We start from the raw sequence: 52,895 nt of genomic DNA, 5'->3' as shown, positions 1-52,895 counted from the left end.
GAAAAGCTCCACTAACTGCTCACGCTGAACTTCACTCAGCGAACTACGTGCTCTCAAAGAAAATGCTCCCCACTAGTTGTTGGCAACTGATTTCTCAGTCCAACTAATGGGGAGCAGTTCACCCTAGGGTTGGTTTTATCTTCCTTTAGTTATAGGAGGGCGAAACCGAATGCATAGCCCAAGAGGACCGAGAGCACGATGCTGACCGTACCTGGGATCAGGAATGGGTGGTTGAATACGGCCTTGCCAATACGAGTCGAGCCGGTATCGTCCATTTCTACTGCCGCCAGCAACGTTGGGTAGGTTGGCAGGATAAACAGAGCAGACACCGCCGGGAAGGCAGCGATTGCGGTAATGGGGTTTACTCCCAGAGCAAGGGCTGCCGGCATAAGAGCCTTGGTCGTAGCTGCCTGCGAATACAGCAACGCTGCAGCGAAGAATAGCACCACTGCGAGCAGCCACGGCGAAGACTCAATAATGCTGCCGGCCATAGACTGAATATCGTCCATGTAGTGGTTGATGAGGCTGGTGCCCAGCCAAGCCACGCCCAGCACACAAATGCATGCGGACATACCGGACTTAAAGACCGGAGTATTCAAAACATCTCCCGCTGGGACCTTCGTCACCATGACGATGATGGTGGCTGCGGTGAGCATGACCGTCATAATGGCTTCATTGCGTGGCAGGGTCGGCTCAGCGATAAGACCTACCTGCTCCGAGGTCAGGGTGGCCCACGCCATCACGATGACGATGGCTACCAAGAACACGAGAACAGAAGCCTTGGCACCCTTCTGCGGCGAAAAGTTCGCTGCACCGAGTGGTTCCTTGACCAGGCCTTGTGCCTTGCGCTCCAGGTAAACCGGATCATCTTCAAGCTCTTTGCCAAACTTATTGGCTATCCAGGCAGCTGGGAAGATAGACAGGAATGTTGCCGGGATTACGACCGCCAGTACCTGCAAGTAGCCTACCCCAGTCGGCTCCAGCAGGCTAGCAAGTAACACCACAGCTGCCGAAATAGGCGAAGCACAGATTGCCATCTGAGAGGCAACTACCGCGATGGACAGCGGACGTGAAGGGCGAACCTTACCCTCTTTGGCCACCTCGACAATAACAGGCAGTGTGGAAAACGCTGTGTGACCAGTGCCGGCAAGAACCGTCATTAGCCACGTAACAATTGGCGCGTAGAAGGTGATCCGCTTTGGGTTTTTGCGCAGAAACTTCTCCGCAATGTGCACCAGATAGTCCATACCGCCAGCTCGCTGCATTGCTGCGATAGCAGCGATGACGGTCATGATGATGCCAATGACATCGAAGGGGATGTCTTCCCTAGTAATGGGAACGCCGGTGAGACCCAGCGCCAACACACCGAGTCCGCCGGCCATACCGATGCCAATTGACCCAATTCTCGCGCCCAAAACGATGGCGGCGAGAACGATGACTATATGAACAATAACCATGGACGTACTCCATACGCTCTCTATGCAAACTATGGGCACGCATCTCCATAAAGAGTGCATGCCGTCCTCAACATCTTCTATTTTGCACCCGCTGTGGTGATTTATTCATTTAAAATGCCTGTTTGTGTTGCTTCCCACATAAATTAAGGATTTCGCTATAAAGTGACCGGTATTTTACGGTGCATTGTTCCTGTATAAGGTCATAAAAGATTAATTCGAATGGTGCTCCCCCATCATGCAAAATCCCCGCAGCCTCCGCCTGCTTTTCATCCCAGTAACGTAAAAGTGGCGGCGACTGCGGGTTGCCTTTTGCGCGGGCGCTATGCCCTGCTGCTCCTTAAGAGTTGTGGGCTTAGTCCTCGTCGATAAAGAGCTGGCCTCGGAACTCTGGGTGCATGAGGTTTTCTACGGACAGAACCTTATTCAAGGTTGCTTCATCCAGCAGCCCCTTCTCCAGGACGAGTTCCTTAACGCCCTTGCCGGTCTCCAAGGACTCCTTAGCAATCAGATCACCATTGTGGTGGCCGATGAATGGGTTCAGGTAGGTGACGATACCAATGGAGTTCTCCACGTAGGCGCGGCACACATCCGCGTTGGCGGTAATGCCAGTGACGCACTTCTCGCGCAGAGCATCGACGGCGTTGCCCATGATGCGAATGGACTGGAACAGTGCTTCGCCGATGACTGGCTCCATGACGTTGAGCTGCAGCTGGCCAGCCTCAGCGGCCATGGTGACGACGTGGTCATTGCCGAAGATCTTGAAGCAGGTCTGGTTTACAACCTCCGGGATAACCGGGTTTACCTTACCCGGCATGATGGAGGAACCAGCCTGGCGGGCTGGCAGATTAATCTCAGCCAGGCCAGCTCGCGGGCCGGAAGACAGCAGGCGCAGGTCATTACAGATCTTGGCAAGCTTCATTGCTGCGCGCTTGATGGTGGCGTGCAGCAGCACGTAAGCGCCACAGTCAGAGGTTGCTTCGATGAGATCGCGGGCGGTCTTCATCTCCAGGCCGGTAACCTCAGACAAGGCTGCGGTGACTTGGTGACGGTAGCCAGCCGGGGTGTTCACGCCGGTGCCGATTGCGGTTGCGCCCAAGTTGATCTCGAGTAGGCGGCGCTGGGCATCGCGCAGCAATGCCTGCTCCTCGTTCAGGTTATTGGCAAAGCCCTTGAACTCATCACCCAAGGTCATCGGAACCGCATCCTGAAGCTGAGTACGACCCATCTTCAGGATGTCCTGGAACTCATTGCCCTTGACCTGGAATGCGGCACGCAGACCATCCATGCGCTCAATGAGGTGATCGACTGCTGCGTGCAGACCCAAGCGGAAGCCGGTCGGGTAAGCATCGTTGGTGGACTGGGACATGTTCACATCATCATTCGGGTTGATGATGTCATAGGAGCCCTTCTCCTCACCGAGGTACTCCAGTGCGAGGTTGGCCACAACCTCGTTGGTGTTCATGTTCAGCGAGGTACCAGCACCACCCTGGAAAACGTCCAGCGGGAACTGATCCATGCAGCGACCCTCTTCCAGGATCTGGTCACAGGCCCAGATGATGGCTTCAGCCTTCTTCTTGGGCAGTACGTGCAGGCGGCGGTTTGCCATGGCGGCCGCCTTCTTGACCTGGACCATTCCGCGAATGAAGTGCGGGATGGTGTTGATGGTCACGTAAGAAATCTGGAAATTCTCCATGGCGCGTACGGTGTGCACACCGTAGTAAGCGTCAGCGGGTACCTCCAAAGAGCCAAGAAGGTCGGTCTCGGTGCGAGTCTTCTTGCTGGAGTTCTTAGGTGCCTTTTGTTCGGCCACCTTCTGCTGTGCGGCGTGAGTGGAAGTGTCAGCTTCCTTCTTCTTCACGTCCTTTGCTGCAGACTTGGTGTCCTTTTCTTCTTTCTTAGAGGACTTTGCCATGATGGCTCGGCTCCTTTGCCTGTCGAGACTTATATTCGAATGAGTAACCTCAAGCGCTAATGTTAGCCACGACTGAATCTATTTGGGCCGACCCAGAGAAATTGCTCCCCCTAAAAGCGGGCGATGCGCAAATCGGAAGCCAAAATTGCTTCCGCTCCAAGTTGGGAAAGTCGGTCCATGACTTGGTTAGCTTGCTTCTTCGGAACCATCGCTCGCACTGCCACCCAGTCCTCACGGGCCAAAGGCGACACCGTAGGACCGGTCAATCCTGGAGTAATACCAGCGGCTGCGTCGAGGTTGGATTGAGCGATGTTGTAGTCGATCATCAGATAGGTGCGGGCGTGCAGAATTCCCTGAATGCGGTCGAGCACTACCTGCTCTTCCTCAGTGACCTCTACCCCCGTGCGCTTAATGACTACCGCCTCGGATTCAATGATCGGCTCCCCGAATGGTGCTAACCCTTGCTGGCGCAAAGTAGTACCAGTTGACACGACATCAGCCATAACATCGGCAACCCCTAGCCGGATGGAGATCTCTACGGCGCCGTCCAATCGAATAACATCGGCCTCAATCCCATGTGTGGCGAGGTTTGCGCGGACAAGATTGGGGTACGACGTCGCGATCCGCCGCCCGGCCAGTTGAGAGATATCCCACTCCTCCCCCTGCGGGGCTGCGTACCGGAACGTGGAGCCACCGAAGCCTAAAGGCAGCACTTCATCAAAGCTCGCTTTAGAGTCAAGTGCCAAGTCTCGGCCCGTAATGCCTAGGTCTAAGACCCCGCGGGCGACATAGATGGCGATATCTTTCGGCCGCAGGAAAAAGAACTCGACCCCGTTATCGGAATCCACTACGTTGAGCGTCTTGGAATGTCCGCGACCCTTGTAACCGGCCTCTGTAAGGATCTCCACGGCAGCTTCTGACAACGAGCCCTTATTGGGTACAGCTATCTTGATCATGCGGATCCTTCCATCCTGTGGGGGTTACCTAGAAGTACTTATAAAGGCCTTCAGGGGTAAGCCCGCGTTTGAGCATCATGACCTGGGTCCAATAAAGCAGCTGGGACATTTCTTCTGCCAGCTCATCGTCGGACTGATATTCGGCGGCGATCCATACTTCCCCGGCTTCTTCGATGATCTTTTTACCGATGAAATGCTCGCCTTTATCTAGCGCGGCAACGGTGCCAGAACCAGCTGGACGCTGGTCGGCCTTCTCGGCTAATTCGGCAAAAAGAGTCTCAAAGTTCTTCACGCCTACCTATTGTTCCACAGGTAGTTAAAGAATGTAGGGGGAACTCTAAATTTCTACTGCCCCGCCGAAATCTTAGCGAACCACTCATATACGTCGGTGGCCTTAGCCCCAGCGAGATGCCGCGAATCGCGGAGGCGAGAAATTTCGGTGACCTCTGGCGGTATCTCAACCTGGTTATCTTCTGGCAGTCCGATCACCGCACAGCCGGCATCGACTGCGGCGCGCATGCCGGTTGCGGAATCTTCGAAAACTAAGCAATCCGCGGGATCTGCTCCGATGCGTCGGGCGGCCTCGCGGTACATATCCGGCGCTGGTTTGCCGGCGGGAACCTCATCCCCGCAGATAGTATCGACGAAATAGTCCCGCCCCAACGCAGTGATGGCAGCGTCAGCGACATTGCGCTCGGTATTCGTCGTGACCATCATGGGCACCCCATCGGCTTTCAGTTCCTCAAGCAGTGTAGGGATTCCCGGGAAGATCTCCAGCTGACGAGCAAAAAGGCCTTTGACGTAGTCGAACATTCGGGCGCGGTAACGCTCGCTGTCACCGGGTTGCAGCGTCACCTCCGCATTATCCGCACAGATTGCCAGGGTGGTATCAAAGGTCGCGCCCACAGTAGCTAGGCGTTGGGTGGGAGTGAGCCGTTTGCCCAGCAGTTCTGAAAGATAAAATGTTGCCTCCGCCCAGAGGGGCTCCGAATTGGTGAGGGTGCCATCCATATCCCAGAAGATGGCGGCGGGCTTAGTCAGGCTGGAAGCGGCGGTGGAGTGCGGCACGAGAATAAAGCTAGCTTTCTCTGTCGGGAAGGAAATATTTTCGCCGTTCACGCTGTGGGCACACGGCGGCAAGTGCCAGCTGCGCAGTTGACACCAGCTGGCACTTGCTAAGGCGGAAGGGGCAGAACTAAAAGTCCAGTTCCGGAATCTGCGACAGGGCTTCGTCGTCTGCTCCGGTGGCCGCGCTGGCGTTATAGATAAGCTCAGAGAGCTCTTCCTTTTCCTCTGGCTCGAGAACGGCATCGTGCTGAGCGCGGTTAAAATCTGCCAACTTACGAACGGTCTTGGACAAGACGGTGACCAAATGTGGTCCGTCTGGATCGTCCGGAAGTGCATCCAGCCCATCGAGCATCTGCTCAAGGTGGCCGCGCAGCTCTGGGAGGACGTTGGCGTCAAACGGTGCCTCCCAAAACTCCTTTTCCTCTTCCTTGAGGTAATCGCCGGTGGCGAAGGACTTCAGGTCACTAATGAACTCATCTACGGTGGGCTGGAAATCGGCGCGAATGCTCATGCTGTAGATACTGCCCTATCTTGCCTAAGCCCGCACGCCGAGGAGCGAATTTAGTGCGGTGCGAACCAAATCGGCCGCGCCGTCCTCGTCCGTGCCACGGTCGGCCTCTGCCCACTCATCCACGGCAGCGAGCGCTGCCGGGGTATCCAGGTCGTTCGCAATTGCGGCACGCAGCTTGGCGACGACCTCTTCGGCCCCTGCCATGCTTCCCGGTTGCTCAAGGGCCTCCCGCCATGCGGCGAGGCGGCGCTTAGCGCCGTCGAGCACCTCGTCGGACCAGTCGCGCTCGTTGCGGTAATGGCCTGCGAAGACGCCCAAGCGGATAGCGGAGGGATCCTCACCCGCTCCGACGAGCTTATGAACGAAGACGAGGTTGCCCAAGGACTTAGACATCTTGACCCCGTCGAGGCCAATCATGCCGGTATGCACGTAGAACTGTGCCATGCGATCAACGTTGAGGGCGGCCTCGGCGTGGGCAGCGGAAAATTCATGGTGTGGGAACTTCAGGTCGCTGCCGCCACCCTGGATATCAAAGGTTGATCCCAAGCGGTTGGTGGCGATGGCGGAACATTCAATATGCCAGCCTGGGCGGCCAGGCCCAAAGGGCGAATCCCATGCCGGCTCGCCCTCGCGGTGGGCACGCCAGATGAGTGCGTCGAGCGGATTCTTCTTCCCTGGGCGGTCGGGGTCGCCGCCGCGCTCGGCAAAGAAGGTGCGCATCTCTTCGGCAGAGTAATTGGACTCATAACCAAAGTGCTCGGTGGCTTCGATGGAGGCGTAGATATCTGGGTGCTCGGGGTCGTCTACGACGTAGGCCGCTCCGGCGTCGAGAAGCTTCTGCACCATCTCCACGATTTCATCGACGGCTTCCATGGCGCCGATATAGTCCTGCGGAGGGAAAACGGAGAGCAGCTCCATATCGGAACGGAAGAGATCAATTTGAGAAGTGCCGAGCTCACGCCAATCTACACCGTCGCGTTCGGCACGTTCGAATAGCGGATCATCGACGTCGGTGATGTTTTGGACGTAGTGAACCTTCTTCCCGGCATCCAGGAACGCACGGTAGATAAGGTCAAAGGTCAGGTAGGTGGCGGCATGGCCCAAGTGGGTGGAGTCATAGGGCGTGATGCCACACACGTACATGGTGGCGGTATCCCCTGCGACCTCTACGGGAGCGATGGTTTGGTTCGCAGAATCGTACAAGCGCAGCTGTGCCGCATCACCCGGCACAGGACGGAAGGAAGGTGTTGGCCAAGAATGCATAGCCACCATACTAACGCGGCGTGCCTTAGAGCGGCTGCAGGACTCCCAATGCCAAGAGGATCATGACGAGCACGCCGACCGGGATGCGGTAAGCGGCAAACCAAGAGAAGGAGTGGTTGCCCACAAACTTCAGCAGCCACGCAATGGAGGCGTAGCCCAGTAGAAAGGCGATGCCGGTGCCAACGAGAAGCTGCAGACCGGAGGCGGACTGGCCGGATTCGGGAGAAAAGGCGTCGGGAAGCGAGAAAAGCCCCGAAGCCAGCACGGCTGGAATGGCGAGCAAGAAGCTAAAGCGAGTAGCCACCTCGCGGTCCAGTCCCAGGAATAGACCACCGGAAATGGTGCCGCCGGAGCGGGAGACACCCGGGATGAGCGCCAAGCATTGGCACAGGCCCATAATAATGGCGTCTTTCATGGTCAACTGGTCAAAACTGCGTTCCTTCTTACCCAGTTTTTCTGCGGCGATGAAGACGAAGGAAAAAAGGATGAGCATTGCGGCGGTAATCCACAGGTTGCGCAGGGCGCCGCGAATCGCATCCTCGAATGCGTAGCCGATGATGCCGATGGGAATGGAACCCACGATGACCATCCACCCCATGCGCCAGTCCTGGCCACGAGAGGCCTTATCGGCCCAGCCGCGGAACCAGCCGGAGAGAATCTGCCAAATCATTGGGGCGAAATAGACCAGCACAGCCAACTCCGTTCCCAGCTGGATAACTGCGGTGAAGGACGCGCCGGCGTCGTTGCCCCAAAAAAGCTCGGAAACAATGCGCAGGTGACCGGAGGAACTTACCGGAAGAAACTCGGTAAGCCCCTGCACGATGGACAAAACAATGACCTGCGCCCAAGAAACAGCGTCAGTTGCGGTATTAGAAATCACCCGCTTCACACTACAGCCGCGCTGGGCTTCGAGTTTTTACAACGCGCGCTGTTAGGATTAGTAGCCGTGAAATCTCAACCTGGCTCCGCACTTATCCTTTCCAGTTTGCTGGCGCTGAGCGCCACCGCGTTGGCCGCCTGCCAGCCCGACGTGGGCGTGGGCGCCGATCCAGAGACCGCGGTCAAGGGCAATGCCACCCCAGCGGCCTCCCCGGTTAAGGCGGATCCGGAAGGCACCGTGGTCGACCTTAAGGCAGACATCACTGACCTTGCCGCCTTTGATGACTCGCTGGCAGTGCGCACCAAGGACGAGCTTCTCATCGGAAGCCAGAAGGATTTTGAAGGGGAGAAGGCTACCTCGCTAAACATTTCTGCAGAGTGTGGTGACCTTAGCTCTTCGGAGTCGGGCTTCGTCCTCGCCTGCCCGGATAAGGTTCTCCTCATCGATCCTGCATCCCCGGATTCTCCCCAGGAGGTCCACATGGAGGAGGACTCCCCCGTTACCGCCGCCACCCAGCTATCCAGCGGCGAGATCTTTGCCACCTCGGCCGATTCCACCACGGTAGGCATCTATAAGGACGGAAAGCGCGACGGTGATATCGAGGTGGAAGCCGGCTCGGACCAGCTATTGGCCGTGCCCAATTCCTCAGGCGATGACGGAGTGGTACGCATCCACCGAGAGGATTCCACCATCCAAAACGTGGACTGGACGAATGATCGCGCGGGCGGCCGACTGCGCGTTGGCCAGGGAGTCGGCAGCATCGCGGTGGGCGATAACGGCGTGGTCCTCGCCTCCGATACCGAGGGCGGCCGCTTGGCCATCTACACCTCTGATGACGTCGTCCGCCTGCATCAATACGGCAACGTAGAGGGCGCCCCATGGGGCGTAGCCTGGGACAATAAGCGCAATCTAGCGTGGGTGAGCGCCACCGATACCAATAAGGCTTATGCCTATAAAATTGGCAAAGGCGTACCAGAGCTGCGCGCAGATCTCTCGACCGTGCCGGATGCGCAGAATATTGCCCTGCTTGGCGACGGCACCTTTGTCGCCGCCTCCGCCACCGGCCACGGGCTGCAGTTCGTGGACACCCCGCACCTGAAAAAGGAGTCTTAACACCATGACCAGCACTATTGACCAATTGCGCGCGCAGGCTTACCAGCTTGCCTTGCGGGGCATGTTCACACTGAGCCCGGAGCGCATCCACGAGATTATCAACACTGCGCTCAGCGGACTCCAAGCCGCCGGGCCAGCCAACCGGGCCCTGGCAAAGATCCTGCCGGTCAACGATCCAGTGCTGCGCCAAGAGGTCTTCGGAGTAGAATTCCCCCGCCCGTTGGGACTTGCCGCCGGGTTTGATAAAAACGCCGCGGCCGCTGATACGTGGGCTCCCATTGGCTTTGGCTTTGCAGAGTTGGGCACCGTCACCGCCCAAGCACAGCCCGGCAATCCTGCTCCGCGGCTCTTCCGCCTGAAGGCCGATAAGGCCATCTTGAACCGGATGGGCTTTAACAATAAAGGTGCGGCAGCCGCCGCGGAAAACCTGCGCAAGCGTCGCTACAGCGATGTCATTGGCATCAATATTGGCAAAACCAAAGTCACCCCTGCCGAGCATGCAGTGGAAGACTACCGCCGCTCCGCGTCGGTGTTGGGCGATTTGGCAGAGTTCTTGGTGGTCAACGTTTCCTCGCCGAACACCCCGGGCCTGCGCGACCTGCAAGCAGTGGAATCACTGCGCCCTATTCTCTCCGCCGTGCAAGAATGCACCGCGGTTCCGGTGCTGGTGAAAATTGCCCCAGATCTTTCCGATGCCGACGTTGACGCCGTGGCAGACCTAGCCCTCGAACTAGGCCTCGACGGAATCGTAGCGACAAATACCACCATTTCCCGCGAGGGGCTCAAGACCTCAGCCGCCGAGGTAAAGGAGATGGGTGCCGGTGGCGTATCTGGACCTCCGGTAGCTGAGCGCTCCCTAGAGGTACTGCGCCGCCTTAATGAGCGAGTCGGCGGCCAGCTCACCCTCATCTCCGTGGGCGGCATCTCCACGCCAGAACAGGCATGGGAGCGCATCACTTCCGGTGCTTCCCTGCTGCAAGGCTACACAGGTCTCATCTACGGCGGTCCGGACTGGATCCGCGATATCCACCGCGGCATTGCCGCTCAAATCCGTGCCCACGGTTTGAGCAATATTTCCCAGGCCGTAGGGTCCGGCCTCCCCTGGAAGCCCTTGGATTAGTCCAGACCAAGGTTGCACAACACAAGGTCCGCCTACTTCTCCTGCTGCACGCAGAGGAAGTAGGCGGACCCTTTGTCTTTGCGGTGCTGACTAGGTCTGCGCCATAGCGCTGCGCTTGAGAACCAGTGCGCACAACACCGCGAAGCCGGCGTAGAACACGACCCAAAACTGTGGTTGAGTGAATAGGATATCGCCGGGCACAAAGCGGCTTGCTGCAATGATCACAATGGCGATCACCAATGCTGCAACTTGCGCGCGGCTTCCCGCCTGACTTTTGCTCATGGTGCTAAAGGCCCCGACGATGACCGCGGCGACAATAATCGCCACTTTGGAATACGTCCATTCGAAATCGGCGCCCCACCCATCCGTGAAAACGGAGATTAACGCAAAGAGCACCAGCACGAATGCGACCACCATGAAGGCGCCGCCCACCCGCAGCGCCGTCGGCGGACTAGGCTGCGATGAAGTAGAGCTACTCGCCATTACTTTGCCTCGTACCAGCCCCACAAAATGGCGCGGCCAAGAGCGTGGAAATGCAGGTTGAACCCAAGCACGGTCGGCGAAGCATCTGGGTCGATGTCGAGCTTTTCTACGTCGACTGCATGGACGGCATAGAGGTAGCGGTGCGGGGCGTGTCCGGCAGGCGGGTTAGCGCCGAAGTAGGTGCGCTCGCCCGAGTCGTTGCGCAAGCTGATGACGCCATCGATACCCAAGTCCTCGGCGGCACCGGCATTGGTAGGCAGCTCGCTTACCTCGACGGGGATATTGAACGCTGCCCAGTGCCAGAAACCAGAAGCCGTTGGCGCATCTGGGTCGAAACAGGTCACGGCCAGGGACTTAGTGCCTTCCGGCAGTCCGGACCACGCAAGCTGAGGCGATACGCTCTCTGGGGCGCGGACCTTTTCCTGCAGCTCGTCTCCTTCCACCACATCGGTGGACGAGAGAACGAAGGAAGGGACATCGCGCAGCGGTGCGTAAGGATCTGGACCAGGAAAGCGGGAATCATCTGCGTAAGAAGTCATAGACCCATTTGTACCCCACCTCACAAGCCGCTGTCGATGTGGTGTACCCGCCGCGCCCTGCATATTACTTGCCGCACACGCGGAAAGCCCCCAACCAGACTTACAACCATGTATTTCCACACGCCGCCAACGGTAGCTTTTTCACGCCACACGCAGGCGATTTGTAAAGCAAGCCTCGAGCAGGATACAGTATCGGAGTGCCCAGCCGAGAGGCTGATAAACACCCTGCCCGGGTGGCGGAATGGCAGACGCGCTAGCTTGAGGTGCTAGTGTCCTATTAACGGACGTGGGGGTTCAAGTCCCCCCTCGGGCACCACGGACCGGCGGTTACCACTGAGGTAGCCGCCGGATTTTTCTATTCAGTACCCCCACAAGGACTACGATCTCCCCCATGACCACAGTTTTGAGTTGGGCGCGCAGCTTCGGCCATTTCCTCATGTCGCTCGCCCGATCCGCTTGGCGGTCAATTCTCCAGTGGTCGATGCCGCGTTGGATCACCGTCCTCGCCGCCATCGTCGCCGGCGCCACCCTCCTTTATTTCTTCGATCTGCCGGACGTGTCCCAGCTTCGCGACGCCTCCACCCGCTATGGCGCGTGGTTTCCCCTCCTTTTCACCCTAGGTTATGTCATATTTACGCAGCTTCCCTTTCCACGGACCTTCTGGACGGTAGCCGCAGGAATACTTTTTGGCCCATGGAAGGGCCTCGCCCTCTCCTTGTGCGCCTTGACGGTGTCAGCGGCCCTGTCGCTCCTCATCGTCCGCACGCTCCTTGGAGACTGGATCCGCCCGCACCTAACCCACCCCGCAGTGTTTAAAATCAATGCCCACTTAGAGCGGCGCGGCTGGCTGGCCATCGCTTCGCTGCGAATGGTGGCCGGCGTCCCCTTCAGTCTCTTGAATTATGTTGCCGCACTAACACCCGTGAAGCTTAGCCATTTCACCGTGGCCACTCTCCTCGGTTCCATCCCGACTACTGCCCTCGGCGTCTTCTTCGGCGATGCCCTCACAGGCCACTCCTCGCCCGGCATCATTATCGCCATGGTGGCTTTTGCCACCATCGGTATGGGCGGGCTGTATATGGATTCACGTCTACCCACTCGCCCATAAGTCAAGTACGAGCGGTAGACTATTTCGCAATTGGTTCCTTAAGGAGGATTTTCTGTGCTTGCTGTCCACGCTCGCTACCGGGGCCGCTCCGTGCGTCGCGCAGAGTTGGTCCAACGCTCTGCAACGGCGCTATCCACCCTCAATGGTGTGGGCGAGTTCCACGTGCTCGGCGTGGAAGATATTTGCGCCGTAGTAGATTCAGCAACTGCCGTGTGCGACGTGGTCATGGCTTTGCTTGCCGACGGCGACTGGGCCATCGGCATCGGCATTAGTCCCGGAAACCAAGAAGATGAGGAAGGCGCGCGCCAGGTAGCAACCGCCGCATTGCGGAAGTCCGCCCGCATGGGGCAGGTCTACGCCAAACTCAATAAACGCGGCCGCGCTTCGGAGGCGAGCGATATCGCGGCCACCTTTGCCCTACTTGGGTACGTTCTCCACAAGCGCACCATCGAAGGCCGCGAAGCAACCTCGCTTGTCCGCGCAGGGCTCAACCAGAATGAGGCCGCCGAAGAGCTGGGAATTTCCAAGCAAGCCATGTCACAACGCCTCCAGGCAGCCGGCTGGAGCGCGGAGATGGCGGGATGGCAGTTGGCCGTCAACCTAATTGAACGCGCCAACCTCGCCCGCCCCTAGAGCAAGTCGGACTTGCTCAACTCAGGTGTAGTAACGAAGTCCACGAGGCGCTCCACGGCGCCGATCAAGCTGGAGTCTAGGTCGCGGAAGGAATGTACGGCGTTATAGACATGACGCCACCCATCCTTCGGGTCGCTCCACCCTACGCGGCGGCAAATACCGGTCTTCCAATCCTCGCCGTAGGGAACATCTGGCCATTCACTCAGGCCAACGCGCTGCGGCTTTACCGCCGCCCAGATATCGATGAAGGGGTGTCCAGTTACCAGGACATGCTCTCCCACGGTTTCCGTTAAGCGGGTTTCCTTGGAGCCTTGAACCAAGTGATCGGCCAGTACGCCGACCCTGCGGCCCGGCCCTGGCTGAAACTCTGCGAGGCGCGCCTCCAAGTTGTCCAAGCCCTCGAGGTATTCGACTACCACGCCTTCCACACGCAGGTCGTGACCCCACACTTTTTCCACAATGGCGGCATCATGCACGCCTTCTACCCAAATTCGCGATGGCGCGGCAACCTTAGCCTCCACGTTTTCTACGCGGCGGGAGCCGGAGTTGGACTTGCGGGGAGCCTGCTTTTCGACGTACCGGGTAAGCGTTACTGGCTTGCCTTCCACTAGGAACCCGCCTTTGACCAGGTTAAAGACCCGTTCTACGCCGTGGCGATCCTCAAGGCGTACCACCTCACCGAAAACGGTTTTGTCCACGCCCATAACAGCCCCCACAAAGTCATCGCCGCGCACTTCCACTACCATTCCGGGCTCGGCTGGTACTTCCGGGTACTGGCGCGGCTTCGACCGCGAGTGGCCAGCAAAAATATCTCCGCCATAAGGATTAAAACTCATGGCCCGTTAGTCTATCTACTAGACTGGCTCGCCATGGATATGCGCGCCGAAGTATGGTCACCTTTACAAAACACCGCCGTCTGGCTTGGCTCGTGGCTATGGGGACATGAAACCACCGATGACTTGCTGGACGCGCTTACTGAGCTTGGCGGACGTCCAGAATGCTGGGACGAATCCCCCTTCGTCGATCTGCTAGCCATGCTGCGCGCGGAGACCTCCGAGCTTACGGCTCATCGCGGTGTACGTGCAGAGCCTATTGTGCGCCTCGCACTGTCCGGGCCAGGCGAGCCGCCTGCATTGCCGGCAGGATCGGAGTCTTATCGCGCGGCCGCACAAAGTTCTGCCGGGGCAATCATAGTTCGTACCAATGATCCCTTGCGTAACTTAGTCCTCATCGCCCACATTCACCACAGCCATACAGCGTGGCAAGTGGTCGTCGAAAAGCAGCAGCTCCCCGCGCCCGCCTGGCTAAGCCCCGGTGAAGCCGACGCACTCCTCTCTCAAGCAACCAATGAGTCCGCCGATCTCATCGCCGCAACCGGGTATAGCACCGAGGCTTTGCCCAACCCCCGCCTCACCGTGGGAACCCTGAGCGACTTCTATGACACGCCCGGCCTTCCCCGCTCAACGCCAGCCCGGGCAGCCAAGCTCTTTGCCCGAGTCGACCGAGTAGCCGCGATCATCGAAACCGTCACTGACCGCATCAATGACCACAGCCTTGATCCACAATTGCTTCGCTTGTGGCGCCACATCCGCCAGGCCCGCATGACGGGCGTGTCTTATGCGCTTGGAGAATTTGCCCGTTAATGGGACCAGATATCGCAGCACCCCGCTGCGCACGGCGCACCATTGACCGTGCACCCTTGCACCGTGACACTGCCGGTGGTCTCCCACTCGCGGCCCTGCTCTAGTTCATCGATGAGATCAACGACCATCTCCGCAAACCGTGGAGTCGGACCCGCTGTCCGGGTGCGCAGGACCTTGACACCCATCTCGTCTGCCGCCTTCTGCAGCTCGGAATCGAGATCCCAGATAACCTCCATATGATCAGAGATGAAGCCAATCGGACACACCACTACCGTGTCGATACCTTCGTTATGGTGAATATCTGTGGTGTGATCAACAATGTCTGGCTCGAGCCACGGAGTGCGTGGGTTGCCCGAACGTGACTGCCATACGAGGTCGTAGTCAGAAATACCTGCCTGCGACGCCACCAACCGCGACGCCTCTGCTACCTGGCGGGAGTAAAGGTTTTTATCGCCTTCCACACCGCCCACGTTATCGTGCGCGACGGGAACCGAATGGGCGGTAAACAGCATGCGAGTGGATTCCTTCTTTTCTTCCGGAACCTGTCCCCAGACCTCTGTGACGGCGGCTGCCATTTCGACCACGAACTTCGGATGATCGAAGAATTGGCGAATCTTAGTAAATTCAATGTCCGGCAAACCCTGCTCCGCCAGATGCTCGCGCATCTGCTGAATATCCTCATCATATTGCCGGCATGCGGAGTACCCACCCCATGCAGAGGTAGCGAAGACGGCTACCTTGCGCACCCCGTCCTGAGACATCTTCTCCGCAGTCTCGCCGGCAAAGGGATGCCAATTTCGATTGCCAAAGTAGACAGGTAGATTATGTCCGCGTTTTTTCAGCTCCCCTTCGACATGATCGATGATTTCTCGGTTAAGTGCATTGAGCGGACTTACCCCTCCGAAGTGGTAATAATGCTCGCCCACCACTTCTAGCCGCTCGCGAGGGATACCTCGACCTTGGGTAACGTTCTCCAAAAAAGGAACGACCTCCTCGTTTCCTTCCGGGCCACCGAAAGAAAGAACGAGGAGGGCGTCGAAGTTTTGGGCATTCTGTTGTGCGTCAGTCATGCCCTAAACCATACCAACCAAAAGTTGGAGATTAGAGAAGGCGCACGACATCCGGAGTAGCGCCACCCCAGCGTACTGGGACTACTGAAACAGTCTGACCAGACTGTGGCGCTTCAATCATTTGGCCGTCGCCTAGGTAGATAGCTACGTGCTGGCTTCCACCAGCTCCGTAGAAGATAAGGTCACCACGCTGTGCGTTCTCGCGAGGAATCTTCTTGCCCTGCTGGTACTGCGCACCAGTGTAGTGAGGAAGGTCCAGGCCGGCTGCCGCGTAGGCATACTTAACTAGTCCCGAGCAGTCGAAGCCAGACTGGCCGAAGTCGCCGAAGGAATCAGCCACGCCACCGTCTCGAAGACCGCCGGTTGGACCATTATTATCGCCGCCACCCCACACATAAGGGACGCCGACCTGAGACTCAGCGCGAGAAATCACGGCCTCGATCTGAGCGTCTCGGCCCGCGTCTGCACCAGTGGTGGTTTCCTCGGACTCAGTTACCTCATCCAATTCGGGAGCATCAACATTGGCGGCAGGTGCAGTGTTCGGACTGCCCAAACCAAGCAAGTCAGAAGAGCCCTGCATGAGGGTGCGCACATCGTCCTCATCAACGGCTGCAGCGATATCATTCGCAAGTCCGAGCGCATCGTTAACAGAGGACCCAGTGCCGAAATCGACGTTCTGGAACGTCGGAGTAGCACCCTTGTTGAGGGCGTTTCCAAAGTCCGCTTCTGGAGTAGTCTTATCCTGCTCAGCAACGGATGGAGCCTCCGGATTATCGGCAACGTCCGCACTGCCAGGAGCCTCAAGCGATCCCCGATCTACTACCTCATCCGTAAAGCCCTGAGACTTGTCCTCGGAAGTCAAGTCTTCAGAATTGACCGTAAAGGCGTTAGCCGGAGCTGCAGAATCAAGATTATCAACTTGATTTGGCGAGGTTGGAAGAGAATCCTGCTGCGAGAGCTGCATCCCGCTTGCTGCCTCCTCTTGGGGCGCAGCCTGCTGCTGGCGGGCAAAAGTGGCCTCCGCAAACCTTTGGGTAGCGTTTAGTCGCGCTTCATTCTGGGCCAGCTCCCGACGCTCCTGCGCAACCCGATTCTCGGCTTCTCGCTTTTCCTCACCGGCCTGGCGCAGCTCATCTTCCAAGCTGGCAACGTACTCTTCATTAGTGCCCGGCTCGCCGTTCACTTGTTCCAATTGGGTTCGGATCTGAGCAATACGGTCTTCCGCTCCGGAAACATCTGCTTCCGCGCGACCTAGCTCTGCCCGGGACTCCTCCACAGCGGCCTGCAGCGAATCTGCATTGGCAACCGCACGGTCAATTGCTACGTGGTCTGACTCTTGGTCCTGGACCGAACCCGGATTTGGCGTCGATACTTCATCGGCGCCTGCTGGGGCTACGGTGGAAAGTGTTGAAATGGCTGCGGTACCTGCTACTGCAGCAATGAAAGCGCGAACATGTCGAATGCGCGGAAGGCGAATGGTGGCCACTGAAATACTCCTAGTTTGGGCCCACCCTGCTCCTTTTGTGAGAGTCCACGAAGACCTCCGGACATAGGTATGCCCGGGCTCCCCGCCTGCATATTTCGCACAAACACAGGCGTTATCGCATGCCTTATTGGGTGGCCTAGGAAATCGCTTCGACTAGATATCTATAGCTACGCGAAACTATCCCCTAGCGCCCGCAGACACTAGAGCGGTAACTGGTATTGGACTGCCTACATTGGCTGAGACTTCACTCCGGGTGTGCACATTCTGTGGACGCTCAGCAGACTTAGGGCTTTCATGTTGGAACTAGAGAGAGTTGAGGACGATTGCTGCGCCGATACTGGATGACTCTAACCGCTACTGTTTCCCCACAACAGCGATATCCAGCCAACTAGTGCTCCGACAAGAGAGCCTAAAAGTCTACTTGCGTGAGTCCGACAAGTCGGCCACAAATGGTCTACAACTATTCTCTGTTCAAACAAATTCCCACGACTGCGAAATCCACTTCTATTCTTCGCTGTGCGCGACATACGCTCCAGGATGCGTCTAACAACCCGCGATTCCGTATGCCCCGATCACGTCTTCGTTGCACTGAGCACCGTGAGAACTGCTCTACGGGTTCTGGCAGACCTCGCCGCGGCGCCGACCGGAACCCAAAAGGTCTAGCCTTTTAGTACTACCGAGCCGTCGAGGGCAAGCAGCCACAAACCATGAACAGGCCGCACGAAGCTGACCCTTGTGGAGTGATTCGGCGTTCCCAGACCCTATCCCTATGGACCTCTCCGTACGCACCTTCTGCAACAACAGGCTTTCAGCCTTAGCCATATAAAGGTTCGCACCAAAATTTCCACACGGTGGAGTTCTAATGAACCCGTCTCACCTCATAAACGGAAGGTGGGTTGATGTGTAATTTTTCGAACATTGTAATCGCTCAAGTTCTTTGCCTGCGTTCCCAATCGCTATCGAAAGGTCCCGGTTCATTGACTTCCAAGAACGGCCACTCGACGTTCTAACTTTCGCTCGAGGCGTGCTTCCCCACATACCCGTGCGAGTTCTCTCGTGACAGTCAAGGCTAAGCCCATGAACCCAGGAAGCAAGAAATGTCTCCTGAGTCGACACCCGAACCTTACGTCACGACACGCCCGTTTCGCACAATTTTCCCGCAATTCACGTGAGTCAAGTTAATTCACATGACTCAACATGTGCACCTAACCTGCAATGATTTTGTTACCGTCCCGTTATTGTGACTTTAATCACTATCAAACCGGAGTCCCATACGCTCTACCAACCCCGAGTCTGACCACGACCAGGACAACTGAACCACTCCCCCACCGGATGTCAACCCCTAAGGGTTTACTTTGACCACTCCCCCGCCCCATCCACGATCCCCAATTAGGCATCCGGCTCACGCTAAGTCCAGGCCGAACTTCTGCCTCCCCAATCCGCAACCGACTCTCCCGGCACCCCGTGAGTGAACGAAACTGCGTCATCCACATTCGCCCGGAGTTCTTCAGTACACGCCTTCGGGACAGTTGCCCGAATTTTCCGCGCATCAAAGGCTCGCAAAAGTTTCACCCTCTAACGCGATACTTTCTCGAACAAACTTAATTTTCAGGTACTATTTGTCGAATTCTGGAAGGCCATGTTCCACGCTTCTCGCCCGGCTTTCATTACTGGCCGGCTCGCACCCTCAGCTTCCGTAGATCCTCTTCAACTATTAGGGCTTGCGACGGCCGGCCGCTAGGAAAGAGCCAACCAATACAATCACGGCGATTACGGCAACTGCCCCCACCACTGCGCCGACCGGGAAGCTGATTTGGTCTAGCCCCCTGTAGTACTCAGACAGAAGGTCTACTTGGTTAGCCCCAGGCGCGATCTGCGCCTGTACCGACTCAATGTCAGCGCGGCTATAAGTGTCACTAACGGAAGAAACATGGCGAGGGGTTTGTACGATGACGGTGTTTAAACCTGTCGCATCCTGGAGCTCTTGGGCAATGTCACGGACATCAGGTGTACGATCAGCCACCACATCAACCACGGCCACTCCGTCACCGTCTCGCAAGCCTTGAGCTACCTCCGCGTTGAGCTGTGCATCTTGGCTGAGCGTTGGGGACGTGTAGGCCACGCCGTCCTCTTCCAGCTGGCCTGCCAAATCAGCTACATCTACGCCCGCGGGAACCATGTGTATCTCTTCCTTATATATAGGGCTCCTAAACTTCTTCTCCCCCAAGATACGGGCGGGCCACAGACGTCCATCCCCTCAACTCGCCGAATTTCTCAAAAAGGTGAAAACAGAACGCTTGTACTGTTACAATGGCAGCGACCGAAGGTTTTAGCCTCTACAATATCTAGGTGAACCATCGCGTTCTTTGTCGCCTTCAACACAGCAGGCCCCATGGTCGCGTCGAGTCACACTCGTGACCGTTGACGCTGAGCACTGCCCCGCTGTGACGAAAGGCGGCGAGTACCAAACAGAACACACTGTTTATTAACAAGGAATGGAGCTCCCTGTGACTGAAAGCTTGAACTCCTTCGAGGCCAAGAAGACCCTTGACGTCAACGGCAAGTCTTATGACTACTTTGACATCAACACCGTCTCCGGCTTGGAGAAGTTGCCTTACTCCCTCAAGGTGCTGGCAGAAAACCTGCTGCGTAACGAGGACGGCAAGAACGTAACCAAGGATCACATTAACGCCTTGGCAAACTGGGATCCGGAGGCAGAGCCGGACACCGAAATCCAGTTCACCCCAGCGCGCGTCCTCATGCAGGACTTTACCGGTGTTCCTTGCGTTGTTGACCTCGCCACCATGCGTGAGGCCGTCTCCGCACTGGGTGGTACCCCAGATCAGGTTAACCCTCTCAACCCGGCCGAAATGGTCATTGACCACTCCGTCATCGTTGAGGCTTTCGGCTCTACCGATGCGCTGGAAAAGAACGTTGAAATCGAGTACCAGCGCAACGAAGAGCGCTACCAGTTCCTGCGCTGGGGTGCTGAGAACTTCTCCAATTTCCGCGTAGTTCCTCCGGGAACCGGCATTGTCCACCAGGTAAATATCGAGTACCTGTCTCGCGTTGTATTCGACAACGAGGGCCTTGCTTACCCGGATACCTGTATCGGCACCGACTCCCACACCACCATGGAAAACGGCCTGGGCATTCTGGGCTGGGGCGTCGGCGGCATCGAAGCAGAGGCTGCCATGCTCGGCCAGCCGGTATCCATGCTCATCCCGAAGGTCGTAGGCTTCAAGCTGACCGGTGAGATTCCCACCGGCGTTACTGCAACCGACGTCGTTCTTACCATCACCGAGATGCTGCGCGAGCACGGCGTTGTTCAGAAGTTCGTTGAGTTCTATGGCAACGGTGTTAAGTCTGTCCCGCTGGCAAACCGCGCCACCATCGGCAACATGTCCCCTGAGTTCGGTTCCACCGCTGCGATCTTCCCGATTGACGAGGAGACCACCAAGTACCTCGAGCTCACCGGCCGCCCGCAGGAGCAGATCGACCGCGTCGAGGCCTACGCCAAGGCACAGGGAATGTGGCTGGAGGAGGACGCTCCAGAGGCAAAGTACTCCGAGTACCTCGAGCTGGACCTGTCCACCGTTGTTCCTTCCATTGCCGGCCCGAAGCGCCCGCAGGACCGCATCCTGCTGACCGAGGCCAAGGAGCAGTTCCGCAAGGATCTGGCTAACTACACCACCGACGAGGTTTGCGTTGACGAATCCTCTGTCGAGGCAAAGCGCATGTCCGCAGAAGGCGGCGCCCCAGCTATGGAGGACGTCACCGGCGGCTTGAACAAGGCTCGTGAGGGTCACGGCGAGTCCTCGGCTACTGGCGCGAAGGGCCGCCACTCCAACCCGATTACCGTTGAGTCCCAAAACGGTGGCGAGTTCACCTTGGACCACGGCATGGTTGCCATTGCCTCCATTACTTCCTGTACCAACACCTCTAACCCATCCGTCATGGTGGGCGCAGGCCTTATCGCCCGTAAGGCAGCAGAAAAGGGTCTGCAGTCCAAGCCATGGGTTAAGACCATCTGTGCTCCTGGCTCCCAGGTTGTTGATGGCTACTTCCAGCGTGCAGACCTGTGGAAGGACCTCGAAGCCATGGGCTTCTACCTCTCCGGCTTCGGCTGCACCACCTGTATTGGTAACTCCGGCCCACTGCCGGACGAGGTTTCTGCAGCCATCAACGAGAATGACCTCGCTGCGACCGCGGTCCTTTCCGGTAACCGCAACTTTGAGGGTCGTATCTCCCCGGATGTCAAGATGAACTACTTGACTTCTCCAATCATGGTCATCGCCTACGCCATCGCCGGCACCATGGACTTTGACTTTGATGCACAGCCGCTGGGTCAGGATAAGGAAGGCAACGATGTCTTCCTGAAGGACATTTGGCCATCCCCGCAGGAGATTGAGGACACCATCCAGTCCGCTATCTCTCGCGAGATGTACGAGGCTGACTACGCCGACGTATTCAAGGGCGACGATGCCTGGCGCAACCTGGACGTGCCGGAGGGCGAGACCTTCAAGTGGGATGAGGATTCCACCTACATCCGCAAGGCTCCTTACTTCGACGGCATGCCTACCGAGCCGAACCCGGTTGAAGACATCAAGGGCGCACGCGTGCTGGCAAAGCTGGGCGATTCCGTCACCACTGACCACATCTCCCCTGCTTCCGCTATTAAGCCGGGCACTCCGGCTGCGCAGTACCTCGATGAAAACGGCGTTGCCCGCCAGGACTACAATTCCCTGGGCTCCCGTCGCGGTAACCACGAGGTTATGATGCGCGGTACCTTCGCAAATATTCGCCTGGCCAACCAGCTGGTCGACGTCACCGGTGGCTACACCCGTGACTTCACCCAGGAAGGCGGCCCGCAGGCCTTCATCTTCGATGCTTGCCAGAACTATAAGGAAGCCGGCATTCCGCTCGTTGTCATTGCTGGTAAGGAGTACGGTACTGGCTCTTCCCGCGACTGGGCAGCTAAGGGCACCAACCTGCTTGGTGTGAAGGCTGTTATCACTGAGTCCTTCGAGCGTATCCACCGTTCCAACCTGATTGGCATGGGCGTTATCCCACTGCAGTTCCCGCAGGGCGAGTCCCACGAGTCCTTGGGCCTGGATGGTACGGAGACCTTCGACATCGAGGGCATCTCCGCCTTCAACGATGGCTCCATCCCGAAGACCGTCCACGTAACCGCTACCAAGGAATCCGGCGAGGCCGTGGAGTTCGATGCTGACGTCCGCATCGACACCCCGGGTGAGGCTGACTACTTCCGCCACGGCGGCATCTTGCAGTACGTTCTGCGTCAGATGGTCAAGAACTAAGCGTCTTCGCGCAGTCCTTTAGCCCAACCGATGGGTTAAAGGACTAAGTTCAGTCGACAACGCGGGGTTGCACCGCCCTCTCTCAGGAAGGGCAATGCGGCCCCGCGTTTCGTCACGTCGACTTTATTTCTTATTTAAAATTACTGATTAAACAATCTTTAGATATCCCCCATTAAGGAGAGTTCCCTACTATGCCCATCGTGAGCGAATCTGAACTTAGCCGCCGCCGGCACGACATTCTCGTAGGTGCCCGCCGCTGCTTTGCAGAGCACGGGTACGAGGGAGCAACTGTTCGGCTACTCGAGCAAGCGACGGGTAAGTCACGTGGCGCAATTTTTCACCACTTCGGTGACAAAGAGTCACTATTTCTTGCCTTGGCGCAAGAAGATGCCGCTCGTCAAGCCGAAGTCGTGGCTCAAAATGGCTTGGTAGAAGTCATGCGGGAAATGCTCCAACATCCTGAGCGCCACGATTGGCTGGCCACTCGCTTGGAAATCACCTCCCTGCTACGCACGGACCCCTCGTTCGCCGCTCGGTGGAAAGAAAATCAATCGGTTCGTGATGAAGCCGTTCGCGCACGATTGGCATCTAATGCGGATAAGGGTCGCCTACGAGATGATGTAGGAATCGATACCTTAGCCATCTATCTTGAGGTATTTATGGACGGATTCATTAATCGACTTGCCTTGGGCGATACAGCGGAGCTGGAGAATGTTCTTGACTTAGTAGAGCAATCCATCCGCGGTGCTCAGGCGAGCCCACAGTAACCCCATACAACTACTTTTGCTCCCGGCAGCGTCTTAACTGATGTTGGAAACAGCCGGGAGCAATTTTGTATGTGCTTATAGATGCTGCGCCGGCAGTGTCTTTTCCGTTACTTCAGCATAGGTTTCTATTTCAGCCACAAACTTAGGATCGTGGCAGGTAACTGCGAGGGCGCTGCCGGACTGCAGTGCGTGGTGGATAAGTTGGTGCATGAGCCAGCGGTCAGCAGCTGAAAGCAAGGTGTCTGGTTCGTCGAGCAGAACCACCGGTCGCTGCTGCCCGATCACGTGGGCAATCTGCGCAAGCCGCAGGCGAGACGATGATAGGTCGAGAGGATGATCTGCCGGATTTAGTCCCAGCAGGTTGCGCAAGGTGTCGTTGGGGACGAATTCCTCCACCGTTGGAAATACCGCCTGATCAAACGGCGATTGCAAGGCAAGAGCGGGTGGATTCGGGACAGCTCCGGCGCCATCGAGCCCAGCAGCAGCGCGCAGGAGCGTGGTCTTGCCACTGCCATTATCGCCTCGCAGCCACGTAACCGCAGATTTCGCGATAGGGATTTCTACCGGTCCGACGCTGAAGGAAGTGCCACGGGGCTGAGAAAAGTGCCACCATTTCTTCTTTGCTGCACCCCTGCGTGCTGTTAGCGGACCGATACTCCCTGTCCGGGGGCTTGCAGAAACCCGCGGTAAGTCTACGGCCGCTACGAGTGGGTCTGTTCCAATGATGTGCCCACCCAATTCTTGCCAGGAAGCACTGGATATAGAAATGACGCAGGTTTCCGGCAATTCCTGCAAGAGGCGAACCACTTGCGTGCGCGAGTCAGCATCAAGCCCGGCTGCAGGCTCGCACACAATCATGACTTCCGGATCGCGAATGGCGACACAGGCAGCCGCAAGCCTGCGTGTTTGGCCACCGGATAGCTGTGTTGGATCGTGTTCGCGGTAGTCAGACAGGCCCACGGCGCGAAGCATTCGCTCCCCGCGCCGCTGCATTTCAGGGGCAGGAACGCCGGCATTTTCGACGCCTAAAACTACTTCTTCGATACAGGTTTCCCGCAGGAAGCTAATCTGTGCTGAGGCATCCGTACCGATGATGGCTTCGGTAGATAGGTGCTCGGCTAGTTCCACGGCAACGTCTTCGACGGCTGTGTCAGGCTCGACGAGTACTTGATAAATGGCCCCAGGGGTGGGCTTAATGCGGGCTAGATCCATGTAGCAATCACCACCGCAAGGGTTACTAGCGGAATGAGGAAGCGTACGACGCGGGAGGCCATGGAATCGGAAACGGGGCGCAATAGGCTGCGTTGCCCTTCCTGGTCGAATCCGACGGCGGCGAGGGCCTGGCCACGTTGGGTTCCTTGGGTAAGGAGGCGAGCGATAACGGGAATAATGACGCGCGAGATGGTATTGCGCCAAGTCACGGTGATGCCTGCGAGCTGGTTGGCTTCGCGGACGCAACGCCATGCGTGCGCACCTTGGGGCAGGGTTTGTAGGGAGGCTCCAACGATATACGCGACCTTGTGGCCAGCGCGCGAAACTTGCAGCCACTTGGCGATATCAGCAATGCGCAGCACTGCCATGGCCGCGATGAAGCAGGCCATGAGGGCGCAGAACCGCAGGGTGAGGGTGGCGGCGAGCACCAGGCCGTCGCTTGTTACCAGCGGCAGCACTGGGTCATCACCGTAGGGGGCGTGAATGACCAGCATGGAAAGGGCCGCTGGGGCGCTTAACGCCACAGTTGTCAAAATCACGGAAGCGTTGCGGGTAGCGGCAGTACCGCAGGCTAGGGCGATAAGCACTACGCTTGCCGACGCCACCGGGGTATTCAGCGCCAAAGTAAGGACCCAGCCGCAGGCCGCGATGGTGACAACGGTGGCGGGATGAAGGCCCTGCATTAACGTGGCTGGAGGGATTCTCGGGTGCGCTGCGGCAGTGCCTTGACCGCTGCCCAGACAATGAGGAAGACCAATGCCTTATCCAGGGGATCCGAAATAAAGGACTGCAGCGTAACCGAGGCGATGAGGGAATTGCCCAGCTCTCGGAACAGCGAAACAACCGCGCCCGTACCAAGACCTGCGGTACCGCCATAAACAAAGGCCGCCACTGGTGCGGCGAGCATGCCGGAAATGATGCCGATGATGGCGCCGCTGAGAATGACCCACCACACCTTAGTGAAAGCACCCTTCTTGATTACCAGTCCAGAGAGGAACCCCGTGGCCGCGGACACGGCGGCGAAGGGCAAAGCGGCGGGGTTCAACAGTCCCCATACGACGGAGGACAAGGTACCAGTAGCCAATCCGGCGATGGGGCCCGCGAACGCGGCTACCAGGATCGTTCCCACGGAGTCGATATACAGCGGAACGCCGATAGAACCGATGATTTCGCCGACAACAATATTGAGCACTAGCGCTACCGGGATGATGGCGATGGTTCGCGCCGGTAGCGCCGGAACGGTGCCGGCTAGAAGGAGCGCGGCGCCAACGAGGTAGCCGGCGAGGGTAATAAGCGCCTCTGTCGAGCCGGCAACGGATTCCCAATCAGTAGGACGCAGAAGAACCAGATAAATCCAGGTTGCGGCGACAATGAGAGCACCCGCGATGACCATAGCCTTGCGGGCGGGGGTGAGAGAAAGCTGTGACACAGTAAAAGTCCAAATCCATATACCGAAAAATGGGCAAAATAAACGACGACCGCGGATGGTGCTGCGTTCCTATGTCACCTCGGAAAGCGAGCTTGCACGGCACGTGCGCCGCGGATAATAGTAGAGGCTCTGCGTGTTAAAAGCTACTAATGCGAAGCCAATAGCGTGAATCCCCGCGCGCATTCGTGGTGTGCGGCCTCTATATCTGCGCCTGTTACCAGCCGCGCGTTGTGGGCGCGGCCCCAATGGTTGCGCAAATCTGCAACGCACGTGCCCCGCAACAGTGACGATTCCGCTTCAACGTCCACGGTGGTTTCTGTCGCTTCATAAGGGATGCGCCCCAGGGCAATCATGCAGGTCAAGAGGTCGTGGATCTGGGCTTGATAGCCCTCTCCCTGTGCCTGGTGGAATTCAAAATAAAAACGCAGCACGTCCGGCAGGATCTGTGCTGTAGGGTGATCCCCCAACAATTCCAGGACCTCGTCTAGGCGCTGCGGAGTAATGAGAAACTGTTCCGTTACTTCGAGGGAACACAGCGTGGTGAGAACGCGTGGGGCGGTTGAATGAAAATGTTGGGCGGCGGCGTGTGGATCCACCCAAAAGTTCCACTCTGCAGTGGGTGTGGTGTTTCCGCGGTAATTGACCGCGCCGCCCATGATGGTGATGGCGCCGAAGCGCGCGGCAGCCTCGCTATGGGTTGCCTCGAAAGCAGCAAGGTTGGTGACCGGTCCAGTAACGATCAGCTGCAGATCGTCGTGGGTGGCTAATGCTTCTTCCCATACCTGCTGCCAATCGCGCTGTTGTAGCTTGGCGGCGGCAGCGCGGGCATGTGCATAGCCCAGCCCTGTCGGGCCATGGGTCTCAGGGGTGGTGGTGAGATCCACCTTGAGGGGTTGGGGTAGGCCGGGGGCGACGGGGACGTCGGCAAGCGAGCAAAGATCCAAAATCCAGCGGGCATTAGCCGCGGTCTGGTGGACCTCGACGTTGCCGGCCGTGGTGGTAACGCCCACCAGCTCGATCTCACCGGCATGATGCAGACCCGCCAAGTACATAAGGGCGAGGCAATCATCGATGCCGGGATCGCAATCAATAAGTACAGCTGGTGGCTTAGCAGTCATAATGCCAGCCAGTCTAGCGCCTTACTTGATGGAGCTCACCGGATTGTCGCCATCAACGAAGGCGAGCGGGGAATCCGGCAGGTTTTCGCGGCCAAGGACCTCGACGATGACGTCTGCAACCAGCTCGCGGGAAGAAGTCAGAGACTCCTTCAGCATCTTATCCTCAATCTGCTCAATGCCCTTGGCTGGTTCCTCGGTCAGCATCGCTGGCTTGAGGATGAGGTGCGGGTAGCCGGCCTGTACAAGGCGGTTGTCTACTTCCTTCTTGGACTCCACGTAGGCATACCACTTCTCATCGGCAGGATCCGTGGTTGCTACCTGGGAGCCGACGTAGGAGATCATCACATAGGCAGGTACATTCTTGCCCTCCTGCTGTAACTTGTCCATGGCGTCGAGGGTAGCGAGGGCGCCATCGCGGTCGACGGCCCAGGTGAGGTCTGCCCCACCGCGGCCGCCATTGCCAGCGCCCCAGACTACAGCGTCATAAGCGGCGAAAAGCTCTGCCCACTGATCCACGGTTTGTTCAGTAATATCCGCCATAACCGGGGTCGCGCCGAGCTTTTCAATCTCGGCCTTCTGCTCTGGGTTGCGGATGAGGGAGTGGACCTCGTGGCCGGCATCAACCAGCTTAGGTGCGGTGAGCAGTCCGACCTTGCCGTGTCCACCGATGTACAGAATCCTCTTCGTATCAGTCATACCTCTCCACCGTAACAACGGCGCGGTCGGCGTGCAGACGGCCTCCCTACTCCGGCACGTACAAACCACCGCGGCGCGCCCGGCAAGCAGATAGAATTGCATGCATGTATGCCATTATGACCGTCACCGGCGCCGATAGCACCGGCATCATCGCCGCGGTGACCACTACCCTTGCAGAACTCGATATCAACGTCATCGACGTCTCCCAGACGCTCATGGGCGGATACTTCACCATGATCCTGCGCGTCGAATTCGATGCGGACAAGGTCTCCATCCAGACCATTAAGGAGCGCATGCGCCCCGTGGCGGAGGAAAAGCACCAGTCCATCCGCATTCAGTCCGAAGACCTCTTCACCGCCATGAACGAGATTTAGAATGAGTACGCGTTTTAATACCACCAATATCTTGGACACCATCGAGATGATTGAGAACTATCGTCTCGATATCCGCACCGTGACGATGGGCATCTCGCTCCTCGGATGCACTCGCTCCACCATGGAGGCTACCTGCCAGGCCATCTATGACCGGGTCACCCAGCAGGCAGGGCGCCTCGTCGAGGTGTGCGAAGGCATCGAGGGCGAGCTCGGTATCCCCATCGTCAATAAGCGCATCTCCGTAACCCCCATCTCGTTGGTGGTGGCCGGCGTAGAGGGAAACCCCGTTGATGCAGCGAAGGCGCTGGATAAGGCAGCCAAGGAGGTTGGCGTCAACTTCGTGGGCGGCTATTCCGCCCTAGTAGAAAAGGGCGCCACGACCGCGGAGCAAAAACTCATCAGCTCCATTCCGGAGGCGCTGGCTACTACCGACGTCGTCTGTTCCTCCGTGAATATCGCTAGCTCCCGCGCCGGCATCAACATGGATGCAGCCAAGAAGATGGGCGAGGTCATCAAGGAAGCGGCTGAGCTGACCAAGGACGATTCCGCCATTGCGTGCGCCAAGCTCGTGGTCTTTGCTAACTCCGTGGGAGATAACCCCTTCATGGCCGGCGCCTTCCACGGCATTGAGGAACCCGATTGTGTGGTCTCCGTGGGCGTTTCCGGCCCGGGTGTGGTCGACCGTGCCTTGGGCTCGCTCGAGGGGGCCAGCTTAGACCAGGTTGCAGAAGAGGTGAAGAAGGCTGCTTTCAAGATCACTCGCGCCGGGCAGCTGGTGGGCAACATGGCCTCGGAGCGCCTGGGAGTGCCCTTCGGCATCATCGACCTTTCGCTTGCCCCCACCGCCGAATTGGGCGATTCGGTTGCGCACATCTTGGAGCACATGGGCCTGGACCAAGTGGGCACCCACGGCACCACTGCGGCCTTGGCTCTGCTTAACGACGCCGTTAAGAAGGGCGGCATGATGGCTTGTTCCCGCGTGGGCGGGTTGTCAGGTTCCTTCATCCCCGTTTCCGAGGACAAAGGCATGATCGACGCGGTCAAGTCCGGCTCCATTTCCATGGACAAGCTGGAGGCCATGACCGCTATTTGCTCGGTTGGCTTTGACATGATTGCCCTGCCGGGCGATACCTCGGCCGCGACGATCTCGGGCATGATCGCCGATGAGGCCGCCATTGGCGTGATGAACCATAAAACCACCGCGGTGCGAGTCATCCCGGTACCTGGAGCCCAGGTAGGCGACGAGGTCAGCTTCGGTGGGCTTCTCGGCTACGCCCCAGTTATCCCGGTCAATCAGGTGGGCAATGCGCAGTTCATTAACCGCGGCGGCTTCATTCCGGCCCCGGTGCACGGATTCCGCAACTAGCGCCAGCAACAACCACGCCGCGGTCTAGTCCGCGGCGTGCTCCTCGCCCGGCTTATCGGATTCCGCCCACGCAGCTAGGTTGGCCTGAAAGTGCTGGTAGGAAGCCTCCAACTGTTTCAGCTCCACCTCGCCGCCTACTTGGCGGCGGGCATCGGAGTAGATGGCCCGGGCGGCGTCATCAAGCACGCGCCGGCGTTCCGCTGTGCGAAGAAGGGCAACCACCTTAGCCAGGTTATCCAGCAGGCTGAGGTAAATCTCCGCGTTATCGGCCGCATCGCGCCGAATCTGTGTAAACATCGCTTCGACGATTTCGTCATAGCTAAAGGTCTGATAATCCAGCCGAAACTCGCCGCTCACATGCACAATGCCCTGCGGAAGACGCTTATCCCCAATCACCGTAAGAATCTGGGTGAAGCGGTCAATGATGTCAATTACCGTGAATGGGTCATTAACGCCGGTACTCAAAGCGCGGGCAGCAATTTCTGCGAGGTGCCGGGCGGTAAACCGCGGGTCATGGGCAGAGGCGTTTTCGCGGTGCTGCGTGAGCACGATATGACGCTCAATGTCTTCCGGCAAACGTGGCACGCCGTGGGCAATGACCTCGCCTTCCAATACGAGGTCTCCCGGTGCCACGCCGAGGTGCACCGCGCAATCCTCTTGCGCCGCAGCCTGCGCGATGGCGTCATAGTCCACGAATTTGAGATAGCCAGTCTCACTACTGCGGCGCTTTTGCGCGTTCGTGTAGAACTCTGGCCCCGGCGCTTTTACTTTCTCCTCCTCCTCACCTCGGTGGATAAGCCGGCGCATGTGGCTTTCTACGTCTTGGGCAACGACGTGTACCACGTGGGACATGCTGATCGATTGCGCAATATGCACGATGAAGTAGATAAGGAAGACAACGCAGGCAATGGCCAGCAGAACCGTGACGGCTACATTGAGGGAAGGAACGTATTCTTCTTCCCCACCGCCGCCGGTACGAACCGCGCGCAGGGATAGGAGCGCAAAAATGAAGGTTGCCAGGTAGATCGCCAACGTGGATTGAATGGAGCGATCCTTTAGAAACTCGTGCAGGAGGCGCGGTCCCATCACCGTGACGACACCGGATAGCGCGGTCAGGGTGATGAAAAAGACGGTGCCGGCCAAGGATAGCGACGAGGTTGCTACCGCGCTTAAAATCCCTTGCGCGCTATCGGCGCTGCCGTCATAAAAGGGCGTGGCGGACACATCAAAATTGCTACCAACCGCAATGAGCAATTCCGCACCGATCGCGGCTATGGCCACCGCCACGGCGGGGATGAGCCAAAACTTCTCCCGCCAAGCGGGCATCCTCTCCAGCAGTGTCTTCATAAATCCCTAAGCTAGCTCCACGATCTCCATATAGTCATCGGACCACAGGTCCTCATCACCATCGGGCATGATGATCACGCGTTCCGGATCCAGGGCCTTAACCGCACCCGGATCGTGCGTCACCAGCACCACGGCGCCCGTATACGTTTTCAGTGCATCAAGCACCTGCTCGCGCGAAATTGGGTCCAAGTTATTGGTGGGCTCGTCTAGCAACAGGACGTTCGCGCGGCTGGAGACCAAGGCGGCTAGCGCAAGGCGCGTCTTCTCACCGCCGGAGAGGGTACCCGCAGGCTGCTCCAGCTTCTCACCGGAGAACATGAAGGCGCCAAGCAGGCTGCGCAACTCCTGCTGATCCGCGTCAGGACAAGCATCAATGGTGTTTTGCCACACGGACTTATCCGGGTCGATGGTGTCATGTTCCTGCGCGAAGTAGCCGATGCGCAGGCCGTGACCACTGACGATGCCACCTTCACCATCGGTGCGTTCCACGCCGGCCAGCAATTTCAACAGGGTGGTCTTACCTGCACCGTTGTAGCCGAGAACGACGACCCTAGAACCTTTGTCGATGGCGAGGTCTACGCCCACGAAAACCTCCAGCGAACCGTACATCTTGGTCAGTCCCTTGGCATTCATGGGTGTCTTACCGCACGGTGCCGGCTCGGGGAACTTAATATTGGCTACCTTATCGGCCACCCGCACCTCATCGAGCTGGCTCATCATGCGCTCAGCGCGGTGGAGCATCTGCTTGGCCGCAGCGGCCTTCGTTGCCTTAGCACCCAACTTAGCAGCCTGCTTTTGCAGGGCGGATGCCTTCTTTTCCGCATTGGCCCGCTCTCGGCGACGGCGCGCTTCATCGGTAGCACGGGCATCGAGGTACTTCTTATAGCCCATGTTGTAGACGTCGGCCTCGCCGCGGACCGCGTCAAGGAACCACACCTTATTGCACACGGCCTCTAGCAGTTCGACGTCGTGGGAAATCATAATGAGCCCGCCTTCGTGCTTGGACAGGAATTGGCGCAGCCACGTAATAGAGTCCGCATCCAAGTGGTTAGTCGGCTCATCCAGGAGCAGGGTGGTCTGGGATTTGCCGGAGCCTTCAGTAGCCGCAAAGAGGATCTGTGCCAGCTCCACACGGCGACGCTGGCCGCCCGAGAGAGTCTTGAGCTGCTGATCTAGGACACGCTGTGGCAGGCCCAAATTATCGCAAATCTGCGCACACTCGGAATCGGCTTCATATCCGCCTAGCGACTCGAATTGCTCCTCTAAGCGGGAATACTTACGGATAGCCTTATCCCGGAACTTATCGTCCGTGGCCGATTCCATGAGCTCTTGTTGCTTCGCCATGCGGCGCTTAAGATCATCCAGGCCGCGTGCGGAGAGAACGCGCTCGCGCGCCGTTTGCTCGATATTTCCCTCGCGGGAATCCTGGGGCAGATAACCAATGGGGCCCGAGCGAGTCACAGAACCACCATAAGGCTCCGTCTCCCCTGCCAAGATGCGCATGGTCGTCGTCTTGCCCGCGCCGTTGCGGCCGATGAGGCCGATGCGGTCGCCGGGCTGCACGCGCAGGTGCTGCCCGGGGGCGTCGAGAAGCGTGCGCGCTCCTACCCTGACTTCGAAATCATTGGTTACAATCACGAAGAAATAGTCTAGCAATTGACGCGGCCAACGCTAAGACGCACTAACGCCCCCAACAGTCACTTCCCGAATCCAAGAAATGCGCTGTTGGGGGCGTGTGATTAATACGCGATTTTAAACCGCGAAACCGAGGGCCTGAAGCTGCTCGCGGCCCTCCTCAGTAATCATCTGCGGGCCCCATGGCGGCATCCATACCCAGTTGATACGGACAGCATCAGCCAGCTTATTGGCCTTGACGATGTCTTCCACCTGCTCTGCAATGACATCGGTCAGCGGGCACGCCGGCGAGGTCAGCGTCATATTGATCATGACGATTTCCTTGCCATTATCCTCTTCAAACCAGAGGTCATAGACAAGACCCAGGTCGACGACGTTAATGCCGAGCTCGGGGTCAATGACATCACGCATGAATTCGGTGACATCAAAGGCCTTGGAAATCTGTTCTTCAGTCTGCTCCGGACGCTCGCCGCTGCCGGAGAATGAAGAGTTCTCGTTCTGATAAGGATCTACGGGTTCCGTCATCTAGTTCTCCACTTCAGTTAGTGCATCGGCAGATGCAGCCTGGAAGGCCTTCCATCCGAGGAGCGCACACTTGACGCGCGCTGGGTACTGGGACACGCCGGCGAAGGCAACGCCGTCACCGATAAGGTCTTCATCGCCCTCTTCTTGGCCACGAGAGGTAATCATCTTTTCGAACTCGGCCAGCTTCTCGTTGGCTTCCGCAAGCGGCAGCCCCACGATTTCTTCAGCCATAACCGAGGTAGAAGCCTGCGAAATGGAGCAGCCTTCCGCGTCATAGGAGACGTCCTCGACGGTCTTGCCGTCGTCCGAAAGGCGCACGCGCAGGGTGAGCTCATCGCCGCAGGACGGGTTCACGTGGTGAACCTCGGCCTGATATGGCTCCCTCAGGCCGGCGTGTTGGGGGTTCTTATAGTGATCCAGGATGACGTCCTGGTACATGGAATCTAGGTTCATGAGGCAACTCCAAAGAATTCGCGGGCAGCCTTGATTGCGTCCACCAGCTTATCTACTTCTTCCTCGGTGTTATAAAGGTAGAAGCTAGCGCGGGCGGTGGACTGTGCGCCGCAGGCACGGTGCAGTGGCCACGCACAGTGGTGGCCAACGCGAATAGACACGCCGTGGTCATCGAGGACCTGGCCCAAGTCGTGCGGGTGAACGCCTTCCACAGTGAAGGAAATGGCGCCACCACGATTTTCGGTGGTCTCTGGACCGATGATGCGCAGACCAGGGATTTCCTTGAGCTGGCGCAATGCGCGCTCGGTGAGCTTCTTTTCGTGCGCGTGGATATTGTCCATGCCCACTTCTTCCAAGAAGTTCACCGCTGCGCCAAGGCCAACCACCTGGCTGGTCATCTGCGTGCCCGCTTCAAAGCGCGTCGGGGGCTCGGCAAAGGTGGTCTCTTCCATCTTGACGATCTCAATCATGGAGCCACCGGTCAGGAAGGGTGGCAGCTTCTTGAGCAGCTCATCCTTGCCGTAGAGCACACCCACGCCGCTGGGGCCGCACATCTTATGGCCGGAAAAGGCCGCGAAATCCACGTCCAAGGCGTGGAAATCCACCGCCATGTGTGGCACCGACTGGCAGGCGTCGAGGACGACCATGGCGTCGACCGCGCGGGCGCGGCGCACCAGCTCATCCACGTCTGCCACAGCACCAGTCACATTGGATTGGTGAGTAAACGCAACTACCTTGACGGAATCATCGAGCTCAAGCGAATCGAGATCGATACGGCCGTCTTCGGTCATGGAATACCACTTCAACGTAGCGCCGGTGCGAGCACACAGCTCCTGCCACGGCACCAAGTTGGCGTGGTGTTCCAATTCGGTGATCACGACGGTATCGCCCTCGCCCACGTAGAGGTCCCCCGCGCGCTCGTCGCCAAGCACATAGGCAACTTCGTTCAGGGCCTCAGTGGCGTTTTTGGTAAAGGCGATCTCGTCGCGGTCCGCGCCCACGAATGCGGCGATAGCTTGGCGCGCGGACTCGTAGGCATCATCGGCCTCTTCTGCCAATTGATAGGAACCGCGGTGAACAGGGGCGTTCGTGTGCAGCACAAACTCCTCTTCCGCCTTCCATACCGGCAGCGGGCGCTGGGAGGTAGCACCCGAATCCAGGTACACCAGTGGCTTATCGCCACGCACCGTGCGCTGGAGAATCGGGAACTGTTCCCTAATTGCGTTTACATCAAATCCAGACATGAATCTTCTTTGGATAGTCGCGGTTGACCGGCCGAGGGTCGGTCCTTACTTGAGGAACTGGTCGTAGCCGTCAGACTCGAGCTGGTCCGCCAATTCAGCGCCACCGGTCTTGATGACGTGGCCATCAGCGAAGACGTGGACGAAGTCCGGCTTCACGTAGTTCAGGATGCGCTTGTAGTGGGTAATCATCAAGATGCCACCATTGGTTTCCTTCTGGTAGCTATTGATGCCCTCAGACACGATGCGCAGAGCGTCAACGTCCAGGCCGGAGTCGGTCTCGTCCATGACTGCGAACTTCGGCTTCAGGATATCCAGCTGCATAACCTCGTGGCGCTTCTTCTCACCGCCGGAGAAGCCTTCGTTGACGGAGCGGGAGATGAAGGACTTATCAATCTTCAGGTTCTCGCGGGCCTGGGTAAGCTCCTTGTTCCATTCGCGTAGCTTCGGTGCCTCGCCACGAATGGAGGTGACTGCGGAGCGCATGAACTGAGAGACCTTTACGCCCGGTACTTCAGTTGGGTACTGCATCGCCAGGAAGAGGCCGGCGCGAGCGCGCTCGTCGACGGGCATCTCCAGCAGATTTTCGCCGTCGAGAAGCACCTCGCCCTCGGTGACCTCATACTTTGGGTGGCCGGCGATGGTGTAGGACAAGGTGGACTTGCCGGAACCGTTCGGGCCCATGATGGCGTGGATCTCGCCGGAGTTGATGGTCAGGTTAACGCCCTTGAGGATTTCCTTCGGCTCGCCGCCTTCTTCCGTCGGCAGCACCTGGGCGTGGAGGTTCTTAATTTCCAGAGTAGACATAATGTGTGTGGTTTTCCTTCTATGAAAGATTTAGGCGGAGATCTTTTCCAGTTCTTCGGAAATGCGGTTTTCCAATTCCTCGGACAGGGACTGCACCGGGATGCGGTGGATGACCTCATTGAAGAAGCCACGGATGATGAGGCGGCGGGCTTCAGCCTCTGGAATGCCGCGAGACATCAGGTAGAACAACTCGATGTCATCGAAGCGACCAACGGTGGCCGCGTGGCCTGCACCGGTAATTTCACCGGTCTCAATCTCCAAGTTAGGGATTGCGTCCGCGCGAGCACCCTCAGTCAGGATCAGGTTGTTGTTGGTCTCGTAGGTATCGGTGCCCTGTGCATTGGAGCGGATAAGGACATCGCCCACCCAGCAGGTGCGGGCCTCATTGTCCTTGGCACCCTGCAGTGCGCCCTTGTATAGGACGTGGGAGCGGCAATTAGGGACAGAGTGATCCACCAACATGCGGTTTTCAAAGTACTGGCCTTCGTCAGCGAAGTAGACGCCCAGCAACTCTGCGTCGCCGCCTTGCTCGGTGAAGTTCACGCGAGGCACGATGCGTACCACCTCGCCGCCAAAGATGGCGGAGTTGTGGCGCAGCACGGAATCGCGGCCGAGCTGTGCCACGTGGTTGGACAGGTGTACGGCATCGTCTTCCCAATCAACGTCAACAACGACGGTCAGGTGAGCGCCATCGCCCACGATGAACTCGACGTTATCTGCGTGGGTGCCAGAGCCGACGTACTTCAAGATGACGGTAGCTTCCGCGTGGTGGCCTACCTCGATGGAGGTAGCGCCAAAGGAAGTTACGCCCTCGCCCTTGCCGGTGTAGGTAATGACCACGGGCTCTTCCACCTGAGCCTCGGCGTCAATGGTGACAACTTGACCTTCAGGCATAGAAGTCCATGCCTGTGCCGCAACGCGGTCAGACGGCGTACCAACGCGGCCCAAGCGCTCGTCATCGCGAGCGACGGTCTCGGAGCTTACGCCTGGATGTTCGCTCACGGTGACGTCCTGTGCCACTGCCTCAGCGAACTCGCCATTGTGCAGTCCACGGAGCTTGCGCAGGGAGACAAAGCGCCACACCTCATCGCGGCCGTGCGGCACCGGGAAGTCCTCCACGTTGGTGGAGGTAAAGACGTCACCCTTGGTGATCTTATCCGGATTGAATTCGTTCGAAGCGACCATTTTCTTTAGCCGACCGATCCTTCCATTTGCAGTTCGATGAGGCGGTTGAGCTCGAGGGCGTACTCCATCGGCAGCTCCTTAGCAATCGGCTCAACGAAGCCGCGCACGATCATCGCCATTGCTTCTTCTTCCGCAATGCCGCGGGACATCAGGTAGAACAGCTGCTCCTCAGAAACCTGGGAAACGGTTGCCTCATGGCCCAGCGTGACGTGGTCATTGCGGATGTCGTTATACGGGTATGTGTCCGAACGCGAAATATTGTCCACCAGCAACGCATCGCACTCGACGTTAGAGGTAGAATGGTGCGCGTTCTGATTAACCTGCACCAAGCCGCGGTAAGCGGCGCGGCCGCCGGCACGGGCAACCGACTTAGACACGATATTGGAAGAGGTGTGCGGAGCCATGTGAGTCATCTTGGCGCCCGTGTCCTGGAACTGGTTCTCACCAGCAAAGGCAACGGAGAGAACCTCGCCCTTGGCGTAAGGACCGGTCATCCATACGGCCGGGTACTTCATGGTGACCTTGGAGCCGATGTTGCCGTCGACCCATTCCATGGTGCCGCCTTCTTCTACCTTGGTGCGCTTGGTCACCAAGTTGTAGACGTTGCTGGACCAGTTCTGAATGGTGGTGTAGCGGCAGCGGCCGCCCTTCTTCACGATGATCTCCACTACCGCGGAGTGCAGGGAGTCAGACTTGTAGATAGGAGCGGTACAGCCCTCGACGTAGTGAACATAAGCGTCCTCGTCGACGATGATGAGGGTGCGCTCGAATTGGCCCATATTTTCCGTGTTGATGCGGAAGTAAGCCTGCAGTGGAATATCTACGTGCACGCCCTTAGGCACGTAGATAAAGGAGCCACCGGACCACACCGCGGAGTTCAGCGCGGAGAACTTATTGTCGCCGGCCGGGATAACGGTGCCGAAGTACTCCTTGAAAAGCTCAGGGTAATCGCGAAGTGCGGTGTCAGTATCGACGAAGATGACACCCTGGCTTTCCAGGTCCTCACGGATCTGGTGGTAGACAACCTCAGACTCGTACTGGGCTGCCACGCCGGCAACGAGGCGCTGCTTCTCGGCCTCTGGAATGCCCAACTTATCGTAGGTGGCCTTGATATCGTCAGGGAGTTCGTCCCAGGTCTGGGCCTGCTCCTCAGTGGACTTCACGTAGTACTTAATCTGGTCGAAGTCGATGCCAGACAGATCCGCACCCCAGGTGGGAACGGGCTTCTTATCAAAGATGTTGAGTGCCTTCAGGCGCTGGTTAAGCATCCATTCCGGCTCGCCCTTCTTGGCGGAAATATCGCGTACTACATCTTCGTTCAAGCCGCGGCGAGCAGAAGCACCGGCCGCGTCCGAGTCGTGCCAGCCGTACTCATATGCACCAATGGAATCAATGATTTCATCATCGGTCATCTTGTTCTCGGGTGCCGATTGTGCCTGGGTCATGACTCGCTCCTTTCAGTATTTGTATTAACGGGTGTCAAGGGGATGTTCGTGGTACAGATCCCATGACCGCCGGCGATGGAGGCCAAAGGCTGTACGTGTTTGCCTAATAGAGCAGAAAAGACTTCTTGTTCCGCCTCACACAGCTCCGGATGCTCGGCCGCCACATGGGAGACCGGACAATGGTGCTGACAGATTTGCACTCCCTGACCAGCGCGGTCCACCGTGGCGGCATACCCGTGCTCGTCCAATACCTCGGCCAGCTTGCGGGCCACATCCTCTACAGATTCGCCCTCTTCTACGAGGGGGCGCACATCTGCAACGAGACGCCCGAAGCGGACCTTGGCAAAGCGCTTAACGGCCTCAGACCCGCCGACGTCGCGAAGCGCCGTCAAGGCATCAGAGGCCAAATCATCGTAGGCGTGGCCGAATTGCGCTCGGCCACGATCGGTGAGGCGGAAGTGTTTGGCTGGTCGCCCGCGACCAGAGCCGCTACCCGCTGAACCGCGGGTAACTGGGCGGCGGCGCACAACCTCCGTCAATTCCTCTTCCACCAAATTGTCTAAGTGCCGGCGGATTCCGGCAGCAGAAAGGCCAAGGCGTTCACCCAAGTGGGAAGCGGTAACGGGCCCGTCCTTCAGCAGCAACAGCATCACTTGCCGGCGGGTATCGCCATCCGTAGTGCGGGATTCCTTAGCCGCCTTATGCGTAGTTTCTACGCGCTGAGGTGTGCTCATGCCGGGACCTCCCTTCGTGCTTCGCTCACTTACAGCCGCCCTGCAGCCGGCTCCCGTAATTCCGAGAGTCGCGCCGCAGTCCAACTGCGCCTCCTTTATTAGACAACACTAGTGTTCCTTAATTCATTCCGGAATGCCACCATTAGCCATTCTTCGGCGTGGCACGGGGGTGGCTTACTCCCCTCATCGCCACAACTGGCGGTGCTGCGCGCGTCAAAATGGCGGGCCTGCTGGGGTTGGGGCGGAGGATTCGCGTAAGGTCTTAACCCATGACAGGCAAATTCCGCGGCTTTCTTTCCGGCGTCAAGGCCGAGCTGCCGCAGCTGGGCACCGCTGGTTCCCGGTCTGCGCGGCTACACGCCGAGGACACCGGAGCCGCAGAACCTGATTCTCGTTTTGATTTTGTCCCCGCCAAAGAAGATGGCCTAAAGCGCACCACCACCGCACAATGGCGGACATTTTTTATCTTGCGCTGGGTGGGCACAGTGGGTTCTCTACTTATCGCCTTCGGCGCGTTAGGTGCCGGCGCCCTCCCAGTAGTGGGAAACCCTTATGACAACGTGCCTTTTGGATCCCTCATGTCTCGCATGCTGCAGACCTCTTCTGCCATAGTCATGGTGGGAGTAGGCCTGATGGTGGCCGCCTGGGTTTTCTTGGCCCCTTTTGTAGGCACCCCGCTGCGCCAACCCCAGGAAGGTGCCCTCACCCCAGCGCGCGCTCGCCGGCTCGTGACCACACACCAACTATGGCGCACGTGGGCCGGCTGGGTCATCCCGCTGATTTTTACCGCCCCGCTCTTCACCCAGGACATTTACTCCTACTTGGCCAACGGTTCCATCGTGATGCAGGGCATGGATCCGTATTCTGCAGGACCGGTGCAATTGCTTGGCGCGGGTGATGAGCTCGCCCGATCCGTACCGTTTATCTGGGCCAACTCCCCTTCTCCCTATGGCCCCGTAGCACTCGGGCTTGCTGGGGTGGTGAGCGCAGTTACCTCAAATTCCATCCTCTTGGGAGTTATCGCCCACCGCCTCCTATCCATCGCCGGTATCATGGTTGCTGGGTGGGCCATAAGCTGTTTGGCGCGGCGCTGCCGGGTATCTCCAGAATCTGCCCTATGGCTCGGCATTCTCAACCCTCTCACTATCTTGCACCTGGTGGGCGGAATCCATAATGAGTCCATCATGTTGGGCCTGCTTCTAGTGGGTATGGAGCTGGGCCTGCGGGGCGTCGACAAGCTGGAAAAGTCCACGCGCAGTGCCTACCTAGCACTCATTGCTTCTGGATTTTGTCTGTCCTGCGCCGGGATGGTCAAGGTTACCGGCTTTATCGGGCTGGGCTTTGTAGGGATGGCCTATGCCCGCCACCTGATAGACAAGGACGGTGCAACACGCTGGAGGGCTTTGGTCTACGCCATTGCCCTGCAGCTAGTTATTTTAATTGCAACCATTGCACTTATTAGCGCCTTGACCGGTATTGGCCTGGGGTGGATCACGGGACAAGGCGGGGCGGCCTCCATCCGCTCGTGGCTTTCTACCTCCACCGCCGTAGGCGTGGGCACCGGCTTCATCGGAATGCTGTTGGGTCTAGGCGACCACACCGAAGCTATTCTCACCGTAACCCGTACCTTTGGCGTGCTGGTGGCAGTAGCTTTCATGGCCCGCATGCTCTTTGCAACGTTGCGCGGCTACATCCACCCTGTGGGAGGACTCGGCACCGCCTCCTTAGTACTGGTTATCTTCTTTCCCGTCGTCCATCCGTGGTACATCCTGTGGGCGGTACTGCCTTTGGCCGCATGGGCCAACCGGCTTATATTCCGTTTCTGCGTCGTGGCTTATTCGGCAGCTATGAGCTTCTTTGTACTGCCGCGCGGCCTCGGGTTGCCGCCCAGCACTATCATCGTGATCTACGTGTCGGCAGCCTGCACTTTCGCCGTCATCGCCACCCTGTGGTGGGTTGCAGTGCGGCGCAGCGGAATCCGTGTCCTAAACTAATCCCACGTGAATTCCATTTCAGCCGATCGCCCAGCCCTCACCGTGGAGAACGTGGTGAAGAAATTTGGCCCCACCACCGCCGTTAACGGTCTAAGCCTTAGCGTTGCCACAGGTGAGGTCTTTTGCCTCCTTGGCCCCAATGGCGCCGGAAAGTCCACAACGATTGAGATGTCAGAGGGTTTTATCCACCCCACCAGCGGCACAATCGACGTCCTAGGACTCGACCCGAGTTCCGCACCGGACAAGGTGCGCGAAAAGGTCGGCATCATGTTGCAGGGTGGTGGTTCCTACTCCGGCATCCGTGTTCTGGAAATGCTAGAACTTTCCGCTAGCTACAGCGCCCATCCCCTCTCCCCGCACTGGCTACTGGAAACGCTCGGGCTTGATGGAGTAGCCCGGACTCCCTATCGCAGACTCTCCGGCGGGCAGCAGCAACGGCTTTCCCTCGCCCTAGCAATCATCGGTCGGCCCGAGCTAGTTTTTCTCGATGAGCCCACCGCTGGCATGGATGCACAATCCCGTTTGGCGGTCTGGGACCTTGTTCGGGCCCTGAGGCGCGATGGCGTCACCATTGTTCTTACCACCCACCTCATGGATGAAGCGGAGTCACTAGCGGACCGAGTGGCAATCATGGATCATGGCGAGCTTGTAGCCCACGGCACCCCCGCGGAACTTACCGCCCAGTCGGACTCGGCAGGGCTTAGTTTCAGCACCGATATCGATGTTGATATGGAAGCTTTGGCTGAGGCTGGCATTCAAGCAACCAAATCCCGTCCGCTGCATTACCGCTTGACCCAGGCCGGCACGCCCGAAACCATCGCTACGCTTACCGCCGAGCTTGCCCGCCAAGGAGTCCTGCTGCGGCGCCTAGACGCGGCTCACCGCAACTTGGAGGAGGTCTTCCTTGACCTTACCGGCCGCCATTTGCGCAGCTAGCTGCACTCTACGCCAGGACCGAATTCAATCAACTGCGTTGCGGAAAGAAGCCACCACATGAGCACTACCTTTAACCCCGGAACCTTTACCCCTGCCCCCAAACGAGCCAGCGCCGGCGCTATGTTGCTTGCGCAAGGAAAGATGGAAGCAAAACTCATGCTGCGCCACGGCGAACAGCAATTGTTGAGCGTCATCATACCGCTGGCCCTGCTCATTGGCGCGGCCCGCCTGGAGTCACTCACCGGACATGGCTTGCACGAGGTATTTCCCATGGTGCTTGCAGTAGCTGCCACCTCCGCAGGCTTTACCGGTCAGGCCATTTCGCTTGCCTTTGACCGGCGCTACGGGGCCCTTAAACGCACTGGTGCGTCCGGTGTGCCGGCTTGGGCCATTATTGGCGGCAAGATCCTCGGCGTACTCACCATGGTGGTATTCCAAATCCTTGTCTTGGGTATAGCGGCCTATATTCTGGGCCTCCGTATCAGTCTGGGCGGAGTGCTACTCATGATCCTCTCGCTGGTCTTCGGCGTTGCGGCATTTACCGCCATGGGGCTGTTGCTCGGCGGCACCCTCAGCTCTGAAGTAGTGCTCGCGTTGGCTAACCTCATCTGGTTCCTGCTCCTCGGCGTAGTCGGCTGGACCCTCTACTCCCAGGGCCTTGGCGATAATGGCGTCCTCAACGCGGTGCCGACCGTCGCCCTAGCAGGCGCGCTTACCGACGCCTCTAATTCCACCTTCCCCGGCCTCGAGCTCCTATCCTTGTTGGCGTGGCTTGCGGTGGCGTCGTTCGCTGCGGTCCGTTGGTTCCGCTTCGATGGCTAAATGTGACTTTTGTCCGGTTCCTTTCGAAACGAGAGGAATTTTTATGCCCAAAATCTCCCGACTAGTAGGATGCTATGCGTGAATTACTGGACGAAGATCAAGCGCTTCTTTAAGGAAGCCGCCCCTACACTGCAACAGCAGCGCCTCATCGCGCTCATCCTCCTCTTGTGCCAGGGTGGCATCACCGTGTCTGGTTCCATTGTCCGCGTGACCGGCTCGGGATTGGGCTGTCCCACCTGGCCGGAATGCCAACCAGGCTCCCTTGTCCCTATGGAAGGCGCTGCGCCTGCTCTTCACCAGGCCATCGAGTTTGGTAACCGCCTGCTTACTTTCGTCGTATCCGCAGCGGCAGTCGCCGCTGTCATTGCCATGCGCATGGCGCGTCGCCGCGCAGAGCTCAAGGTGTACGCATGGCTCAACGTCGCTGGCATCGTACTGCAGGCGATCATCGGCGGTATCTCTGTCCACCTAGACCTCCGGTGGTGGTCCGTGGCGCTGCACTTCCTACCTTCAATGCTCTTGGTATGGCTGGCGGCAATGCTTTATTCCCGCATTGTGGAACCAGATGACGGAACGCCACGCGCTCGCTTCCCTCAAGCGATTCGCCTCCTTGCAGCGGTCGCTACCGTTGCCCTGAGCATTGTGCTCATCACTGGCACGATGGTTACCGGTTCGGGCGTTCACTCTGGCGATTCCGGGGTGGGAATGGAAGGCCGCCTGCAGGTAGATACCGAAGCCATGGCCGTCACCCACGCCATGTGCATGTACGTCTACCTGACGCTTACGGTTATTACCGTCTTCCTGCTTTACAAGAACCGCGCACCTCAAGACGCTAAGAAGGCTGGCTGGGTCCTCGTTGTATGCATCCTCATTCAGTGGGCAGTAGGCGTTTACCAGTTCTACATGAGCATTCCGCGCTGGACTGTCCCCTTCCATATTGGCCTCTCCTCCTTCGTCACCGCGTATACCGCCCTGCTATGGGCACACGGTGTACGCCGCACCGACGGCACCGCGGATCTCATCACCGGCTCTCCCAGCGGCGATGAGAAGTACGCGGCGCGCCAAACCTCTCTTGAACAAGAGCAAGCGACTGCTTAACCCATAATGCTTACGGCCGGCCGAGGTACTGCACTCGGTCGGCTTTTTGCGCTAGCCTGGCTATATGCACGCAATTCAGGTCACAGAAACCGGCGGACCAGAAGTACTTCGCTATACCGAAGTTCCCGCCCCCACCCCTAATGACAACGAAGTTTTGGTGGATGTCATCATGGCTGGCGTCAACTACATCGATACCTATTATCGTGAGGGCATCTATAACGCGGCCACCCCGTTCATTCCCGGATTCGAAGGCACCGGGCGCGTTGTCCACGACCCCAAGGGGGAAATTGCCGAGGGCACAATGGTGGCCTGGAACCGGGCTTTTGGCTCCTACGCCGAACAGGTCTGCGTCCCACGCGAGGGACTAGTGGCGGTCCCAGATGATTTCCAGCCAGAAGTCGCTGCCTCAATGTTGTTGCAGGGCATTACCGCACACTATTTGGCGCATGGCGTTTATCAACTGGGTGAAGGCGCTTCCTGCCTGATTACTGCCGGCGCCGGCGGTGTAGGCCAGATCCTCACCCAAATGGCATCGTCGCTCGGCGCTACCGTCTATACGGTGGTCTCCACGGACGAAAAGGAGGAACTCTCCTACGCAGCCGGTGCGGATAAGGTATTTCGCTATGGCGACGCACTCGCCGAGCAGGTCCGTCGCTACAACGGTGATAGGGGTGTTGACGTGGTTTACGACGGCGTCGGCAAGGCTACCTTCCACGAGTCACTCGAAGCAGTACGCCCCCGTGGCACCGTCGCGCTATTCGGCGCCGCCTCTGGCCCAGTTGAGCCTATCGACCCGCAGCTGCTAAACAAGCATGGGTCTATCTTCCTCACTCGGCCTTCCATCGGCGCATGGACAGCCCAAGAAGGCGAGTTCCAAATGCGTGCCCAGGCGGTCGTCCAAGCTGTTATCGACGGCGATCTGAGCTTCAACGTCACGGCATCTTATCCACTGGAAGATGCCGCTGCGGCGCACCGCGACCTCCAGGAGCGCAAGACTACCGGTTCCATCGTGCTGCGCGTCCAAGCTGGCGATAAAGCCTAAACCCACCCACAAACGCCGAAAGCGCGGGAAAAGCAGCTGTGCTTTTTCCCGCGCTTTCGCTCTATCCTTGGGTATCTGGGCGCAGTTAGAATAACGTGGCCGACCAGCCGAGCATCCTACCTAATGGCTCCCAACCCAATACTGCATCGATGGACAACCCGATAAAGAGCACCGACAGATAGTTATTGGAGTAAATGAACAGGCGCATCGGCTTAACCTTGGCGCCGTTCTTGACTCCCTTGTGCAGGCGTATAGCCATCCACAGGAATACCGCGCCGGAGGCAAGAGCTGCGACCAAGTAAATCCACGATGCAGCGGGGACGATAAGTAGGGTCACGATAACCGTGCCCACGGTATACCACACGATCTGTCGAGTGACTTCCTTCTCATCAGCCACTACGGGCAGCATCGGCACGCCGGCCTTGCGGTAGTCTTCCTTGTACTTCATGGCCAGCGCCCACGTGTGTGGCGGAGTCCAGAAGAAGATGATGAGGAAGAGCACGATTGCCTGCCACCAGCGGTCAGGCTCTCCAGCAGGAGCGTTATCCCGGATAACCGCCCAGCCGACCATCGCCGGCATGCAGCCGGCCAAGCCGCCCCAGACTATATTTTGGGCATTGCGCATCTTCAAAAACTTGGTGTAGACGAAGACGTAGAAGAAATTCGTCAAAACCACGAAGAAGGCCGCCAACCAGGAATGAGCAAGGACGCCCAACCACAGCACGGAGATGATGAGCATTACCCACGCGAAAATTGCTGCGTTCCGTTTGGAAATCTTGGCCCTTACCAGCGGGCGGGCCCTCGTGCGCTGCATTTTTTGATCCAGCTCGTAGTCCACGACGTTATTAAACGTGTGGGCGGCAGCAGCGCCCATCCAACCGCCGAAAATGGTCGACACGATTAGCCAAATATTGTCTGAAACGGCCTCCACGCCGCGTTGCGCTTGGAGCATCGCCGGGATTGCGGCCACGAGGAGGAGTTCAATGATCCTCGGTTTCGTTAGCGCAAAATAGGCCTTGATGGTCTCCAAGGGATTCCTCCACTATCTGAACGTTGGTGAACTGTGCCCCGCGCACTAACTGCGCGCGGTCACCCCTAGCGGTCGCACATGCCCGTGAAAAAGTTCCAGTTCTCTCACTCACAGTTTTCGGCGCAGGGGTGAAAGACAACAGGCCTATGGCCGCTAGATTCAGTGCGCGCTCTAGCGCCGACGCGCACTCCACTTAGCCATGCCAGCATACCGTTTATGCCTAGCTTTCTATAATTGCGCACCGCCGGTTAAAAAATTACTAGACTGAATAAAGTTAAGTACTTTTTGCCTAGACGTAAGCGAGGCTTTCCAGTGTCGAAAGATAAGTTGTCCCCAGAACTCCAAACTATGGTCGAGCGCCGTTACCCGGAGGATTGGTCGGAGTTTGACACCCGCGCCGTCGACACCGTGCGAGTACTAGCCGCAGATGCTGTACAAAAATGCGGTTCCGGCCACCCAGGCACGGCAATGTCCCTAGCTCCCCTCGCCTACACCTTGTATCAGCGCGTCATTAACCATGATCCCGCCGATGTGCACTGGGCCGGCCGCGACCGCTTCGTTCTTTCCGTTGGTCACTCTTCCCTCACCCAGTACATCCAGCTCTACCTGGGCGGCTTTGGCTTGGAAATGGACGACCTCAAGCAGCTGCGCACTTGGGGATCGCGCACGCCCGGCCACCCTGAGGTACACCACACCGATGGCGTGGAAATCACCACCGGACCCCTTGGCCAAGGCTTGGCTTCCTCCGTGGGCATGGCCATGGCCGCACGTAAGGAGCGCGGGCTTTTCGATCCTAAGGCACCGGCCGGGGAGTCTCCCTTCGACCACTACGTCTACACCATCGCTTCCGATGGTGACCTCCAGGAGGGCGTTACCGCTGAGGCTTCTTCCCTGGCGGGTACGCAAAAGCTGGGCAACTTGATTGTCTTCTGGGATGATAATCGCATTTCTATTGAGGACGATACGAATATTGCCTTCAACGAAGACGTAGTAGCCCGCTACGAGGCCTACGGCTGGCACGTCCAAACGGTCGAATCCGGCGAAGACGTCGTAGCCATTGAGGAGGCGGTCAAGGCAGCTCAGGCAGAGACCGAGCGCCCGTCCTTCATCCGCGTGAAGACCGTTATCGGCTACCCGGCCCCGAATAAGATGAACACCGGCGGAGTTCATGGCGCTGCGCTGGGCGATGACGAGGTGGCTGCCACCAAGGAGGTCTTGGGCTTCGATCCCGAGCGCAGCTTCCACATCGACGACGAGGTCATCGCACACACCCGCAAGCTGCGCGAACGCGGCACAGGGAAGCACTCCGCATGGCAGAAGAAGTTCGACAAGTGGGCTGCGGCTAATCCGGAGAACAAGGCACTCTTTGACCGCATGCACGCGCGCGAACTGCCGCAAGATTTCGACGCTGAATTGCCGGTTTGGGAACCGGGCGAGTCCTTGGCCACCCGCAAGGCTTCTGAGGCCACCATCCAAGCATTGGCCGCTTCCCTTCCAGAGATGTGGGGTGGCTCTGCTGACCTTGCCGGCTCCAATAACACCGTGATTAAGGGCGCGGACTCCTTCGGCCCCGCAGCCATTACCACCGACATGTGGTCGGCTCAGCCGTATGGCCGCAACCTGCACTTCGGCATTCGCGAGCACGCGATGTCTGCGATCATGAACGGTATTGCTCTGCACGGCAATACCCGCGTTTACGGCGGCACCTTCCTTATTTTCTCCGAGTACCAGTACCCCGCTGTCCGCCTGGGCTCGTTGATGTCTACCGATACCTACTATGTCTGGACCCACGACTCCATCGGCCTGGGCGAGGACGGCCCAACCCACCAGCCGGTAGAGACCCTTTCTGCCCTTCGCGCCATCCCGAACCTGTCCGTTATTCGCCCGGCCGATGCCAACGAAACTGCACAGGCATGGGCCGCAGCGCTCGAGTACAAGGCCGCACCAAAGGGCCTGGCACTGAGCCGCCAGGGACTGCCAGTACTGGAAGGCACCAAGGAAAAGGCACATGATGGCGTGCGCCGCGGCGCTTATGTTCTGGTGGAAGCATCCAAGGAAACGCCAGACGTAATCCTCCTCGCTACCGGCTCTGAGGTGCAGCTTGCCGTCGCCGCCGCTAAGGAACTGGAGGCCGCCGGAACAGCCACCCGCGTTGTCTCCGCACCGTGCCTTGAGTGGTTTGATGAGCAGGATGACGCATACCGCGAGTCCGTGCTGCCTAGCGAAGTGCAGGCCCGCGTGTCCATCGAAGCCGGCATCGCTATGCCGTGGCACAAGTACACCGGTTCTTTCGGCCGGACCATTTCCATCGAGCACTACGGCGCCTCCGCTCCTGCGGGCGAGCTCTTTGAGAACTTTGGCTTCACCACCGCAGCGGTTGTTGAAGCGGCGCAGGAATCGCTCGCCGCCGCGAAGAAGTAAACCTCCAGGACTGGATAAGGAGTAATCATGAACCACATTTCCGAACTTGCCCAGCTGGGAACCTCAACCTGGCTCGATGACCTTTCTCGCGAGCGCCTAGTATCGGGCAATCTCGAGGAGATAATTTCCACGAAGTCCATCGTGGGAGTTACCACCAACCCGGCTATTTTCGCCGCAGCGATGACCAACGGCACCGCCTACGACGCCGAGCTTTCCACGTTGAAGGAAGCCAAGGCTTCCGCGGATGAGGCGGTGTACGCATTGGCTATTGAGGACGTCAAGAATGCCTGCGACCTCTTTGCAGATATCTACTCCTCTACCAACGGCGCAGATGGCCGCGTGTCCATCGAGGTCGACCCGCGCATTTCTGATGACGCTAACGCCACCCTTGAACAGGCGCGTGAGCTCTGGTCCAAGGTTGATCGTCCCAATGTCATGATCAAGATTCCGGCCACCACCGCATCCCTCCCAGCCATCGAAGATGCCCTAGCAGAGGGAATCAGCGTCAACGTCACTCTTATTTTCTCCGTGGATCGCTACCGCGATGTCATTGAGGCTTTCCGTACTGGCCTCAAGCGTGCCGCCGAAGCAGGCAAGGACGTCTCTACCATTCACTCCGTGGCTTCCTTCTTTGTTTCCCGTTTGGATACCGAAGTAGATAAGCGCTTGGAAGCCATTGGCAGCGAGATTGCTCTGGCACTGCGGGGCAAGGCGGGCGTCGCCAATGCGCAGCGCGCCTATGCCCTCTTCCAGGACGCCTTGCTTGACGACGCCGACTTGCCCGAAGGCGCCCACCTCCAGCGTCCACTGTGGGCTTCTACCGGCGTAAAGAATCCGGAGTACCCAGCCACCTTGTACGTATCGGAGCTGGCTGGCCCGCACACGGTAAACACCATGCCGGAAAAGACCATCGATGCGGTTCTCTCTGAGGGCAACCTTCACGGCGATGCCCTGTCTGATAGCCGCGAGGCTGCAGAAGGCGTCTTTGCCCAGCTAGAAGAGGTCGGCATTGATTTCGATGATGTCTTTGCAGTGCTGGAGCGCGAGGGCGTCGATAAGTTTGTCGCCGCGTGGGAGGAACTGCTTGCTTCCATTGAGGAGCGACTCGCGTAAACTAGCCGTGTGACTTGTGCCCCGCCGAGAATTCGGCGGGGCATTCTGCCGCTAGAATATTAGCGAGCTTAAAGCCCATAAACTCAGGAAGGATTCTTCGTGACCGACTCAGCCGCTTGGGTCAACCCCTTGCGCAATGCCAGCGACAAGCGATTGCCGCGAATCGCAGGACCCGCGGGCATGGTCATCTTCGGCGTTACCGGTGACCTAGCATATAAAAAGCTACTGCCCGCAATCTACGACCTAGCGAGCCGTGGCCTCCTCCCCGCTGGCTTTACCCTTGTGGGTTATGGTCGCCGCGACTGGGACAAGGTCGCATTCTGTGACTACGTTCGCTCAGCCGTCATCGCTGGCTCACGTACCGAGTTCAATGAAGATGTCTGGCAGCATCTATCCCAGGGCATCGAATTTGTACAAGGCTCTTTCGACGATGCTGGATTCGATCGCCTCTCGGCGCGTTTGGGCGAGCTAGATCGCGAGCGCGGCACCGGCAGCAACTGGGCATACTACCTTTCGGTTCCACCGGAATTCTTCTCCAATATCTGCCACCAGCTGGAGCGGGTGGGCATGGCCAACTCCGTCGAGGACTCGTGGCGCCGAGTAATCATTGAAAAGCCTTTCGGCCACGATCAAGAGTCTGCCCGCAAGCTCAATGAGATTGTCAACGCCGTCTTCCCTGAGTCCGCGGTATTCCGCATCGACCATTATCTGGGCAAGGAAACGGTGCAAAACATCATGGCTTTGCGCTTTGCCAATCAGATTTTCGAGCCCATGTGGAACGCCCACTACATCGATCACGTCCAAATCACCATGGCCGAAGATATTGGCTTGGGCGGCCGTGCCGGATACTATGACGGCATCGGTGCAGCTCGCGATGTCATCCAGAACCACCTGCTGCAGCTTTTGGCTCTAGTTGCAATGGAAGAACCCTCCTCCTTCGAGCCCGAGGCCCTGCAGGCAGAAAAGGTCAAGGTGCTACGCGCTACTCACGCCGTGCACCCGCTAAATAAGACCACTGCTCGCGGCCAGTACTCCGCCGGCTGGCAAGGCTCCGAGTTTGTCAAGGGCCTGCGCGAAGAGGAAGGCTTCGATCCGGAGTCCACGACGGAGACCTATGCAGCCTGCACCTTGGAAGTGAACTCCCGCCGCTGGGGAGGAGTGCCTTTCTACCTGCGCACGGGCAAGCGCTTGGGCCGCCGCGTGACCGAGATTGCGCTGGTATTCAAGGCAGCGCCAAATCAACCATTCGTTGACGGCCAGACCGATGCGCTGGGACGAAACGCCGTAGTCATCCGCGTGCAGCCGGATGAAGGCGTCACCATGCGCTTTGGTTCCAAGGTGCCCGGCTCCACCATGGAGGTCCGCGACGTCAATATGGACTTTGCTTATGCTGAGGCCTTTACCGAGGAATCTCCGGAAGCATACGAGCGCCTGATTTTGGATGCCCTGCTCGATGAGTCTTCGCTCTTCCCCACCAACGAAGAGGTGGAACTTTCCTGGTCAATTTTGGATCCCATTATCGATTACTGGTCCGAAGCAGGCCAACCGGAGGAATACCGCGCTGGCACGTGGGGCCCAGAATCCGCCGATAGAATGTTGCGCCGCCGGGGGCACTCCTGGCGCCGCCCATAGGAGGGACGCAGACAATGATTATTCCATTGCCCAACACCACTACTCGTGAAATCTCCAAAAAGCTAGTAGAGGCCCAAGAGCATTACACCCTTACTACCGGCCGAGTACTCACCCTCATCGTGGCTGCCCGCGAGGACGATGATCTGGAAAACATCCTGGCCTCCGTGCGCGATGCCTCCCATGAGCACCCGTCGCGCGTTCTGGTCGTCGTGACGGGCGACCCGCAGGCAGATACCCACCTAGATGCGCAGCTTCGCGTGGGCGGTGAAGCGGGTGCTTCTGAGATGGTCATCATGAAGTTGCACGGCGCTTTGGCAAATCAGGACGAGGCAGTCGTTACTCCACTGCTGCTTCCCGACACCCCTTTGGTCGCCTGGTGGCCTACCTTGTGCCCGCCTGACCCAGCTTCCAGCTCGGTGGGTAAATTGGCTCAACGCCGCATCACCAACGTTGCCTATGACGGACGCGTCACTGGCGAAGATCTGCGCACCTTATCCGCCGGTTACACGCCGGGCGATTCCGATATGTCCTGGGCCGCCATCACTTTGTGGCGCGGCGTCGTGGCCTCCGCATTGGACCGCCATCCTCACGAGCCGGTGCAGTCCGTCGAGGTAGCGGGCCCTGCGGGCCACCCAGCTCCAGACTTCGCGGCCGGATGGCTCCTCGATCGTCTGGCAGTCCCCGTCCACCGCACAGTGACCGACTCTCAGGAGCCGCACTTCCCAGTGACCCACTTGCGGTTTAACCGGGAAACGAGCCACGTCGACGTAGATGTCGTCGACGAGCGCACGGTGCGTGTGTGCGTTCCAGGTTCCCCGGATTCCCTGGTGAGCCTTAGCAAGCGCTCCCAAGCTGAGGTTCTCTCTGAAGAATTGCGCCATCTGGATGCCGATAAGACTTATGCGCAAGCGCTCCGTGCGCTAGCCCAAGTAGACTACAGTAAGCAGTAAAACGGCTTAACTCTGATTCTTTGCAAAGGATAGCGATACCTCATGGTAACTCTTCACCGCGTAAGCGATGTGGATGACCTTATCTCCCAGGCCGCGCTGAAATTCGTGGATACCGTAGCGCGTATCCAAGCCGCCGGTGGCGGGCTCCACCACGATGGGGTCGCGCGAGTTGTCCTAACCGGCGGCGGCGCTGGAATTGGCGTTCTTCACGAGCTGGCCCGTTTGGATTTCGCGGCACAGCAGCAAGGCGAGGACTTTCCAGCCCAGCGCATCGATTGGTCGCGCGTTCACGTCTTTTTCGGCGACGAGCGTAATGTGCCCGTCTCTGACGCAGATTCTAATGAGGGTCAAGCACGCAGTGCCCTGCTCAACCACGTAGATATTCCGGACCAGAATATTCACGGTTTTGATCTAGGTGCGGTGTCCATGGAAGCCGCAGCGAGTGCGTATGAGCCAGAGCTAAAGGAATTCGCCCCGAACGGATTCGACCTGCATCTGCTGGGAATGGGCGAAGAGGGCCATATCAATTCCTTGTTCCCCCATTCTGAGGCGGTTCGGGAACAAGAAGAGCTAGCTGTTCCCGTTCATGACTCTCCCAAGCCGCCGAGCGAGCGCATTACCCTTACTCTTCCCGCGGTAAACAAGTCTGCTCGTATTTGGCTTCTTGTTGCAGGCGAGGCCAAGGCGGAAGCTGCCAAGCACGTCGTTGAAGGCGCTGAGCCCGAAGAATGGCCGGCTGCAGGCGCGCACGGTAAGGAAGAAACCATCCTCTTCCTTGCCGATGACGCCGCATCCGAGCTCTAGGCACGGCCGCCTAGCGCGCAGCCGAGCTGAACTTGTGGGTTAAGGGTCAAAAAGTGTGTCCGGAATCGCGGATTTTCACGGATTGACCTGTAGGTTTCCGGAAAGTATATGCTCCGGAAGCATATATCTAGCCCCCGACGGGAAATCCTCGGTGTG

General features: G+C 58.3%; 48 protein-coding genes and 1 tRNA gene. 20 read left to right on the top strand and 29 right to left on the bottom strand.

Translation table 11 applies throughout. The annotated features are described in order from the left end of the window. Positions 1–149: 149 nt before the first annotated feature. From MHY13_RS08645 to MHY13_RS08610, 8 genes are all read right to left on the bottom strand, one after another. Entirely contained in the window at positions 150–1,457 is a 1,308-nt protein-coding gene (locus MHY13_RS08645; RefSeq protein WP_239282872.1) for an anaerobic C4-dicarboxylate transporter, read from the bottom strand. A gap of 352 nt (positions 1,458–1,809) precedes the next feature. Next, positions 1,810–3,369, bottom strand: coding sequence for an aspartate ammonia-lyase (gene aspA / locus MHY13_RS08640; protein WP_239282871.1), 1,560 nt, complete (start codon positions 3,367–3,369; stop codon positions 1,810–1,812). Between the two features lie 110 nt (positions 3,370–3,479). Further along, the gene (gene hisG, locus MHY13_RS08635) at positions 3,480–4,325 is read right to left on the bottom strand and encodes an ATP phosphoribosyltransferase (protein WP_239282870.1); all 846 of its coding nucleotides are present in this window, start codon (positions 4,323–4,325) and stop codon (positions 3,480–3,482) included. Positions 4,326–4,353: 28 nt separating this feature from the next. After that, positions 4,354–4,617 (bottom strand): phosphoribosyl-ATP diphosphatase, encoded by a 264-nt coding sequence (locus MHY13_RS08630; RefSeq protein WP_239228788.1) that lies wholly within the window; start codon positions 4,615–4,617, stop codon positions 4,354–4,356. Between the two features lie 53 nt (positions 4,618–4,670). Next, positions 4,671–5,336 (bottom strand): HAD family phosphatase, encoded by a 666-nt coding sequence (locus MHY13_RS08625; protein WP_239193958.1) that lies wholly within the window; start codon positions 5,334–5,336, stop codon positions 4,671–4,673. 184 nt (positions 5,337–5,520) lie between these two features. After that, positions 5,521–5,904, bottom strand: coding sequence for a hypothetical protein (locus MHY13_RS08620; RefSeq protein ID WP_204609050.1), 384 nt, complete (start codon positions 5,902–5,904; stop codon positions 5,521–5,523). Between the two features lie 24 nt (positions 5,905–5,928). After that, entirely contained in the window at positions 5,929–7,167 is a 1,239-nt protein-coding gene (gene mshC / locus MHY13_RS08615) for a cysteine--1-D-myo-inosityl 2-amino-2-deoxy-alpha-D-glucopyranoside ligase (RefSeq protein ID WP_239282869.1), read from the bottom strand. A 25-nt stretch (positions 7,168–7,192) separates the two neighbouring features. Then, complete coding sequence (locus MHY13_RS08610; RefSeq protein WP_239228790.1) at positions 7,193–8,047, bottom strand: undecaprenyl-diphosphate phosphatase; 855 nt, start codon at positions 8,045–8,047, stop codon at positions 7,193–7,195. 66 nt (positions 8,048–8,113) lie between these two features. Here MHY13_RS08610 and MHY13_RS08605 point away from each other — a divergent pair, with 66 nt between their 5' ends. Continuing rightward, positions 8,114–9,160, top strand: a complete 1,047-nt coding sequence (locus tag MHY13_RS08605; RefSeq protein ID WP_239228791.1) for a hypothetical protein — start codon at positions 8,114–8,116, stop codon at positions 9,158–9,160. Positions 9,161–9,164: 4 nt separating this feature from the next. Further along, positions 9,165–10,280, top strand: a complete 1,116-nt coding sequence (locus tag MHY13_RS08600; protein WP_239228792.1) for a quinone-dependent dihydroorotate dehydrogenase — start codon at positions 9,165–9,167, stop codon at positions 10,278–10,280. 90 nt (positions 10,281–10,370) lie between these two features. Here the strand turns inward: MHY13_RS08600 and MHY13_RS08595 are convergent, their stop codons facing one another. Both MHY13_RS08595 and MHY13_RS08590 read right to left on the bottom strand, forming a co-directional pair. After that, the gene (locus MHY13_RS08595) at positions 10,371–10,763 is read right to left on the bottom strand and encodes a hypothetical protein (protein ID WP_239282868.1); all 393 of its coding nucleotides are present in this window, start codon (positions 10,761–10,763) and stop codon (positions 10,371–10,373) included. Next, positions 10,763–11,302 carry a YbhB/YbcL family Raf kinase inhibitor-like protein gene (locus MHY13_RS08590; RefSeq protein ID WP_239228794.1) on the bottom strand — a complete coding sequence of 180 codons (540 nt, stop codon included), beginning with the start codon at positions 11,300–11,302 and terminating at the stop codon, positions 10,763–10,765. Before MHY13_RS08590 ends, MHY13_RS08595 begins: the two co-directional genes overlap by 1 nt. A 227-nt stretch (positions 11,303–11,529) precedes the next feature. Here MHY13_RS08590 and MHY13_RS08585 point away from each other — a divergent pair. From MHY13_RS08585 to MHY13_RS08575, 3 genes are all read left to right on the top strand, one after another. Beyond that, positions 11,530–11,618: transfer RNA gene (locus MHY13_RS08585), tRNA-Leu, on the top strand. A 75-nt stretch (positions 11,619–11,693) separates the two neighbouring features. Continuing rightward, on the top strand, positions 11,694–12,410 hold the full coding sequence (locus MHY13_RS08580) for a TVP38/TMEM64 family protein (protein WP_239282867.1): 717 nt from the start codon (positions 11,694–11,696) through the stop codon (positions 12,408–12,410). A gap of 54 nt (positions 12,411–12,464) precedes the next feature. Next, the gene (locus MHY13_RS08575; RefSeq protein ID WP_239282866.1) at positions 12,465–13,043 is read left to right on the top strand and encodes a MarR family transcriptional regulator; all 579 of its coding nucleotides are present in this window, start codon (positions 12,465–12,467) and stop codon (positions 13,041–13,043) included. Here MHY13_RS08575 and MHY13_RS08570 read toward each other — a convergent pair. Continuing rightward, complete coding sequence (locus tag MHY13_RS08570; protein ID WP_239282865.1) at positions 13,040–13,879, bottom strand: DUF3097 domain-containing protein; 840 nt, start codon at positions 13,877–13,879, stop codon at positions 13,040–13,042. The two genes, MHY13_RS08575 and MHY13_RS08570, sit on opposite strands and share 4 nt — an antisense overlap. Positions 13,880–13,912: 33 nt before the next feature. Here MHY13_RS08570 and MHY13_RS08565 point away from each other — a divergent pair, with 33 nt between their 5' ends. Beyond that, positions 13,913–14,686 (top strand): hypothetical protein, encoded by a 774-nt coding sequence (locus MHY13_RS08565; protein ID WP_239282864.1) that lies wholly within the window; start codon positions 13,913–13,915, stop codon positions 14,684–14,686. On the opposite strand, the gene MHY13_RS08560 is transcribed toward MHY13_RS08565, so the two are convergent. The 3 genes from MHY13_RS08560 to MHY13_RS08550 all read right to left on the bottom strand — a co-directional run bounded on the left by MHY13_RS08560 (position 14,683) and on the right by MHY13_RS08550 (position 19,421). Continuing rightward, entirely contained in the window at positions 14,683–15,756 is a 1,074-nt protein-coding gene (locus MHY13_RS08560) for a ferrochelatase (RefSeq protein ID WP_239282863.1), read from the bottom strand. The two genes, MHY13_RS08565 and MHY13_RS08560, sit on opposite strands and share 4 nt — an antisense overlap. A 31-nt stretch (positions 15,757–15,787) precedes the next feature. After that, positions 15,788–17,242, bottom strand: coding sequence for an NlpC/P60 family protein (locus tag MHY13_RS12285; RefSeq protein ID WP_239228799.1), 1,455 nt, complete (start codon positions 17,240–17,242; stop codon positions 15,788–15,790). A gap of 1,714 nt (positions 17,243–18,956) precedes the next feature. After that, positions 18,957–19,421, bottom strand: coding sequence for a DUF6676 family protein (locus MHY13_RS08550; RefSeq protein ID WP_204609022.1), 465 nt, complete (start codon positions 19,419–19,421; stop codon positions 18,957–18,959). Between the two features lie 328 nt (positions 19,422–19,749). Here MHY13_RS08550 and acnA point away from each other — a divergent pair, with 328 nt between their 5' ends. Next, the gene (acnA, locus tag MHY13_RS08545; protein ID WP_239282861.1) at positions 19,750–22,563 is read left to right on the top strand and encodes an aconitate hydratase AcnA; all 2,814 of its coding nucleotides are present in this window, start codon (positions 19,750–19,752) and stop codon (positions 22,561–22,563) included. A gap of 191 nt (positions 22,564–22,754) precedes the next feature. Continuing rightward, positions 22,755–23,330: a TetR/AcrR family transcriptional regulator gene (locus MHY13_RS08540; RefSeq protein WP_204609017.1), complete on the top strand. Its 576-nt coding sequence runs from the start codon at positions 22,755–22,757 to the stop codon at positions 23,328–23,330. A 75-nt stretch (positions 23,331–23,405) separates the two neighbouring features. Here MHY13_RS08540 and MHY13_RS08535 read toward each other — a convergent pair whose 3' ends face one another. The 5 genes from MHY13_RS08535 to MHY13_RS08515 form a co-directional block, all read right to left on the bottom strand. Beyond that, positions 23,406–24,542 (bottom strand): ATP-binding cassette domain-containing protein, encoded by a 1,137-nt coding sequence (locus tag MHY13_RS08535; RefSeq protein ID WP_239191939.1) that lies wholly within the window; start codon positions 24,540–24,542, stop codon positions 23,406–23,408. Next, positions 24,533–25,225 carry an energy-coupling factor transporter transmembrane protein EcfT gene (locus MHY13_RS08530; RefSeq protein ID WP_239191941.1) on the bottom strand — a complete coding sequence of 231 codons (693 nt, stop codon included), beginning with the start codon at positions 25,223–25,225 and terminating at the stop codon, positions 24,533–24,535. Before MHY13_RS08530 ends, MHY13_RS08535 begins: the two co-directional genes overlap by 10 nt. Then, positions 25,225–25,935 (bottom strand): ECF transporter S component, encoded by a 711-nt coding sequence (locus tag MHY13_RS08525; RefSeq protein ID WP_239228850.1) that lies wholly within the window; start codon positions 25,933–25,935, stop codon positions 25,225–25,227. The genes MHY13_RS08530 and MHY13_RS08525 overlap by 1 nt, the downstream gene beginning before the upstream one ends. Before the next feature lie 182 nt (positions 25,936–26,117). After that, positions 26,118–27,089, bottom strand: a complete 972-nt coding sequence (locus tag MHY13_RS08520; RefSeq protein WP_239228802.1) for a nucleoside hydrolase — start codon at positions 27,087–27,089, stop codon at positions 26,118–26,120. A gap of 21 nt (positions 27,090–27,110) precedes the next feature. Continuing rightward, positions 27,111–27,785: an NAD(P)H-binding protein gene (locus MHY13_RS08515; protein WP_239282859.1), complete on the bottom strand. Its 675-nt coding sequence runs from the start codon at positions 27,783–27,785 to the stop codon at positions 27,111–27,113. 104 nt (positions 27,786–27,889) lie between these two features. On the opposite strand from MHY13_RS08515, the gene MHY13_RS08510 reads away from it, so the two are divergent. Beyond that, positions 27,890–28,159, top strand: a complete 270-nt coding sequence (locus tag MHY13_RS08510) for an ACT domain-containing protein (RefSeq protein WP_179386521.1) — start codon at positions 27,890–27,892, stop codon at positions 28,157–28,159. A gap of 1 nt (position 28,160) precedes the next feature. Further along, positions 28,161–29,525 (top strand): PFL family protein, encoded by a 1,365-nt coding sequence (locus tag MHY13_RS08505; RefSeq protein WP_239235302.1) that lies wholly within the window; start codon positions 28,161–28,163, stop codon positions 29,523–29,525. A gap of 24 nt (positions 29,526–29,549) precedes the next feature. On the opposite strand, the gene MHY13_RS08500 is transcribed toward MHY13_RS08505, so the two are convergent. The 9 genes from MHY13_RS08500 to MHY13_RS08460 form a co-directional block, all read right to left on the bottom strand. Further along, positions 29,550–30,872, bottom strand: coding sequence for a DUF2254 domain-containing protein (locus MHY13_RS08500; protein WP_239282857.1), 1,323 nt, complete (start codon positions 30,870–30,872; stop codon positions 29,550–29,552). A 6-nt stretch (positions 30,873–30,878) separates the two neighbouring features. Continuing rightward, positions 30,879–32,510, bottom strand: coding sequence for an ABC-F family ATP-binding cassette domain-containing protein (locus MHY13_RS08495; protein ID WP_239282853.1), 1,632 nt, complete (start codon positions 32,508–32,510; stop codon positions 30,879–30,881). Positions 32,511–32,624: 114 nt separating this feature from the next. Continuing rightward, on the bottom strand, positions 32,625–33,032 hold the full coding sequence (locus MHY13_RS08490; protein WP_005324830.1) for a metal-sulfur cluster assembly factor: 408 nt from the start codon (positions 33,030–33,032) through the stop codon (positions 32,625–32,627). Next, positions 33,033–33,485 carry a Fe-S cluster assembly sulfur transfer protein SufU gene (gene sufU, locus MHY13_RS08485; RefSeq protein ID WP_005324831.1) on the bottom strand — a complete coding sequence of 151 codons (453 nt, stop codon included), beginning with the start codon at positions 33,483–33,485 and terminating at the stop codon, positions 33,033–33,035. Beyond that, positions 33,482–34,729 carry a cysteine desulfurase gene (locus tag MHY13_RS08480; protein WP_239282851.1) on the bottom strand — a complete coding sequence of 416 codons (1,248 nt, stop codon included), beginning with the start codon at positions 34,727–34,729 and terminating at the stop codon, positions 33,482–33,484. The genes sufU and MHY13_RS08480 overlap by 4 nt, the downstream gene beginning before the upstream one ends. Positions 34,730–34,774: 45 nt before the next feature. Then, positions 34,775–35,533, bottom strand: coding sequence for a Fe-S cluster assembly ATPase SufC (gene sufC, locus MHY13_RS08475; protein WP_005324834.1), 759 nt, complete (start codon positions 35,531–35,533; stop codon positions 34,775–34,777). Positions 35,534–35,563: 30 nt separating this feature from the next. Further along, positions 35,564–36,718, bottom strand: a complete 1,155-nt coding sequence (gene sufD, locus MHY13_RS08470; protein ID WP_239282849.1) for a Fe-S cluster assembly protein SufD — start codon at positions 36,716–36,718, stop codon at positions 35,564–35,566. Positions 36,719–36,723: 5 nt separating this feature from the next. Beyond that, positions 36,724–38,163 carry a Fe-S cluster assembly protein SufB gene (gene sufB, locus MHY13_RS08465; protein WP_275431205.1) on the bottom strand — a complete coding sequence of 480 codons (1,440 nt, stop codon included), beginning with the start codon at positions 38,161–38,163 and terminating at the stop codon, positions 36,724–36,726. Then, a complete protein-coding gene (locus MHY13_RS08460; protein ID WP_239228807.1) occupies positions 38,160–38,897 on the bottom strand; it encodes a metalloregulator ArsR/SmtB family transcription factor in 738 nt (245 codons plus the stop codon). Before MHY13_RS08460 ends, sufB begins: the two co-directional genes overlap by 4 nt. 269 nt (positions 38,898–39,166) lie before the next feature. Between MHY13_RS08460 and mptB the strand changes: the two genes are divergently transcribed. From mptB to MHY13_RS08435, 5 genes are all read left to right on the top strand, one after another. Continuing rightward, positions 39,167–40,891, top strand: coding sequence for a polyprenol phosphomannose-dependent alpha 1,6 mannosyltransferase MptB (gene mptB, locus MHY13_RS08455; protein ID WP_239235294.1), 1,725 nt, complete (start codon positions 39,167–39,169; stop codon positions 40,889–40,891). A gap of 6 nt (positions 40,892–40,897) precedes the next feature. Beyond that, on the top strand, positions 40,898–41,827 hold the full coding sequence (locus MHY13_RS08450; protein ID WP_239282847.1) for an ABC transporter ATP-binding protein: 930 nt from the start codon (positions 40,898–40,900) through the stop codon (positions 41,825–41,827). Positions 41,828–41,884: 57 nt separating this feature from the next. Next, on the top strand, positions 41,885–42,649 hold the full coding sequence (locus tag MHY13_RS08445) for an ABC transporter permease (protein ID WP_239282845.1): 765 nt from the start codon (positions 41,885–41,887) through the stop codon (positions 42,647–42,649). A 69-nt stretch (positions 42,650–42,718) separates the two neighbouring features. Beyond that, positions 42,719–43,747 (top strand): heme A synthase, encoded by a 1,029-nt coding sequence (locus MHY13_RS08440; RefSeq protein WP_239282843.1) that lies wholly within the window; start codon positions 42,719–42,721, stop codon positions 43,745–43,747. A 64-nt stretch (positions 43,748–43,811) separates the two neighbouring features. After that, on the top strand, positions 43,812–44,789 hold the full coding sequence (locus tag MHY13_RS08435; RefSeq protein WP_239282840.1) for a quinone oxidoreductase: 978 nt from the start codon (positions 43,812–43,814) through the stop codon (positions 44,787–44,789). 85 nt (positions 44,790–44,874) lie between these two features. Here MHY13_RS08435 and MHY13_RS08430 read toward each other — a convergent pair whose 3' ends face one another. Further along, positions 44,875–45,819 carry a heme o synthase gene (locus MHY13_RS08430; protein WP_239191961.1) on the bottom strand — a complete coding sequence of 315 codons (945 nt, stop codon included), beginning with the start codon at positions 45,817–45,819 and terminating at the stop codon, positions 44,875–44,877. Positions 45,820–46,167: 348 nt separating this feature from the next. Between MHY13_RS08430 and tkt the strand changes: the two genes are divergently transcribed. The 5 genes from tkt (at position 46,168) to pgl (ending at position 52,739) form a co-directional block, all read left to right on the top strand. Then, positions 46,168–48,240, top strand: coding sequence for a transketolase (gene tkt / locus MHY13_RS08425; RefSeq protein WP_239282873.1), 2,073 nt, complete (start codon positions 46,168–46,170; stop codon positions 48,238–48,240). A 27-nt stretch (positions 48,241–48,267) separates the two neighbouring features. After that, positions 48,268–49,353, top strand: a complete 1,086-nt coding sequence (gene tal / locus MHY13_RS08420) for a transaldolase (protein WP_239228813.1) — start codon at positions 48,268–48,270, stop codon at positions 49,351–49,353. Positions 49,354–49,452: 99 nt separating this feature from the next. After that, the gene (zwf, locus tag MHY13_RS08415) at positions 49,453–50,985 is read left to right on the top strand and encodes a glucose-6-phosphate dehydrogenase (protein ID WP_239228814.1); all 1,533 of its coding nucleotides are present in this window, start codon (positions 49,453–49,455) and stop codon (positions 50,983–50,985) included. Between the two features lie 14 nt (positions 50,986–50,999). Next, positions 51,000–51,935 (top strand): glucose-6-phosphate dehydrogenase assembly protein OpcA, encoded by a 936-nt coding sequence (locus MHY13_RS08410; protein WP_239228815.1) that lies wholly within the window; start codon positions 51,000–51,002, stop codon positions 51,933–51,935. Between the two features lie 42 nt (positions 51,936–51,977). Next, entirely contained in the window at positions 51,978–52,739 is a 762-nt protein-coding gene (gene pgl / locus MHY13_RS08405; RefSeq protein WP_204608980.1) for a 6-phosphogluconolactonase, read from the top strand. The last annotated feature ends 156 nt before the right edge of the window (positions 52,740–52,895 follow it).

Origin of the sequence: Corynebacterium sp. ACRPE, from assembly GCF_022347435.1 — a bacterium.
Classification (GTDB): Bacteria; Actinomycetota; Actinomycetes; order Mycobacteriales; family Mycobacteriaceae; genus Corynebacterium; species Corynebacterium tuberculostearicum_D.
The sequence above is the reverse complement of the archived record's forward strand: the minus strand, read 5'-3'. Positions and strand labels throughout refer to the sequence as shown.

What these genes read in the sequence shown, in the direction of transcription:
- sufD (WP_239282849.1), bottom strand. Translation starts at nt 36,718, where the DNA reads ATGGTCGCTTCGAACGAATTCAATCCGGATAAGATCACCAAGGGTGAC.
- MHY13_RS08540 (WP_204609017.1), top strand. Translation starts at nt 22,755, where the DNA reads ATGCCCATCGTGAGCGAATCTGAACTTAGCCGCCGCCGGCACGACATT.
- MHY13_RS08595 (WP_239282868.1), bottom strand. Translation starts at nt 10,763, where the DNA reads ATGGCGAGTAGCTCTACTTCATCGCAGCCTAGTCCGCCGACGGCGCTG.
- MHY13_RS08505 (WP_239235302.1), top strand. Translation starts at nt 28,161, where the DNA reads ATGAGTACGCGTTTTAATACCACCAATATCTTGGACACCATCGAGATG.
- hisG (WP_239282870.1), bottom strand. Translation starts at nt 4,325, where the DNA reads ATGATCAAGATAGCTGTACCCAATAAGGGCTCGTTGTCAGAAGCTGCC.
- MHY13_RS08480 (WP_239282851.1), bottom strand. Translation starts at nt 34,729, where the DNA reads ATGTCTGGATTTGATGTAAACGCAATTAGGGAACAGTTCCCGATTCTC.
- tal (WP_239228813.1), top strand. Translation starts at nt 48,268, where the DNA reads ATGAACCACATTTCCGAACTTGCCCAGCTGGGAACCTCAACCTGGCTC.
- MHY13_RS08460 (WP_239228807.1), bottom strand. Translation starts at nt 38,897, where the DNA reads ATGAGCACACCTCAGCGCGTAGAAACTACGCATAAGGCGGCTAAGGAA.
- MHY13_RS08620 (WP_204609050.1), bottom strand. Translation starts at nt 5,904, where the DNA reads ATGAGCATTCGCGCCGATTTCCAGCCCACCGTAGATGAGTTCATTAGT.
- MHY13_RS08440 (WP_239282843.1), top strand. Translation starts at nt 42,719, where the DNA reads ATGCTATGCGTGAATTACTGGACGAAGATCAAGCGCTTCTTTAAGGAA.
- MHY13_RS08490 (WP_005324830.1), bottom strand. Translation starts at nt 33,032, where the DNA reads ATGACGGAACCCGTAGATCCTTATCAGAACGAGAACTCTTCATTCTCC.
- sufU (WP_005324831.1), bottom strand. Translation starts at nt 33,485, where the DNA reads ATGAACCTAGATTCCATGTACCAGGACGTCATCCTGGATCACTATAAG.
- MHY13_RS08515 (WP_239282859.1), bottom strand. Translation starts at nt 27,785, where the DNA reads ATGACTGATACGAAGAGGATTCTGTACATCGGTGGACACGGCAAGGTC.
- MHY13_RS08570 (WP_239282865.1), bottom strand. Translation starts at nt 13,879, where the DNA reads ATGAGTTTTAATCCTTATGGCGGAGATATTTTTGCTGGCCACTCGCGG.
- MHY13_RS08625 (WP_239193958.1), bottom strand. Translation starts at nt 5,336, where the DNA reads ATGGATGGCACCCTCACCAATTCGGAGCCCCTCTGGGCGGAGGCAACA.
- sufC (WP_005324834.1), bottom strand. Translation starts at nt 35,533, where the DNA reads ATGTCTACTCTGGAAATTAAGAACCTCCACGCCCAGGTGCTGCCGACG.
- MHY13_RS08645 (WP_239282872.1), bottom strand. Translation starts at nt 1,457, where the DNA reads ATGGTTATTGTTCATATAGTCATCGTTCTCGCCGCCATCGTTTTGGGC.
- MHY13_RS08560 (WP_239282863.1), bottom strand. Translation starts at nt 15,756, where the DNA reads ATGACTGACGCACAACAGAATGCCCAAAACTTCGACGCCCTCCTCGTT.
- MHY13_RS08550 (WP_204609022.1), bottom strand. Translation starts at nt 19,421, where the DNA reads ATGGTTCCCGCGGGCGTAGATGTAGCTGATTTGGCAGGCCAGCTGGAA.
- MHY13_RS08525 (WP_239228850.1), bottom strand. Translation starts at nt 25,935, where the DNA reads ATGGTCATCGCGGGTGCTCTCATTGTCGCCGCAACCTGGATTTATCTG.
- MHY13_RS08410 (WP_239228815.1), top strand. Translation starts at nt 51,000, where the DNA reads ATGATTATTCCATTGCCCAACACCACTACTCGTGAAATCTCCAAAAAG.
- MHY13_RS08510 (WP_179386521.1), top strand. Translation starts at nt 27,890, where the DNA reads ATGTATGCCATTATGACCGTCACCGGCGCCGATAGCACCGGCATCATC.
- MHY13_RS08535 (WP_239191939.1), bottom strand. Translation starts at nt 24,542, where the DNA reads ATGGATCTAGCCCGCATTAAGCCCACCCCTGGGGCCATTTATCAAGTA.
- MHY13_RS08520 (WP_239228802.1), bottom strand. Translation starts at nt 27,089, where the DNA reads ATGACTGCTAAGCCACCAGCTGTACTTATTGATTGCGATCCCGGCATC.
- mshC (WP_239282869.1), bottom strand. Translation starts at nt 7,167, where the DNA reads ATGCATTCTTGGCCAACACCTTCCTTCCGTCCTGTGCCGGGTGATGCG.
- aspA (WP_239282871.1), bottom strand. Translation starts at nt 3,369, where the DNA reads ATGGCAAAGTCCTCTAAGAAAGAAGAAAAGGACACCAAGTCTGCAGCA.
- mptB (WP_239235294.1), top strand. Translation starts at nt 39,167, where the DNA reads ATGACAGGCAAATTCCGCGGCTTTCTTTCCGGCGTCAAGGCCGAGCTG.
- MHY13_RS08565 (WP_239282864.1), top strand. Translation starts at nt 13,913, where the DNA reads ATGGATATGCGCGCCGAAGTATGGTCACCTTTACAAAACACCGCCGTC.
- tkt (WP_239282873.1), top strand. Translation starts at nt 46,168, where the DNA reads ATGGTCGAGCGCCGTTACCCGGAGGATTGGTCGGAGTTTGACACCCGC.
- MHY13_RS08530 (WP_239191941.1), bottom strand. Translation starts at nt 25,225, where the DNA reads ATGCAGGGCCTTCATCCCGCCACCGTTGTCACCATCGCGGCCTGCGGC.
- MHY13_RS08435 (WP_239282840.1), top strand. Translation starts at nt 43,812, where the DNA reads ATGCACGCAATTCAGGTCACAGAAACCGGCGGACCAGAAGTACTTCGC.
- MHY13_RS08580 (WP_239282867.1), top strand. Translation starts at nt 11,694, where the DNA reads ATGACCACAGTTTTGAGTTGGGCGCGCAGCTTCGGCCATTTCCTCATG.
- sufB (WP_275431205.1), bottom strand. Translation starts at nt 38,163, where the DNA reads ATGACCCAGGCACAATCGGCACCCGAGAACAAGATGACCGATGATGAA.
- pgl (WP_204608980.1), top strand. Translation starts at nt 51,978, where the DNA reads ATGGTAACTCTTCACCGCGTAAGCGATGTGGATGACCTTATCTCCCAG.
- MHY13_RS08590 (WP_239228794.1), bottom strand. Translation starts at nt 11,302, where the DNA reads ATGACTTCTTACGCAGATGATTCCCGCTTTCCTGGTCCAGATCCTTAC.
- MHY13_RS08445 (WP_239282845.1), top strand. Translation starts at nt 41,885, where the DNA reads ATGAGCACTACCTTTAACCCCGGAACCTTTACCCCTGCCCCCAAACGA.
- MHY13_RS08500 (WP_239282857.1), bottom strand. Translation starts at nt 30,872, where the DNA reads ATGAAGACACTGCTGGAGAGGATGCCCGCTTGGCGGGAGAAGTTTTGG.
- MHY13_RS08600 (WP_239228792.1), top strand. Translation starts at nt 9,165, where the DNA reads ATGACCAGCACTATTGACCAATTGCGCGCGCAGGCTTACCAGCTTGCC.